The sequence below is a fragment of the Pseudomonas costantinii genome (assembly GCF_001870435.1).
Lineage (GTDB): Bacteria > Pseudomonadota > Gammaproteobacteria > Pseudomonadales > Pseudomonadaceae > Aquipseudomonas > Aquipseudomonas costantinii.
The window spans coordinates 168,190-223,420 of record NZ_MDDR01000039.1 but is presented as its reverse complement, the minus strand read 5'-3'; the positions used below and the strand labels follow the sequence as shown (position 1 = coordinate 223,420).

Annotated in this window: 59 protein-coding genes, 1 tRNA gene and 1 pseudogene (1 of these 61 cut by a window edge); 34 read left to right on the top strand and 27 right to left on the bottom strand. The window is 58.8% G+C overall.

From position 1 onward, the window contains the following. On the bottom strand, positions 1–962 hold the 5' portion of the coding sequence (locus BFL40_RS24875) for a class II fumarate hydratase (protein WP_071486411.1). 427 nt of this gene lie to the left of the window's left edge; only the first 962 of its 1,389 coding nucleotides appear in the window; the start codon lies at positions 960–962; the stop codon falls past the left edge of the window. A 192-nt stretch (positions 963–1,154) separates the two neighbouring features. On the opposite strand from BFL40_RS24875, the gene BFL40_RS24870 reads away from it, so the two are divergent. The 7 genes from BFL40_RS24870 (at position 1,155) to BFL40_RS24840 (ending at position 8,874) form a co-directional block, all read left to right on the top strand. After that, positions 1,155–1,673, top strand: a complete 519-nt coding sequence (locus BFL40_RS24870) for a DUF2059 domain-containing protein (RefSeq protein WP_010567461.1) — start codon at positions 1,155–1,157, stop codon at positions 1,671–1,673. Positions 1,674–1,679: 6 nt separating this feature from the next. After that, entirely contained in the window at positions 1,680–1,976 is a 297-nt protein-coding gene (locus tag BFL40_RS24865; RefSeq protein WP_071486410.1) for a BolA family protein, read from the top strand. A 118-nt stretch (positions 1,977–2,094) separates the two neighbouring features. Next, entirely contained in the window at positions 2,095–3,036 is a 942-nt protein-coding gene (gene trhO, locus BFL40_RS24860; protein ID WP_071486409.1) for an oxygen-dependent tRNA uridine(34) hydroxylase TrhO, read from the top strand. A 36-nt stretch (positions 3,037–3,072) separates the two neighbouring features. After that, positions 3,073–3,675, top strand: coding sequence for a DsbA family protein (locus BFL40_RS24855; RefSeq protein WP_174555596.1), 603 nt, complete (start codon positions 3,073–3,075; stop codon positions 3,673–3,675). A 10-nt stretch (positions 3,676–3,685) separates the two neighbouring features. Continuing rightward, entirely contained in the window at positions 3,686–5,488 is a 1,803-nt protein-coding gene (locus BFL40_RS24850) for an ABC transporter ATP-binding protein (RefSeq protein ID WP_139213562.1), read from the top strand. Positions 5,489–5,559: 71 nt separating this feature from the next. Next, positions 5,560–8,022, top strand: coding sequence for an EAL domain-containing protein (locus tag BFL40_RS24845; RefSeq protein WP_071486406.1), 2,463 nt, complete (start codon positions 5,560–5,562; stop codon positions 8,020–8,022). Between the two features lie 78 nt (positions 8,023–8,100). Beyond that, positions 8,101–8,874 carry an iron-containing redox enzyme family protein gene (locus BFL40_RS24840; protein ID WP_218170179.1) on the top strand — a complete coding sequence of 258 codons (774 nt, stop codon included), beginning with the start codon at positions 8,101–8,103 and terminating at the stop codon, positions 8,872–8,874. A 22-nt stretch (positions 8,875–8,896) separates the two neighbouring features. Here the strand turns inward: BFL40_RS24840 and BFL40_RS24835 are convergent, their stop codons facing one another. Together BFL40_RS24835 and lldD are read right to left on the bottom strand one after the other, a co-directional pair. After that, complete coding sequence (locus BFL40_RS24835; RefSeq protein ID WP_071486404.1) at positions 8,897–9,823, bottom strand: GGDEF domain-containing protein; 927 nt, start codon at positions 9,821–9,823, stop codon at positions 8,897–8,899. 311 nt (positions 9,824–10,134) lie between these two features. After that, the gene (lldD, locus tag BFL40_RS24830) at positions 10,135–11,283 is read right to left on the bottom strand and encodes an FMN-dependent L-lactate dehydrogenase LldD (RefSeq protein WP_071486403.1); all 1,149 of its coding nucleotides are present in this window, start codon (positions 11,281–11,283) and stop codon (positions 10,135–10,137) included. Positions 11,284–11,384: 101 nt separating this feature from the next. On the opposite strand from lldD, the gene BFL40_RS24825 reads away from it, so the two are divergent. Continuing rightward, entirely contained in the window at positions 11,385–12,269 is an 885-nt protein-coding gene (locus tag BFL40_RS24825) for a LysR family transcriptional regulator (RefSeq protein WP_071486402.1), read from the top strand. 87 nt (positions 12,270–12,356) lie between these two features. Continuing rightward, positions 12,357–12,432, top strand: a tRNA-Asn gene (locus BFL40_RS24820). 224 nt (positions 12,433–12,656) lie between these two features. Here the strand turns inward: BFL40_RS24820 and BFL40_RS24815 are convergent. Next, on the bottom strand, positions 12,657–14,174 hold the full coding sequence (locus BFL40_RS24815) for a GGDEF domain-containing protein (protein ID WP_071486401.1): 1,518 nt from the start codon (positions 14,172–14,174) through the stop codon (positions 12,657–12,659). A 210-nt stretch (positions 14,175–14,384) separates the two neighbouring features. Between BFL40_RS24815 and BFL40_RS33865 the strand changes: the two genes are divergently transcribed. After that, complete coding sequence (locus tag BFL40_RS33865) at positions 14,385–14,681, top strand: hypothetical protein (protein ID WP_139213491.1); 297 nt, start codon at positions 14,385–14,387, stop codon at positions 14,679–14,681. 48 nt (positions 14,682–14,729) lie between these two features. Next, positions 14,730–15,785, top strand: coding sequence for an NAD(P)-dependent oxidoreductase (locus tag BFL40_RS24810; RefSeq protein WP_071486400.1), 1,056 nt, complete (start codon positions 14,730–14,732; stop codon positions 15,783–15,785). 34 nt (positions 15,786–15,819) lie between these two features. On the opposite strand, the gene BFL40_RS24805 is transcribed toward BFL40_RS24810, so the two are convergent. Beyond that, positions 15,820–16,461: a 4-carboxy-4-hydroxy-2-oxoadipate aldolase/oxaloacetate decarboxylase gene (locus BFL40_RS24805; protein WP_071486399.1), complete on the bottom strand. Its 642-nt coding sequence runs from the start codon at positions 16,459–16,461 to the stop codon at positions 15,820–15,822. A 29-nt stretch (positions 16,462–16,490) separates the two neighbouring features. Further along, on the bottom strand, positions 16,491–17,360 hold the full coding sequence (locus tag BFL40_RS24800; protein ID WP_071486398.1) for an NAD(P)-dependent oxidoreductase: 870 nt from the start codon (positions 17,358–17,360) through the stop codon (positions 16,491–16,493). Positions 17,361–17,532: 172 nt separating this feature from the next. Here BFL40_RS24800 and BFL40_RS24795 point away from each other — a divergent pair, with 172 nt between their 5' ends. Further along, a complete protein-coding gene (locus BFL40_RS24795) occupies positions 17,533–18,186 on the top strand; it encodes a GntR family transcriptional regulator (protein ID WP_071486397.1) in 654 nt (217 codons plus the stop codon). 185 nt (positions 18,187–18,371) lie between these two features. Continuing rightward, on the top strand, positions 18,372–19,715 hold the full coding sequence (locus BFL40_RS24790) for an MFS transporter (RefSeq protein ID WP_071486396.1): 1,344 nt from the start codon (positions 18,372–18,374) through the stop codon (positions 19,713–19,715). Between the two features lie 64 nt (positions 19,716–19,779). Here BFL40_RS24790 and BFL40_RS24785 read toward each other — a convergent pair whose 3' ends face one another. Further along, positions 19,780–20,409 carry a TetR/AcrR family transcriptional regulator gene (locus tag BFL40_RS24785; protein WP_071486395.1) on the bottom strand — a complete coding sequence of 210 codons (630 nt, stop codon included), beginning with the start codon at positions 20,407–20,409 and terminating at the stop codon, positions 19,780–19,782. Positions 20,410–20,528: 119 nt separating this feature from the next. On the opposite strand from BFL40_RS24785, the gene BFL40_RS24780 reads away from it, so the two are divergent. Then, positions 20,529–21,746, top strand: coding sequence for an MFS transporter (locus tag BFL40_RS24780; RefSeq protein ID WP_071486394.1), 1,218 nt, complete (start codon positions 20,529–20,531; stop codon positions 21,744–21,746). Positions 21,747–21,808: 62 nt separating this feature from the next. Here BFL40_RS24780 and BFL40_RS24775 read toward each other — a convergent pair whose 3' ends face one another. Next, positions 21,809–22,249: a hotdog fold domain-containing protein gene (locus BFL40_RS24775; protein WP_071486393.1), complete on the bottom strand. Its 441-nt coding sequence runs from the start codon at positions 22,247–22,249 to the stop codon at positions 21,809–21,811. A gap of 134 nt (positions 22,250–22,383) precedes the next feature. On the opposite strand from BFL40_RS24775, the gene BFL40_RS24770 reads away from it, so the two are divergent. After that, entirely contained in the window at positions 22,384–23,007 is a 624-nt protein-coding gene (locus tag BFL40_RS24770) for a TetR/AcrR family transcriptional regulator (protein WP_071486474.1), read from the top strand. A 111-nt stretch (positions 23,008–23,118) separates the two neighbouring features. Next, positions 23,119–23,985: a DNA/RNA non-specific endonuclease gene (locus BFL40_RS24765; RefSeq protein ID WP_071486392.1), complete on the top strand. Its 867-nt coding sequence runs from the start codon at positions 23,119–23,121 to the stop codon at positions 23,983–23,985. Between the two features lie 35 nt (positions 23,986–24,020). Here BFL40_RS24765 and BFL40_RS33285 read toward each other — a convergent pair whose 3' ends face one another. From BFL40_RS33285 to BFL40_RS24740, 6 genes are all read right to left on the bottom strand, one after another. Beyond that, on the bottom strand, positions 24,021–24,200 hold the full coding sequence (locus BFL40_RS33285) for a DUF1289 domain-containing protein (protein ID WP_064453335.1): 180 nt from the start codon (positions 24,198–24,200) through the stop codon (positions 24,021–24,023). Positions 24,201–24,232: 32 nt separating this feature from the next. Further along, positions 24,233–25,159 carry a CDF family Co(II)/Ni(II) efflux transporter DmeF gene (gene dmeF / locus BFL40_RS24760; RefSeq protein WP_071486391.1) on the bottom strand — a complete coding sequence of 309 codons (927 nt, stop codon included), beginning with the start codon at positions 25,157–25,159 and terminating at the stop codon, positions 24,233–24,235. Continuing rightward, on the bottom strand, positions 25,156–25,431 hold the full coding sequence (locus BFL40_RS24755) for a metal/formaldehyde-sensitive transcriptional repressor (protein ID WP_071486390.1): 276 nt from the start codon (positions 25,429–25,431) through the stop codon (positions 25,156–25,158). The genes dmeF and BFL40_RS24755 overlap by 4 nt, the downstream gene beginning before the upstream one ends. Positions 25,432–25,507: 76 nt before the next feature. Beyond that, positions 25,508–26,725 carry an MFS transporter gene (locus tag BFL40_RS24750; protein ID WP_071486389.1) on the bottom strand — a complete coding sequence of 406 codons (1,218 nt, stop codon included), beginning with the start codon at positions 26,723–26,725 and terminating at the stop codon, positions 25,508–25,510. Continuing rightward, positions 26,722–27,051, bottom strand: a complete 330-nt coding sequence (locus BFL40_RS24745) for a hypothetical protein (protein ID WP_071486388.1) — start codon at positions 27,049–27,051, stop codon at positions 26,722–26,724. Before BFL40_RS24745 ends, BFL40_RS24750 begins: the two co-directional genes overlap by 4 nt. Before the next feature lie 68 nt (positions 27,052–27,119). Further along, positions 27,120–27,572: a MarR family winged helix-turn-helix transcriptional regulator gene (locus BFL40_RS24740; RefSeq protein ID WP_071486387.1), complete on the bottom strand. Its 453-nt coding sequence runs from the start codon at positions 27,570–27,572 to the stop codon at positions 27,120–27,122. 183 nt (positions 27,573–27,755) lie between these two features. On the opposite strand from BFL40_RS24740, the gene BFL40_RS24735 reads away from it, so the two are divergent. The 5 genes from BFL40_RS24735 (at position 27,756) to BFL40_RS24715 (ending at position 32,522) form a co-directional block, all read left to right on the top strand. Further along, the gene (locus tag BFL40_RS24735) at positions 27,756–28,631 is read left to right on the top strand and encodes a LysR family transcriptional regulator (RefSeq protein WP_071486386.1); all 876 of its coding nucleotides are present in this window, start codon (positions 27,756–27,758) and stop codon (positions 28,629–28,631) included. 110 nt (positions 28,632–28,741) lie between these two features. Beyond that, complete coding sequence (locus tag BFL40_RS24730; RefSeq protein WP_071486385.1) at positions 28,742–29,167, top strand: VOC family protein; 426 nt, start codon at positions 28,742–28,744, stop codon at positions 29,165–29,167. 103 nt (positions 29,168–29,270) lie between these two features. Further along, positions 29,271–30,047 (top strand): 5-oxoprolinase subunit B family protein, encoded by a 777-nt coding sequence (locus BFL40_RS24725; RefSeq protein WP_071486384.1) that lies wholly within the window; start codon positions 29,271–29,273, stop codon positions 30,045–30,047. Continuing rightward, on the top strand, positions 30,044–30,985 hold the full coding sequence (locus BFL40_RS24720) for a 5-oxoprolinase subunit C family protein (protein WP_071486383.1): 942 nt from the start codon (positions 30,044–30,046) through the stop codon (positions 30,983–30,985). The genes BFL40_RS24725 and BFL40_RS24720 overlap by 4 nt, the downstream gene beginning before the upstream one ends. A gap of 196 nt (positions 30,986–31,181) precedes the next feature. Next, positions 31,182–32,522 (top strand): MFS transporter, encoded by a 1,341-nt coding sequence (locus BFL40_RS24715; protein WP_071486382.1) that lies wholly within the window; start codon positions 31,182–31,184, stop codon positions 32,520–32,522. Between the two features lie 6 nt (positions 32,523–32,528). On the opposite strand, the gene BFL40_RS24710 is transcribed toward BFL40_RS24715, so the two are convergent. The 3 genes from BFL40_RS24710 to BFL40_RS24700 form a co-directional block, all read right to left on the bottom strand. Beyond that, positions 32,529–33,425, bottom strand: a complete 897-nt coding sequence (locus tag BFL40_RS24710) for a pirin family protein (RefSeq protein WP_071486381.1) — start codon at positions 33,423–33,425, stop codon at positions 32,529–32,531. A gap of 64 nt (positions 33,426–33,489) precedes the next feature. Next, positions 33,490–34,413, bottom strand: a complete 924-nt coding sequence (locus tag BFL40_RS24705) for an NADP-dependent oxidoreductase (protein ID WP_071486380.1) — start codon at positions 34,411–34,413, stop codon at positions 33,490–33,492. A 30-nt stretch (positions 34,414–34,443) separates the two neighbouring features. Beyond that, the gene (locus BFL40_RS24700; protein WP_071486379.1) at positions 34,444–34,872 is read right to left on the bottom strand and encodes a DoxX family protein; all 429 of its coding nucleotides are present in this window, start codon (positions 34,870–34,872) and stop codon (positions 34,444–34,446) included. Between the two features lie 154 nt (positions 34,873–35,026). Between BFL40_RS24700 and BFL40_RS24695 the strand changes: the two genes are divergently transcribed. After that, the gene (locus BFL40_RS24695) at positions 35,027–35,947 is read left to right on the top strand and encodes a LysR family transcriptional regulator (RefSeq protein WP_071486378.1); all 921 of its coding nucleotides are present in this window, start codon (positions 35,027–35,029) and stop codon (positions 35,945–35,947) included. Here BFL40_RS24695 and BFL40_RS24690 read toward each other — a convergent pair. Next, complete coding sequence (locus BFL40_RS24690; protein WP_071486377.1) at positions 35,911–36,078, bottom strand: DUF2986 domain-containing protein; 168 nt, start codon at positions 36,076–36,078, stop codon at positions 35,911–35,913. The genes BFL40_RS24695 and BFL40_RS24690 overlap by 37 nt on opposite strands. A gap of 398 nt (positions 36,079–36,476) precedes the next feature. Between BFL40_RS24690 and panB the strand changes: the two genes are divergently transcribed. Continuing rightward, the gene (panB, locus tag BFL40_RS24685) at positions 36,477–37,292 is read left to right on the top strand and encodes a 3-methyl-2-oxobutanoate hydroxymethyltransferase (RefSeq protein ID WP_071486376.1); all 816 of its coding nucleotides are present in this window, start codon (positions 36,477–36,479) and stop codon (positions 37,290–37,292) included. Here panB and BFL40_RS24680 read toward each other — a convergent pair. Both BFL40_RS24680 and BFL40_RS24675 read right to left on the bottom strand, forming a co-directional pair. Continuing rightward, positions 37,280–38,674: an aminotransferase-like domain-containing protein gene (locus tag BFL40_RS24680; protein WP_071486375.1), complete on the bottom strand. Its 1,395-nt coding sequence runs from the start codon at positions 38,672–38,674 to the stop codon at positions 37,280–37,282. The genes panB and BFL40_RS24680 overlap by 13 nt on opposite strands. 54 nt (positions 38,675–38,728) lie before the next feature. Beyond that, positions 38,729–39,670 carry an NUDIX hydrolase gene (locus tag BFL40_RS24675; RefSeq protein WP_071486374.1) on the bottom strand — a complete coding sequence of 314 codons (942 nt, stop codon included), beginning with the start codon at positions 39,668–39,670 and terminating at the stop codon, positions 38,729–38,731. Between the two features lie 71 nt (positions 39,671–39,741). Here BFL40_RS24675 and BFL40_RS24670 point away from each other — a divergent pair, with 71 nt between their 5' ends. Continuing rightward, positions 39,742–40,500 (top strand): DeoR/GlpR family DNA-binding transcription regulator, encoded by a 759-nt coding sequence (locus BFL40_RS24670; protein ID WP_071486373.1) that lies wholly within the window; start codon positions 39,742–39,744, stop codon positions 40,498–40,500. Between the two features lie 2 nt (positions 40,501–40,502). On the opposite strand, the pseudogene BFL40_RS34370 reads toward BFL40_RS24670, so the two are convergent. The 3 genes and pseudogenes from BFL40_RS34370 to BFL40_RS24660 all read right to left on the bottom strand — a co-directional run. After that, positions 40,503–40,724: pseudogene (locus BFL40_RS34370) on the bottom strand (AAA family ATPase); the annotation flags it as partial. Positions 40,725–40,945: 221 nt separating this feature from the next. Then, positions 40,946–41,272 carry a low molecular weight protein tyrosine phosphatase family protein gene (locus tag BFL40_RS24665; protein ID WP_071486372.1) on the bottom strand — a complete coding sequence of 109 codons (327 nt, stop codon included), beginning with the start codon at positions 41,270–41,272 and terminating at the stop codon, positions 40,946–40,948. A gap of 59 nt (positions 41,273–41,331) precedes the next feature. Beyond that, positions 41,332–42,372 carry an alpha/beta hydrolase family protein gene (locus BFL40_RS24660; RefSeq protein ID WP_071486371.1) on the bottom strand — a complete coding sequence of 347 codons (1,041 nt, stop codon included), beginning with the start codon at positions 42,370–42,372 and terminating at the stop codon, positions 41,332–41,334. 227 nt (positions 42,373–42,599) lie between these two features. Between BFL40_RS24660 and BFL40_RS24655 the strand changes: the two genes are divergently transcribed. Continuing rightward, positions 42,600–43,940: a tetratricopeptide repeat protein gene (locus BFL40_RS24655; protein ID WP_071486370.1), complete on the top strand. Its 1,341-nt coding sequence runs from the start codon at positions 42,600–42,602 to the stop codon at positions 43,938–43,940. Positions 43,941–43,954: 14 nt separating this feature from the next. Here the strand turns inward: BFL40_RS24655 and BFL40_RS24650 are convergent, their stop codons facing one another. Continuing rightward, on the bottom strand, positions 43,955–44,362 hold the full coding sequence (locus tag BFL40_RS24650) for a hypothetical protein (protein WP_071486369.1): 408 nt from the start codon (positions 44,360–44,362) through the stop codon (positions 43,955–43,957). Positions 44,363–44,527: 165 nt separating this feature from the next. Here BFL40_RS24650 and msrA point away from each other — a divergent pair, with 165 nt between their 5' ends. The 5 genes from msrA to BFL40_RS24625 all read left to right on the top strand — a co-directional run bounded on the left by msrA (position 44,528) and on the right by BFL40_RS24625 (position 47,981). Continuing rightward, complete coding sequence (msrA, locus tag BFL40_RS24645; RefSeq protein WP_071486368.1) at positions 44,528–45,034, top strand: peptide-methionine (S)-S-oxide reductase MsrA; 507 nt, start codon at positions 44,528–44,530, stop codon at positions 45,032–45,034. 360 nt (positions 45,035–45,394) lie between these two features. Continuing rightward, a complete protein-coding gene (locus BFL40_RS24640) occupies positions 45,395–45,805 on the top strand; it encodes an ASCH domain-containing protein (RefSeq protein WP_071486367.1) in 411 nt (136 codons plus the stop codon). A gap of 445 nt (positions 45,806–46,250) precedes the next feature. Then, positions 46,251–46,553: a type II toxin-antitoxin system RelE/ParE family toxin gene (locus tag BFL40_RS24635; protein WP_071486366.1), complete on the top strand. Its 303-nt coding sequence runs from the start codon at positions 46,251–46,253 to the stop codon at positions 46,551–46,553. Position 46,554: 1 nt separating this feature from the next. Then, entirely contained in the window at positions 46,555–46,929 is a 375-nt protein-coding gene (locus BFL40_RS24630; RefSeq protein ID WP_071486365.1) for an addiction module antidote protein, read from the top strand. Between the two features lie 134 nt (positions 46,930–47,063). Next, entirely contained in the window at positions 47,064–47,981 is a 918-nt protein-coding gene (locus BFL40_RS24625) for a DHH family phosphoesterase (protein ID WP_071486364.1), read from the top strand. A gap of 1 nt (position 47,982) precedes the next feature. Here the strand turns inward: BFL40_RS24625 and gudD are convergent, their stop codons facing one another. Next, complete coding sequence (gene gudD / locus BFL40_RS24620) at positions 47,983–49,317, bottom strand: glucarate dehydratase (protein ID WP_071486363.1); 1,335 nt, start codon at positions 49,315–49,317, stop codon at positions 47,983–47,985. 19 nt (positions 49,318–49,336) lie between these two features. Beyond that, a complete protein-coding gene (locus BFL40_RS24615) occupies positions 49,337–50,698 on the bottom strand; it encodes an MFS transporter (protein WP_071486362.1) in 1,362 nt (453 codons plus the stop codon). A 338-nt stretch (positions 50,699–51,036) separates the two neighbouring features. Here BFL40_RS24615 and BFL40_RS24610 point away from each other — a divergent pair, with 338 nt between their 5' ends. The 4 genes from BFL40_RS24610 (at position 51,037) to BFL40_RS24595 (ending at position 53,717) form a co-directional block, all read left to right on the top strand. Beyond that, entirely contained in the window at positions 51,037–51,747 is a 711-nt protein-coding gene (locus BFL40_RS24610; protein WP_071486361.1) for a FadR/GntR family transcriptional regulator, read from the top strand. A gap of 55 nt (positions 51,748–51,802) precedes the next feature. Beyond that, positions 51,803–52,510, top strand: coding sequence for a tRNA (adenine(22)-N(1))-methyltransferase (locus BFL40_RS24605; RefSeq protein WP_071486360.1), 708 nt, complete (start codon positions 51,803–51,805; stop codon positions 52,508–52,510). A gap of 278 nt (positions 52,511–52,788) precedes the next feature. After that, entirely contained in the window at positions 52,789–53,334 is a 546-nt protein-coding gene (locus tag BFL40_RS24600) for an ATP phosphoribosyltransferase regulatory subunit (protein WP_074851566.1), read from the top strand. Between the two features lie 92 nt (positions 53,335–53,426). Next, positions 53,427–53,717: a DUF3144 domain-containing protein gene (locus BFL40_RS24595; protein ID WP_071486358.1), complete on the top strand. Its 291-nt coding sequence runs from the start codon at positions 53,427–53,429 to the stop codon at positions 53,715–53,717. Here the strand turns inward: BFL40_RS24595 and BFL40_RS24590 are convergent. Continuing rightward, positions 53,696–54,247, bottom strand: a complete 552-nt coding sequence (locus tag BFL40_RS24590) for an RNA 2'-phosphotransferase (RefSeq protein ID WP_071486357.1) — start codon at positions 54,245–54,247, stop codon at positions 53,696–53,698. The two genes, BFL40_RS24595 and BFL40_RS24590, sit on opposite strands and share 22 nt — an antisense overlap. Between the last annotated feature and the right edge of the window lie 984 nt (positions 54,248–55,231).

Below are 55,231 nucleotides of genomic sequence, written 5' to 3'. Positions count from 1 at the left end.
CCCGGCATGATTGAGCTGCCCGGTTCGTTGGCCGGCAACTTGACCTCGGCCAACCCGGCGCGCGGGCCGGAACCCAGCAGGCGCAGGTCGTTGGCGATTTTCATCAAGGCCACGGCCAGGGTTTTCAGCGCGCCGTGCAGGGTCACCAGCGGCTCATGGCCGGAGAGGGCGGCGAACTTGTTTGGCGCGGTCACGAACGGCAAGCCCGACAATGCGGCCAACTCGGAGGCAATCGCCTCGCCAAAACCATGCGGCGAATTGAGCCCGGTGCCGACAGCGGTGCCGCCCTGGGCCAGTTCGCATACGGCGGGCAGGGCGCTGCGAACCGCACGCTCGGCGTAATCCAACTGGGCGATAAACGCCGACAGCTCCTGGCCGAAGGTGATCGGCGTGGCGTCCATCATGTGGGTGCGGCCGGTCTTCACCAGTTTCATATGCCGCGCCGACAACTCCGCCAAGCCACCGGACAGGTGGGTAATTGCAGGCAGCAGTTGCTTGTTGATTGCCTGCACGGCCGCGATGCTCATCGCCGTGGGGAAGCAGTCATTGGAACTCTGGGAGCGGTTCACATGATCGTTGGGGTGCACCGGGCTCTTGCCGCCACGGGGCTTGCCCGACAGCTCGTTGGCACGGCCGGCGATCACTTCATTGGCGTTCATATTGCTTTGGGTGCCGCTGCCGGTCTGCCAGACCACCAGCGGGAACTGGTCGTCATGGGTGCCTGCGAGTACTTCATCGGCGGCCTGTTCGATCAGGCGCGCGATGTCGGCGGGCAGGTCACCGTTGCGGTTGTTGACCCGGGCGGCGGCCTTCTTGATCAAGGCCAGGGCGTGCAGTACCGCCAGAGGCATACGCTGTTCACCGATAGCAAAATTCACCAGCGAACGTTGGGTCTGCGCGCCCCAGTAAGCGTCATCCGGGACGTTTACTTCCCCCAGGCTGTCGGTTTCGATACGGCTCATCGGGCACACTCCTTCAGGTTCGTTTGCGCAGTTTAGGCCGTGATCGACCAGGCGGGTTCCATAAAACACGTTTCATCGGATTCATTGCCTGCAAATCCAGGCCCGACAAGGCCTGGGGTTGAGCCGCGAGGTTTTTTAGGCGCAGAATGGTCGCCCTTGGGGTCTTACCTCGCCTGCTAGAAAGGAAACTCGATGACTCGTCTTCGTGCCATCTGTACCGCGGTTGCTCTGGTTTGCGCCAGCGGCCAAGTGTTTGCCGATACCGCCAGCCATAACGCCAGTGCCGAAGCCTTCCTTACCCTGGCCCACGCTGACAAGCTGGGTACCCCGGTGTACATGCAAGTGCAACAAATGTTCGCCCAGCGTTTCGAACAGACCAAGGCGCCTGCCGCCAAGCAGTCCGTATTGGACAGCTACCAGGCCAAAGCCAACGCCGCCCTGGACCAGGCTATCGGCTGGCCAAAGCTGAAACCGGATATGGTCAAGCTCTACACCAGCAACTTCAGCGAATCCGAGCTCAAGGACCTGGTTGCGTTCTACCAGTCGCCACTGGGCAAGAAAGTCCTGGAGAAAATGCCGCAGCTGACCCAGCAATCGGCCCAGATGACCCAAGCCAAGCTGGAAAGTGCTGTGCCGGTGGTGAACAAGCTGTTGGAAGACATGACCAACGAGCTGACGCCAAAAGCCGCCGCACCGGCCAAGAAGAAGTAAGCAGGAATGACCATGCAACAGCGTATCGAAACGGCGCTCGCCGCCCTGGGCCCGCAACATTTGAGCGTGCTGGATGAAAGCCATATGCACAGCCGTGGGTTACAGACCCACTTCAAGGCCGTGCTGGTCAGTCAGCAGTTCGAGGGGCTTAACCGCGTCAAGCGCCACCAGACGGTCTACGCCACGTTGGGTGACCTGATGAGCGAGTTTCATGCGCTGGCGCTGCATACCTACACGCCTGAAGAATGGGCGAAAATCGACGCAGCCCCGGCCTCGCCGACCTGCGCCGGCGGACATGACTGATGATTGGGTGTCTCTGACACCGGGCATTTGTTAGAATCCGCAACGCGCCGCTTAGTCGGCGCGTTTTTTTTGCATCCGGTTCACCCTTTACGAGGGTAGCCACCTGGAGGTAACACCCATGACTCAACCGATTGTCGTGGCGGCACTGTATAAGTTCGTCACCCTCGAAGATTACGTCGCTCTGCGCGAGCCACTGCTGCAGGCGATGGTCGACAACGGCATCAAAGGCACCTTGCTGATCGCCGAAGAAGGCATCAACGGCACCGTCTCCGGTAGCCGCGAAGGCATTGATGGCCTGATGGCCTGGCTGAAGAACGACCCACGCATGGTCGACATCGACCACAAAGAGTCGTACTGCGACGACCAGCCGTTCTACCGCACCAAGGTCAAGCTCAAGAAAGAGATCGTGACCCTGGGCGTCGAAGGCGTCGACCCGAACAAAAAAGTCGGCACCTACGTCAACCCGCAAGACTGGAACGCGCTGATCAGCGATCCGGAAGTGCTGTTGATTGACACCCGTAACGACTACGAAGTGTCGATCGGCACCTTTGAAGGCGCGATCGACCCGAAAACCACCAGTTTTCGCGAATTTCCCGACTACATCAAAGCCAACTTCGACCCGGCCAAGCACAAGAAGGTCGCCATGTTCTGTACGGGCGGCATTCGTTGTGAAAAAGCCTCGAGCTACATGCTCAGCGAGGGCTTCGATGAGGTCTATCATCTTAAGGGTGGCATCCTGAAGTACCTCGAAGAGGTGCCGCAGGAAGAAACCAAATGGCAGGGCGACTGCTTTGTGTTCGACAACCGCGTGACCGTGCGCCACGACTTGAGCGAAGGCGACTACGATCAATGTCATGCCTGCCGCACTCCGGTGAGCATCGAAGACCGCGCGTCCGAGCACTATGTGGCGGGCATCAGTTGCCCTCATTGCTGGGATAAGCTGCCGGAGAAGACCCGTCGCAGCGCGATTGACCGGCAAAAGCAGATTGAGCTGGCCAAGGCCCGTAATATGCCGCACCCGATTGGCTTCAACTATAAGCAATCACCTTCCGAGGCCTGACCCATGTCCGCGCGCCTGCTCTATGTAATGGACCCGATGTGTTCCTGGTGCTGGGGCTTTGCGCCGGTGGCCGAGGCGTTGGTTGAGCAGGCCCAGGCGGCCGGCGTGGAGCTGCATCTGGTAGTGGGCGGTTTGCGCACCGGCAGTGGCGCGGCGCTGGAGCCGACAACCCGGCGCTACATTCTTGAACACTGGCAGGCGGTCACCGAGGCCACCGGTCAGCCCTTCAAGCGTGAAGGTGCGTTGCCCGACGGTTTTGTCTATGACACAGAGCCTGCGTGTCGCGCCATCGTCACCGCCCGCAGCCTGGCACCGGATTGCGCCTGGAAGCTGCTGGGGCTGATCCAGCGTGCGTTTTATGTCGATGGGCGCGATGTGACCCTAGCCAGTGTGCTGGTGGAGCTGGCCGAGCAGGCCGGTATCCCACGCATCGAGTTTGCCGGCGCCTTTGACCGTGCCGAGCAGCATGCCGCGACGGCCGCTGATTTCACCTGGGTGCAGGATTTGGGCATCGCCGGGTTTCCGACCCTGCTGGCCGAGCGTAATGGCCAGTTGGCCTTGCTGACCAACGGCTACCAGCCGCTGTCCGAGCTGTCGCCATTGCTCGCCCGCTGGTTGGAGCGAGCGACCTGTGCATGACCAGCCTGACATCACCGAGCAGCCCAAGCGCACTGACCGACTGACCTGGGCAGAAATTCGCCGCCTGGCCCTGCGTCACAAAAAATCCTTGTGGATAGCCAATGGCGTCGCCGTGCTGGCGACCCTGTGCAGCGTGCCTATTCCTCTGCTGTTGCCCTTGCTGGTAGATGAAGTGCTGCTGGGCCACGGCGATGCCGCGCTCAAGGTGATGAACCACGCGCTGCCCCTGGGCTGGCAGAAGGCGGCCGGTTATATCGGCTTGATGCTGCTGGTAACCCTGGCCCTGCGCTGCGGTGCGCTGGTGTTCAACGTGGTGCAGGCTCGTTTGTTTGCGCGGCTGGCCAAGGACATTGTCTACCGCATCCGAGTGCGGCTGATCGAACGGCTCAAGCGCATTTCCCTCGGAGAATACGAAAGCCTGGGCAGCGGTACCGTGACCACGCATCTGGTTACCGACCTGGATACGCTGGACAAATTCGTCGGCGAAACCCTCAGCCGCTTCCTGGTGGCCATGCTGACCCTGGTCGGCACCTCGGCGATTCTGGTGTGGATGCATTGGCAATTGGCGTTGCTGATCCTGCTGTTCAACCCGCTGGTGATCTATGCCACGGTGCAGTTGGGCAAGCGCGTCAAACACTTGAAGAAACTGGAAAACGACAGCACTTCGCGTTTTACCCAAGCGCTGACCGAGACCCTCGACGCCATCCAGGAAGTGCGCGCAGGCAATCGCCAGGGCTTTTTCCTTGGGCGCCTTGGCCTGCGCGCCCAGGAAGTGCGTGACTACGCTATTCACTCCCAATGGAAAACCGACGCCTCCAGCCGCGCCAGTGGCTTGCTGTTTCAATTCGGCATCGACATCTTCCGTGCTGCGGCGATGCTCACCGTCTTGTTTTCCGACCTGTCCATCGGCCAGATGCTCGCGGTGTTCAGCTACCTGTGGTTCATGATCGGTCCGGTGGAACAACTGCTGAACCTGCAGTATGCCTACTACGCGGCGGGCGGCGCGCTGACGCGTATCAACGAGCTGTTGGCACGTGCCGACGAACCACAATATGCCGGGGGCGAAGATCCGTTTGCCGGGCGTGAAACCGTCGGCATCGAGGTGCGCGGCCTCAATTTCGGCTACGGTGAAGACTGGGTGCTCGATCAGTTGAACCTGACCATTGCACCGGGTGAGAAGGTGGCGATTGTTGGCGCCAGCGGCGGCGGTAAAAGCACCTTGGTGCAACTGCTGTTGGGGCTCTATACGCCGCAGGCCGGCAGCATTCGCTTCGGTGGTGCGACCCAGCAGGAAATCGGCCTGGAGACCATTCGCGAGAACGTCGCCGTGGTACTGCAACATCCGGCGTTGTTCAACGATACGGTGCGCGCTAACTTGACCATGGGTCGTACACGCACGGACCAGGCCTGCTGGCAGGCGCTGGAAATCGCCCAGTTGGATGCTACCGTCAAGGCTCTACCTTTGGGTTTGGACAGTGTGGTGGGGCGTTCCGGCGTACGTTTTTCCGGTGGGCAGCGACAACGCCTGGCCATTGCCCGGATGGTGTTGGCCGAGCCGAAAGTGGTGATTCTGGACGAGGCCACCTCCGCGTTGGACGCCGCCACCGAGTACAACTTGCACCAGGCGCTGGCGCGATTTCTCAGTGGCCGTACTACACTGATCATCGCCCACCGGCTTTCAGCGGTGAAACAGGCTGACCGAGTGCTAGTGTTTGATGGTGGGCATATCGCTGAGGATGGCGACCATCAGCAGTTGATTGCCGAGGGTGGGCTGTACGCCAAACTTTACGGGCACCTGCAACAAGTGCGTTGATTTAGCTTAGGCTGTGCTATCGGGAGCGGATGTTCGCGTGCGTATTCAGCTGTGCATGTGCAAGGGACTTCATGAAGCAAAAGCGGACTCTCGGAACACCACGGCTGTTGGGCATTGTCTGGCCTTTTATTGCCGTCGTATTGTTCCAGGCATTGTTAGGCTGCGTCAGTCTCTACGTGCTTTCTGCGGTGCGTGGCTATGTGGCTGGCGAAAGTCTGTGGTCCAAGGGCCAGAAAGATGCCATCTACTACCTGACGCTTTACGCCGATAGCCGCGACGAGGCCACGTACCTCAAATACCAACAAGCCATCGCTGTGCCTCAGGGCGGGCATGAGTTGCGTGTTGCCCTCGACCGTCCGACTCCGGACCTTAATGCCGCGCGCCTGGGCATCCTCAAAGGCGGTAACCATCCCGATGATGTTTCCAGTCTGATCTGGCTGTACCTCAATTTTCGCCATTTCAGCTACCTGGAAAAAGCCATTGAGCTATGGACTGTGGGCGATGGTTACCTGGTGCAGTTGGATGACTTGGCCCAAGCGATGCACCAAGCGATCAGCACCGATCAAGTCAGCGGCAGTGATGTGCGTGACTGGAAGGCGCGCATTATTGCGATCAACGACGGCGTTACACCGGCCGCCAAGGCGTTCAGCGATGCCCTGGGCGAAGGCTCGCGGGTCATCCTGCGGCTGTTGTTGATCACCAACCTGACCACCGCGCTGGGCCTGATCGCCCTGGCGCTGCTGCGTACCCACAAGTTGCTGACCCAGCGCCATGCCTTCGCCGACGCGCTGCAGGTGGAGAAGGAGCGGGCGCAGATCACCCTTGAGTCGATTGGTGACGGGGTGATCACCACCGATGTCGACGGTGCCATTGCCTACATGAACCCGGCAGCCGAGGCGCTGACCCATTGGAAGTCGGCCCAGGCTCAAGGCTTGCCCCTGGCGGCCTTGTTTAATCTGCTGGATGAAAACGCCGAGCCGGACGGCTTTACCCTGATTGAGCACATCATCAAGGGGCAGCTCAGTGGCGGCAGCGAACATTCGAAGTTGATCCAGCGCCTGGACGGCAGTACGGTCTCGGTAACCCTGGTAGGTGCGCCGATCCGTAGCGCCGGCAAGGTCAGTGGTGCGGTGCTGGTGCTGCACGACATGACCCAGGAACGCCAATACATTGCCAACCTCTCGTGGCAGGCGACTCACGATGCCTTGACCGGGCTTGCCAACCGCCGCGAATTCGAGTTCCGCCTGGAGCAGGTGTTGCACCATGTTGGGCGCTCGCAAAACGGGCGGCATGCCTTGATGTTCCTCGACCTGGACCAGTTCAAGCTAGTCAACGACACCTGCGGCCATGCGGCAGGCGACGAGCTGTTGCGGCATATCTGCGCGCTGCTGCAATCGGACCTGCGTGAAGGCGACACGCTGGCGCGCCTTGGGGGGGATGAGTTCGGCATTCTGTTGGAGAACTGTCCGGCACCGGTCGCGGAAAAGATCGCCGAGAGCCTGCGCCACACTGTGCAAAGCCTGCATTTCGTGTGGAAAGGACGACCGTTCATGACCACTGTCAGTATTGGCCTGGTGCATATCTCGCAAACTCCGACCACCCTGGAAACGTCGCTGCGGGCGGCCGACATGGCTTGCTATATGGCCAAGGAAAAGGGGCGCAACCGTGTGCAGGTCTATCACGCCGATGATTCGGAATTGTCCCTGCGTTTTGGTGAAATGGCATGGGTGCAACGCCTACACGTGGCCTTGGAAGAAAATCGGTTTTGCTTGTATGCGCAGGAAATTTCGCCCCTGGGTCACACCGATGGGGGGAATGGCCATATCGAAATCCTGCTGCGCCTGCACGATGAAGCGGGCAGGATCATTCTGCCGGATAGCTTTATTCCAGCCGCCGAGCGTTACGGTTTGATGACCTCGCTGGATCGCTGGGTGGTGGAAAATGTGTTCAAGATCATTGCCGAATGCCTGCGCGAGCGTCCGGGACGACCGATGGCGATGTGTGCGATTAATCTGTCGGGCATTACGATAGGCGACGACGACTTCCTTGGGTTTTTGCGTGACAAATTCGAGGCTTACAACATCCCCCCAGGGATGATCTGTTTTGAAATAACAGAAACCAGCGCTATCGCAAATTTAGGCAGTGCGATTCGTTTTATTAATGAACTCAAAGCATTAGGTTGCCATTTCTCACTCGACGACTTTTGCGCCGGAATGTCCTCATTCGCTTATCTCAAACATTTACCTGTAGACTTCCTGAAGATCGATGGAAGTTTCGTAAAGGATATGCTGGACGACCCGATTAACCGCGCTATGGTCGAAGTGATCAATCACATCGGCCACGTCATGGGTAAGCGCACAATTGCCGAGTTTGTTGAGACACCGCTGATCGAGCAGGCTTTACTTGAGATAGGTGTGGATTACGCTCAGGGTTACCTGATTGAACGCCCGCAATTGTTTACCTTTGATAGCTTGCAGTGTCGACCTGTGCGTCCGCAGCCTCTGTTATTCAAGGCGCCCGGCACATTCCGCTGAAACATTTGCTGGTCTGTACAATCACACTTAAAAAGGAGCCCTACAGTGATCGACACATTCAACAGAACCGGCCCGCTTATGGAAGCCTCAAGTTACCCTGCCTGGGCACAGCAATTGATCCAGGACTGTAGCGAGAGCAAGCGCCGAGTTGTCGAGCACGAACTGTATCAGCGCATGCGCGATAACACGCTCAGCGCCAAGACCATGCGCCACTACCTGATTGGTGGTTGGCCAGTGGTTGAACAGTTTGCCTTGTACATGGCACAGAACCTCACCAAGACCAAGTTTGCCCGCCATCCTGGGGAGGATATGGCGCGACGTTGGCTGATGCGCAATATTCGCGTGGAGCTGAACCACGCCGACTATTGGGTGTATTGGGCCAAGGCCCATGGTGTCAGCCTCGAGGAGCTGCAAGCGCAGAACGTACCGCCTGAATTGCACGCATTGAGCCATTGGTGCTGGCATACCAGCTCGGCCGACTCGTTGATCGTAGCGATTGCCGCGACCAACTATGCGATCGAGGGGGCGACTGGGGAGTGGTCTGCCGTGGTGTGTTCTACCGGTGTATACGCGGCAGCCTTCCCCGAAGAAGACCGCAAGCGTGCGATGAAGTGGTTGAAGATGCATGCGCAATACGACGACGCCCACCCTTGGGAAGCCCTGGAAATCATCTGCACCCTGGCCGGGATGAACCCCAGCAAGGCCTTGCAGGTAGAGCTACGCCAGGCGGTGTGCAAGAGCTACGACTACATGTACCTGTTTTTGGAAAGCTGCATGCGCTTGGAAAAAGACAAGGAAAAGGCCCCCGCAGCCGTTCGTGGGCGTCAGGCACGCGTCGCCAGCGAGGCGTGATGTAGGTGTGATGGCGGGGTGCTTACCCCGCCATTGCCAAGCGGTTGCGGCCTTCGCGCTTGGCTACGTACAAGGCGCTGTCGGCCCGGCGCAACAGGCTTTCGGCAGACTCGGCGGCCAACAAGGTCGAGCAGCCCAGGCTGACCGTCAATTCAACCCGCGTATCCTCCACCCAGTAATCCTGGGTTTGTGCCGCTTGGCGCAGGCGCTCACCGACCATCCCCGCCGCATCACGGCCGGTGTTCGACAGCAAGATCAGAAACTCTTCCCCGCCAAACCGAAATACCATGTCCACGTTGCGCAGCTGGCTTTTGATCGCCCCGGCCACGGCGCGCAGCACGGTATCGCCAGCCGCGTGACCGTGAGTATCGTTGATTTTCTTGAAGTGATCGATGTCCAGCATCAGCAAGGACAATGGACTCAAGTGCCGCCGAGCCATGTCGATTTCCCGTTGCAGGGTTTGGTCCATGGCAATGCGATTGCCGGTTTCGGTCAACGGGTCACGCAGGGCACTACGGGTAGCGGCACGGTAGAGCAGGGCATTACGCATCGGGTAAAGCAAGGTTGCCAGCAGGGATTCAAGTTGTCCCAGTTCGTTCTCCATCAAGCGTTGGTTGCGACGGAATATCAGTTCGCCCAGATGCTCACCTTCATGGCTCAAGGTGTAGCTCACCGAGTGATGGCCGCGATGGCCGAACTCCAGGCGCAGGTCGCTGGCGTCGTGGCGATATTGCAGCGCATCCAGAGGCACCAGGCGCTGGATCTCGCGAAAGAACAGGCCCAGGATGCGCTCCGGTTCCAGGCTGGTCTGCAATTGCTGACTCAGTTGCTGGCGAAGTTGTGTAAGGGTGACGGGGCGACGAGGGCGGAGGGATGGCTGACCAAACCCCAGGCGTTGCAATTTGGCACTGTCGAAGTCAATTGCGTTGGTCTGGGTCGGTGATTTCATAAGCTAACGGCCTCTAAGCACTTAACTGTCTTACAGGCTCGATGAGAGTGGCGAGTGCCAAGCGTCTTACTGTTCCTTCAGTTCCGTAAAACATTGGAAATAGTTTAAACCGCTTTGCAGTGGGTTATAACCCCTGGGCACTGCCGCACGTCTTGTCATCGCTTAACCTGCTTGAAAAGGATTAGAGCGAGATTCATGCCATTTTCTTTAAATTAATAAAAGTTCTTATAAATCAACTGGCTGTTCCAGAAGTAAGCAGCAGCCACTGCGTGGCAGTGCCAGTTATTTGGCTAGTTGGCGGGTCGTGGGTGTTAGCGGTGCGTGCTTTGTTGTACCAAGGTGTTGTGGTCGATCTGGTCAATTGACGTGACGCCGGTCAACGTCATGGCCACGCGCATCTCCTTGGCGAAAATATCCAGCAGGTTTTCCACACCGTGTTGGCCGGCGGCGGCCAATGCATACACGCTCGAGCGCCCGAGCAGGCAACCCTTGGCACCCAGGGCAAGCATGCGCACTACGTCCAGCCCGGAGCGAATGCCCGAATCCACCAGCACGGTCAGGTCATCGCCCACTACGTCGGCAATCGGCGGCAAGGCCTTGGCGGTAGAAAGCACACCGTCCAACTGGCGGCCACCATGGTTGGAGACAACGATGCCATCGGCGCCGAAACTCACCGCGTCCTTGGCGTCTTGTGGGTCAAGGATGCCTTTGATGATCATCGGGCCTTTCCAGAACTCGCGGATCCACTCCAAGTCTTTCCAGCTGATGGAAGGGTCGAAATTATTGGCCAACCAACCGACGTAATCTTCCAGGGTGGTGGGCTTACCGAGGTACTTGGAAATATTGCCCAAGTCATGCGGGCGCCCCAAAAGCCCTACATCCAGTGCCCACTGGGGCTTAGTGACGGCTTGCAACATCCGCCGCGGCGCTGCGTAAGGCCCGGACATGCCTGAGTGCGCATCGCGGTAACGTGCGCCGGGCGTAGGCATATCCACGGTGAACACCAACGTGGTCACCCCGGCGGCCTGCGCGCGCTCCAGCGCATTGCGCATGAAGCCGCGATCCTTGAGTACATAGAGCTGGAACCAGATTGACTGCGGGCTTTGTGACGCCACTTCTTCAATCGAACACACCGATACCGTCGACAGGCAGAACGGAATGCCCTTGTTGGCCGCCGCCTTGGCTGCTTGTACTTCACCACGTCGTGCGTACATGCCGGTCAGCCCGACCGGGCTAAGGATGACTGGCATGGCCAGCTCCTGGCCGAATAACGTGGTCTTCAGGTTCAGATTGTCGACATTGCGCAGGATGCGCTGGCGCAGGCTGATCTCGGCCAGGTCCGAACTGTTCGCACGCATCGTGTGTTCGGCGTTGGCGCCGCCGTCGATGTAATCGAACAGGAAACGCGGCAGCTTTCGCTTGGCGGCTGCGCGGTAATCGGATGCGGACGAGATGATCATGAACGATGGCTCCACGGGGCAGGGTACGTTCACGATAAGTGAATATCTGGCATGATAAAAACAACTTTTATTACTAGTATCCAGTCGAGAAAGGAATACCGATGAACCTCAGAACCGTGCGGGCCTTTGTCGAAGTGGTACGCCAGGGTGGGTTCTCCCAGGCGGCGGGGGTGGTGTCCTTGACCCAATCCACGGTGAGCAAGGCGGTCAAGACCCTGGAAGACGAACTGGGTACACCGCTGCTTAACCGCCTCGGTCACAAGAATGAACTCACCGCCGCCGGCGAAATTGCCTACCGTCGCGGCTTGCTGCTGCTTGCTGAAAGCAATGACCTGGTGACTGAAATCAACGACCTGTGCGGCCTCAAACGCGGCCTATTGCGCATAGGTCTGCCGCCGGTAGGTTGCGGCGTGCTGTTTGCGGCAATGTTCGCCACCTACCGCAGCCGCTACCCGGACATCGATATTGAACTCACGGAATATGGCAGCAAAAAACTGCGTGAATGCCTGGAGGCGGGAGAGGTCGACCTGGCGGCGCTCCTGCTGCCGACGGATGAAGGGTTCGATTACCAGCCCGTGCGCAATGAACCTTTGATGGTCGTGCTGCCCGTGAGTCACCCCCTGGCCCGACGCGAGCGCATCGACTTCACCGACCTTGCAGACTCACCGTTCATTCTGTTCGAAGCCGGTTTTGCCCTGAACGCCAAAATCCTCGCGGCGTGCGAACGCAAAGGCGTTACGCCACGAGTGACGGCCCGTAGTGGGCAAATCGACTTTATTGTTGATTTGGTCGCGGCAGGGCTGGGCGTCGCCTTCATACCGCGCATGCTGGCCTACAAACACCAACCTGCAGGTATTGCCTTGATTCACTTGGATGAACCCCACACCGATTGGCACATTGCCCTGGCCTGGCGCGCCAGCGCTCACCTGCCGCCTGCGGCACGCGCCTGGCTGGATTTGGCCAAGGAAATGGCCAGCCCGGTGTAGGTGAGTTGCACCGGTTATCCGGTTTTTTCGATGCGGGTGCAAGTCGGTGCTTGACTTCTTCTTTTTAATCAGTAACATACGGCGCATTCCGCGATAGCTCAGTTGGTAGAGCAAATGACTGTTAATCATTGGGTCCCTGGTTCGAGTCCAGGTCGTGGAGCCAGACATTGAGAAAAGCCTGCAGAGATGCAGGCTTTTTTCGTTAAGGGCGTTTTCTCCTGACAATCAGTCTATAGCGTGACCTGTATGAAGCTGTCTCTAATCCTTCGATTCAGAGGCAAGCAGTATGAAAATCGCAGCAATCGTTTCAACCAAGGGCGGGCCGGGTAAAACCACGGTAGGCGCCAATCACGAGCAGGTTAGCTGTGTTGACTTAATTGGAGTTACTTAGGCAGTCAGTAGCCGTGCATGATTCACGGCACAGTTCCGTCCAGCTGTCTTAGCGTTATACAGTGCCTGATCTGCCGCCTTGACTAGCTCTTGCAACTGATCCAATTCCGAACCAGTAGCGGTGGATATCCCGATACTCACGCTCACTCGTCCCAATGGGCTGGTTTGGTGGGGGATGTTCTCTTCTTTCAGCCGGTCTAACATAAGTTGCGCCACTACCGCCGCACCATCATCATCGGTATTGGGCATGATGACCCCCATCTCTTCTCCGCCATAACGTGCTACCAGATCCGACGGCCGCCGTACGCACTCGCTCAGGATTTTACCGACTGTCTGCAGGCAGGCGTCGCCGGCAACGTGCCCAACGGAATCGTTGAATAACTTGAAATAGTCGATATCAATCATCAGCAATGCCAACGATGTCCCATCTCGTTGAGCTCGCCGCGCTTCAATAGTTAAGGTCTCATCGAAGCAGCGTCGATTCGCCAAACCGGTCAGCGCGTCCTTCATCGCCAACAACTCCAGTTGCCGATTCGATGAAAGCAATTGCTGCTGAGTGCCCCTCAGTTCCACCTCCACCGTAGTCCGCCGACGGATATCCAGGATCAAAAACCAACCAATGAGGCCAGTGAGTCCCAGTAGGCCAGTCACCACCACTGCTGACAGCACGGCTTCCATTCGCCACGCAGCGAGCGCTTCGTGTTTGCCAAGCGCGACGGTAGTTATCAGCGGCAGCGTTTCACTCTTGCGGAAGGCATAAAGCCGCTCGACCCCGTCTAGGCTGGAGGTAAACGAAGCGGTACCAACAGATTGTTCCACAAGATATTTTGCGTAGATCGGCGACTTCAAAAAATTGCGTCCCATGTCCTGCTCACGGAAGGGATAGCGTGCCAGGAGCGTACCATCGGTGTGAGACAACCCAATGACCCCCTCCTGCCCCAAGTCGAGCTTTCCAAATAGCCGCAGGAAGTTTTCTATCCCCAGAGTCACCACCACCACCCCGGCAAACGCTCCCTGATCATCATTGAAACGCCGACTGATGGTGATCACCCATTCTTGGTTAGACAGGCTACGAACGGGTGGCCCGATAAAGGGCTCAGGGCCAGGGGTGTCGCGATGATGAATAAAATAGGCACGGTCATTAGCGCTGGCTGCGGCCGGAATCGGCCGGTTGGAAGACATCAGCCAGTGCCCCTGATTGTTGTAGATGGTGATACCGCTCAGTTGGGGCATCAGGGGGCGCTGTCGGTTGACCAGCGCACTTAGCCGCTGGATCTGCACTGGTCCACTGCCTTCGGTTTCCAGGCGCTCGACAAGCCCGAGCAAGAGTAGTGAACTTTGTCTGACAATGCCTTCGGAATAGGTCGCGAGGGCCTGGGTAAGGTTCAACCCGTGAACATCGACCTCCTTCAGCACTCGTTCTCGAGAACCCACCACCTTCCAAATGGCCAGTGATGCCAGGGAGCAGCCGACAATCAACAGCAAGAGCACAACGAGATGGGTGTCACGCTTCACATCAGTACCTTATGGAAAGTCCGGTTTCCCGTTCTGGCTGTTATTGAACAGGGCCGATAACAGCAGGCGCATGTCCTGATGCATGCATAAGGATACAAGTAGTCCAGCAGGGGTGCAGCAACAGAATGTAGCGCACTCGCCTCTGACGGGGTCCGGCGAACGTCAACGCCAAGAAACGTCCAACAGAGATTAAAATCACACTTGATAACGATGGAAAATGTCGTCTATCCACTCACCTTAAAGGTGTGTTCGAGGTTGAGTCTCCTGCGAATTGCCTCATTCTTGGATGCGGTGCACGCCGCTATTTCTCTTTATAGGGGGCATCAGTTGGCGGCTCCTTTGCGGGTGGCGGGTTTGGCGACCGGTTTGCCGCGCGGTAAACGGCCGTTGAGAACGGCGTACGCCGGCGAGGAGAAGAAACAAGGATGGTTACTGGGCTATTCGTCCTTGACCGCCTATGAAATTGAAGCGGCCATGCTGCGTTTGGGCAATGCGCTGAGTAAGTAATAGGGCAAAAAATAGTAGGTTTGGCTTCCCTTCAAGAGGATCAAGTGCATGGCATTTACCACCCTGATACTGGACGCGCCCGGCCCGCCGTTGTTGTTCGAGGAAGTCGACCGCTTCCTTGAGCTGGGCTTGGCCGTCACCTTGAATCTCTACTGCTTCGCCGATAAAGACCGCATCAAAAAACACTACGGCGAGCGCATTCAATATGCCGAGATCAACTGCCATGACGAGCCAGACTTTATCGCCGCAGTGACTCGGGCAGGGGGTTACAGCGTGTTCAAGACGCGCTTGAACATCCCACTTGGGAGTGGGCTGATTCGCGCCGCAGCCTCATCCGCGCTGGCAACGCCGCTTAGCGCCATCGCCCAGGCTGGCGCCGGGGTTAACCATATCGACCGGCAAGCGTGTGAGCAGTGTGGCGTGACGATACTGAATACTCCGGGGTCCAACGCGGCCGCGGTCGCCGAATACGTCGTGGCCCAGGCATTGTTTCTCTCCAGGGATCTGGATCACTACAACGCACAAACGCACAACGGCCATTGGTCCAAAGGCAGCGTGGCGCCAGCCCGTGAACTCTGCGAACTCACACTTGGGTTGGTGGGCACTGGCAGCATTGCGCAACAGGTGGCCCGTAAGGCCCGAGCGCTAGGTATCAAGGTCATCGCCACCGGCTCAGAGCGCTTCACGGAGCAGGTCGCAGGTAGCCTTGAACTTGAGCGAAGACCCACCCTCGAGCAGTTGCTGGGAGAGGCCGACATCGTTTCGATCCATGTGCCGCTGACGCCGCTTACCCGAGGCCTGTTCGGCAGCAATGAGTTCAGGCAGATGCGCCAAGGTTCGATACTGATCAATAGCGCTCGCGGTGGCATCGTCGACGAACACCAGTTGGCAACCTTTATGACTGAGTTTCCCAGGCACATAAAAGCGGTTGCCATTGATACCTTTGCCCAGGAAAAAGACCGCTTCGATTCGCCATTGACCGGCATCCCCAGCGCGCAACTGACGCCGCATATCGCGGGTAACACCACAACGGCGATCAGGACGGCTTCACGGCAGATCGTCGACAAGATTCACGCGTTCAGTGCTACTGCGAAAGGGCGTTAAATAGGGGCTGCTGTGATTTTTCGAGTGTGTTGTTTTAGCGCATGCCGAATTTCTCTAGCGTCGGCGCCAACCCCAGCAGGTCAACCGTGCTTTTCCCGGCCTCGAGGCCTGCGCGAATGCCGTCCTCCTTGTCTTCCCGGCTACGGCTCAAGCGAATGACTTCCTCAACCTGATCCTGCTCTACCACCACCAGGCCATCGCGGTCACCGACGATGATGTCTCCCGGTTTGATACTGACGCCGCCAATCACGATTGGTACGTTCACTTTGCCCGGCTGGCACTTATTGGTGCCCTTGATGCTCAGGCCACGCGAGAACGTTGGGAAGCCCATTTCGATGATCGCATTTGCATCGCGCACGGCGCCGTTCATGACCAGGCCGACAATGCCGAGTTTTTGCGAAGCCAAGGTCAGCAGGTCGCCCCACGGGCCGGCTTCCATAAAGCCCTTGGCGTCCACCACCAGCACGTCGCCGGGCTTGGCTTTGGTCAGGGCGTAGTGAATCGCCAGGTTGTCGTCGGGACGGCAATCCACCGTCAGGGCAGGGCCGGCCAGGCGCAGGCTTGGGTCGACTGGGCGCAGGCCGCTGTCCAGCGCGCCTTTCTGGCCTTGGGCTTCGTGGATGGTGGCGGTGCCCAGTTGTTTGAGAGTGTCGAGTTGGTCTTGGGTGATTGGCATGGCGGGTTTCCGTTTTTGTAGGTTGGGTTTCAAGCGGCGGGGGTATGTCGCCCCAGCCAGTCCAGCGCCTGGGCCAGGCTTGGTTTTTCTTCGGTGAGCGGTTCGGCGGCCAAGCCTTCGCTGCTTTGGCTGAAGCGTTGGCGAACGCCGCCCAACACACTGCTGGCAATGCCCAGCAACGCCAGTTGTCGCTCGGCTTCTTCGACCTCGTGCAAGCGGCGTGTGGCGTGCACCACGTGGGTGGACACGAGCATTTCCAGAAAGGTAGGCAAGGGTGCCTGGTCGATATCGGCCAGCACGTCGTACAGTGCCGGACGCAGTTGCTGGCGTTCGGCGGCCAGGAGTACTTCCACGGCCAGTGCTTCCATGCCTTTGGTGAACACGCTGCGCAGGATCTTCAGCGTCATTGCATCGCCCGGTTGGCTGGCGGGCAGGGCGCGGGCATTGGCTCCCGCCGCGAGCAACAGTTCGACAAAGGCATCGGCCTTGGCGCCGGAGCACAGCAACGGGGTCTTTTCCCGCAGGTAGGCAATGGCGCCCATGATCGCGACGTCCACGTAATTGATGTGCTGTTCAGCCGCTTCGCGACCGGCGATGCGTTTGTGTTCAGGGGCGGCGGTCGTGAGGTCGGCGAACAGTGTGCCGGGCTTGAGGTAGGCCAGGGCGTCGCGGGTGACCTCCAAGGATTGGGTGCCTACCACGCAGGACAGCACGCAGTCGGATTCGGCCAGCCAATCGCCAACACACGGGTGGATCACCACGCCCAATTCATCTGCCAGTCTTTGCGCGGCTGGGGCGGTGCGTTGTTCACAGAAGTGCAGCTCCACGGTGGTGTTAGACGCCAGGGCTTGGGCATAGCATCGGCCCACTTCGCCGAGCCCTATGATTGTTATTTTCATGTCGCCTCCGGATTCAGGTGGCAATACAATTAAAATACAATTTAGGCGATTGCAAACGATTTTTGTACAAAGTCGATTGATGGTCCCCTGTCATTGGCTGGCGACAAGCCTCAGAATCCGGCGCAGGCGACCCAGGGTAGAGCCCTGATAAACATCGAGACAGAAGGGAAACATGGCCAGCGATCTCATCTACGAAACCCTGAGAAACCGCATCATTGCCGGGCAGTACGAACCCGGTACGCAGCTCAAGGAAGAGCCGCTGGGCAAGGAGTTCGGCCTGAGCCGCACGCCGGTGCGCGCATCGCTGAAGAAGCTGGTGGATGATGGGCTGGCGGTGATCGAGGCCAACCGTGGGGTGTTTGTCGCCGGTTGGACCCAATGGGATCTTGAGGAGATGTTCAGCTTTCGCGAGCTGCTCGAGCCCCACGCCGCAATGCTCGCCGCCCAGCGCGCCACTGCGCAAGACGTGGTCGAACTGCAGCGCATCAACGAACAGATGGCCGCCGCCATCGCCAGTAAAGGCCCGGACGTGACGCTGCGGGTACAAGAGGCTAACCGTGCGTTTCATAGTCAGGTGTTGGAGATCGCCCGCTCGCAACGGCTCAAGTCGATGCTTGCGACGTTGATCGATATGCCGGTCATCACCCGCTCATTTTTTCTCTACCGTCCGGCGGACCTTGAGCGCAGCCTGCAGCAGCACCTGGACATCACCTACGCCATCGAGCAAAACGACGGCGAGCTGGCTAAGCGTGCCATGCAAACCCATATTCGCATGGCCTATTTGCGCTTTATGGCGCGGCGTGGCGAGTCACCCGTTCGTCGATAAATAAATACAAAGTTAAAACAATATGCGTTAGAGTCGGCGCCACGATACCGGGCAATGACTCCTGCCTGAGATTTACAAGCACCTGAAAACACCTGATGTGAGGCTTCCATCCAAGCCTCAGCGGGAGCGTGCACCCGGGATTCGGCACACACGGCATATTCCAATAATAAAATCAGGTATTGCGCATGAGTAATCTGGACTCCACCGCTGAAAAACCGTCGCGTTTTCGCTGGATCGTCGCAGGGCTGTTTTTCCTTGTGTACACCGTGGCCTCAGCCGACCGCGCGAACCTCGGCGTAGCCTTGCCATTTATTCGCGAGGAATACCCGATGACCAACGCCGAGGCGGGCGCGTTGCTCAGTGTGTTCCTGCTGGCCTATGCGCTGGCTCAGATCCCCTCCGGCTTCGCCTCCAGTCGTTTCGGGGTACGCAAGATCTTCTCGTTTTCAATGATTGCCACGTCGCTGTTCACCGCCTTGATGGGTACGGTCAATTCGGTGCTGGCACTGAAGATTTATCGCTTTGCCCTGGGCATCGCCGAAGGCCCTTTGCCGATTGGTATCGCGGCGACGATCAACCACTGGTTCCCGGCCAAAGAGAAGGGCACAGCCACCGGTATTTTCCTTGCCGCGGTGAAGTTCGGCCCGGTGATCGTGCCGCCGTTGTGTGTGGCCATTGTGGCGATGTGGGGCTGGCGCGAGATCTTCTACATCTTCGCGGTGCCGGGCATTGTGCTGTCCATCGCCTGGTACTTCCTGGTGGCGAACCAGCCGGCGCAAAGCCGCTTTGTGAATGCGGGCGAACTGGCGCATATCACCAGTGAAACCAACAACGTTATTACCCAGAAAACCGAAGGCGCCCAACGGCACTTTCAACGCCTGGACGCCTTTATCCGGGTCAGGTCGGTAGAGCCCATTGCCACCAGCCGAGGGCTGTTTCGCTCTTGGAACGTGGTCGGCTGTGCGCTTAGCTACAGTTTCCAGGTGGGTATCACCATGGTGCTGTTGTCATGGATTCCGACGTACCTGATGACGGTCAAGCAGTTCTCGATCATGCACATGGGCTTTGTTTCGGCGGCGCCGTGGGTCGGGGCGATTTGCGGCAACCTGCTCGGCGGTATTCTTTCCGACCGTGTGCTGGGCAAGCGCCGCAAGCCGGGGATGATGCTCTCGGCGCTGGCCACGGTCTGCACCATGTATGCGCTGATCAACTCACCGAATGACCCAACGCTGTATGCCGCCTTGCTGTTCATGACCGGTACGCTGATCAGCATCGGCTACTCGTCCTATATGGTTTACCCGATGGGCCTGGCGACCAAGAAGACCTTCCCGATTGCCAGTTCCATCGTGAATATGGGCGGGCAGTTGGGCGGGGCGGCTGCGCCATTTCTGGTGGGCTTGTTGCTGGATAGCTATGGCTGGTCCCAGGTGTTCCTGTTCATGGCCATCGGTTCGTTCGCCAGCTTCCTGGTGCTGCTGACCATTGAGGAGCCGGTGCCGGGCACGAAACTCCCGCCACAGGGCGATTGAACCGCCTGCCCCAGGGCTGCCGGCGATAGCGTGGCAGCCCTGGGTGGCTATCGGGTATTACCTGTCATGAAGTGACATTCTGAAGACGTGCGGTCATATCCCACGTCAGCAGGATGTGGCTGATCGCTGCATCAATGATTTCATGGGGCGTGTTATCCCGCGCCAAAATCGAAACCCCCTGCAAAAAACTATCAAACACCGTCGCCATCGCCGCCACATTAAGCGTGTCCGGCAACTGCCCGGCACGGACCGCACGCTCAACACACGCCACAATCCCCGCGCGGGTGCGCGCCCGCGACTGTGTCAGCGCATCCGCCACCCGCGCATTCTCCGGGCTCGGCGCGCTCATCACGCCGAGTGCCACCATGCAGCCTCTGGGATGCCCGTCTTCGCACTGCATGCGCGCCGACTGGCGCAACGCAGTTTCGATCGCCTGGCGTGGTAGCAGGTTTTCGTCCCACAGGCATTCGGTGACCTGGGCGTAGGTCGCCAGATAGCGTTGCACGCACTCATCGAACAGCGCCTCTTTGGACCCGAACGCCGCGTAAAAACTCGGCGCGGAGATGCCGCCACCCAGGCCTGCCTTGAGTTGCGCGAGGGAAGTGGCGTCGTAACCGTGCTGCCAGAACAGGTGCATGGCCTGTTCTACGGCGTGTTCGCGGTCGAAATTACGTGGGCGGCCCATTTGTGCCATATCGGAAGTCCTCTGATAACGAGATAAATACTAGTCGATACATAAGTCGTTGACAACGCATGGCGAGCGCCTGCAACATTTGTATCGATCAGTCTTTAAGTCGTCCTAGGAGCTTCCCCGTGACCCCCTCACTCAGCCTATCCGCGTCGTCCGAGCGCCTGCCCATCGGCGCGTTGCTCGCCCTGGCAATGACCGGTTTTATCTGCATCGTCACCGAAACCCTGCCTGCCGGCCTGTTGCCGTTGATCAGTGACGGCTTGGCGATTTCCCCGTCCATGGCTGGGCAGATGGTCACCGCCTACGCACTGGGTTCGGTGTTGGCGGTGATCCCCATGACCATTGCCACCCGAGGCTGGCGCCGGCGCAATGTGTTGTTGCTGACCATCGTCGGCTTCCTGCTGTTCAATTCCATCACCGCGCTGTCGTCCCACTACGGCGTGACCCTGGTGGCGCGCTTCTTTGCCGGTGTGGCGGCGGGTTTGGCCTGGAGCCTGTTGGCAGGTTATGCCCGGCGTATGGTTGCGCCTCATCAACAGGGCAGGGCGTTGGCGTTGGCGATGGTCGGCGCACCGATTGCGCTGTCCCTGGGTGTACCGCTTGGAACCTGGCTTGGCGGGCTGGTGGGGTGGCGCACTACGTTCGGCCTTATGTCGGTGCTCACTTTGGTGCTGATCGTGTGGGTGTTGGTGAAAGTCCCGGACTATCCCCCACAGGCTGCGCACCAGCGCCAATCGCTGGGCAAGGTGTTGACCACGCCCGGTGTGCGGCCGGTGCTGGCGGTGGTGATCAGTTGGATGTTGGCGCACAACATTCTGTACACCTATATCGCGCCGTTTGTGGCTGCGGCGGGGTTGGGTGATCGGGTGGATGTGGTGTTGCTGGTGTTTGGGATTGCCGCGTTGGCGGGGATTTGGCTGACGGCCAAATTAGTTGAGTCCCTATTGCGCAAGACCGTGCTGGTGAGCCTGGCGACATTTGCAACGGTGAGCGTGGTATTCGGGTTTCTGGGACATATGCCACAGGTGATTTACCTCGGCGTGGCGGTGTGGGGCTTGAGCTTCGGCGGCGCCGCGACGTTGTTGCAAACCGCCCTGGCAGATGCGGCGGGCGATGGCGCGGATGTGGCGTTGTCGCTGAATGTGGTGGCGTGGAACAGCGCGATTGCCGTCAGTGGCGTGGTGGGTGGGGTGTTGCTCGATACGTGGGGTGTCGCGTCGTTTCCGTGGGCGATGCTGGTGCTGTTGCTGATAGCGCTGACCATCGCGTGGACAGCGTATGCCCATGGTTTCAAACCGGTACGGCGCTCTGCAGGTGGGGCAGCGGTGGTTGGGCATTGATCTGATTCAGGTCAGGCAGCGGTTATGCCGATTCAACGGCGTAACCGAGCCTGAAACAACACCTAAGCGAGTTTCACATTCATCGTAATGTGGGCGGTAAACACTTTGATGCCCTCTTCATCGAAGATGTCCACCGGGACGATTTTGTCCCCGGCGGATTGCCAATCGATACCGGCGCCCTCAGCGACGGCACGGATATTCGATTTCGCCTTGGCAAGGTATTCGACCGTCATGCCTTTCGGAATCCATCGGGCGCCTGCGGGAATCGAGACGTCCGTCATCATGCCCCCGGCCAACTCGGCAGCGTTGCACAGTGCAATCGCGTGTACGGAGGCCAGGTGGTTGGTGATTTCCTTGCGAAACGGCACATTGACGACTGCACGGTTCGGGCTCAGCTCGGCGATCTCGGGCGAAATGGTGCTGAAGTACGGTGCCATCTGGCACGCCAGTTGGCTGAATGCGGCGGGACCTACGCTATTGAACATGCTAAGTGCTTGGCTCATTGGATATCCTTGAGGCTAGTTACGGAATAATATTCTGCAACAGAACAATATTCTGTAAAATTGATGCCTGTCAACACGAGCGTTTTCTGTCGGTCGATGAACCTATAAACTCTTTTTATTTGGCGTCTCTCTGCATGCACTCTATCGATCTCATCGAGCGTACCTTTCCTGGCAGGCGCAGCGAGCTCAAGCGCACCATTTTGCGCGAGGCGCTGGCATGCTTTAACGAGGTGGGTATTGAAGCGACGAATATCGAAACCATTCGTGCGCGATGTGACACCAGTGTGGGTGCCATCTACCATCACTTCGGCAATAAAGAGGGGCTTGTCGCAGCGCTTTTTTTTGCCGCTCTGGAAGACCAGGCCACCCTTCGAGATCGCTACCTGCAGGACGCAGACACTGCGCACGCTGGGGTCGTGGGGCTGGTGTATAGCTACGTTGAATGGGTAGATGAACAACCCGAGTGGGCGCGGTTTGTCTTCCAAAGCCGCTTCGCGGTGTCCAATGGCCCGTTCAAGGACGAACTGCTTTCGCGCAACCGATTGCGAAACAGGCAGTTGCAGGACTGGATGAGTGTGGAAGGGCGCAAGGAGTACTTCAGTCACCTCCCGGCAGAACTCATTCCCTCTCTGATCATCGGCTCGGCAGAAAGTTACTCACGTGCCTGGCTCTCGGCGAAAGTCAAAAAGAGTCCTCAGGAGCACCGAGAACTGTTGGCTGAGGCCGCTTGGCAATCGATCAGGCAGGGTCAGCACTAAAGTGGATTGTGAGGGTCAATAAGCCCCGCATGATTGTCAACGGCCGTACGCTTTTCGGTCTCGAGCATCGGGACTCACCCTTCGTTTACCCCTCACCATAAGATTTAACGCATGCACCTCCGCAAAATTGCAGTCGGGCTGTCGGCCCTTGTTTTGCTCTCCACCGGGGCGCACGCCCGTGGCCTGCTGGACTTCATCAAACCACCCGCCCAGGAACACACCTCCCGCTCCGGCTCGATCAGCCAGAGCGCGGCCCTCGACCTTTACTCCAGCAAACAAAAGCGGCCTTCGTTTGATGGTTGCGCCGATCTGTTTCCTGGCGCGACACCGATCAACACCGCCACAGTACCCGCCACCATGAAACCTCTGGCGCTGTGTTCCGATAACTTTGCGGTGCTCTATTCACAGACCAGCAAGACGCCGTTGGTGGTGGTCGAACGCCTTAACGCCGCCCAACTGCGCGATGCCAAAGGCGAAGAGCGCACCAACCAGTTTTACCCGGACCCGCGCATTCCCAAAGGCGCGCGCGCCGAGTTGAGTGACTACCGCAGCCAGCACCCGGCCGTGGACCGTGGTCACCAGTCCCCAGCCGCCGATGCACCGAGCGCCAATGCCATGGCCCAGTCCTTCGCGCTGTCGAACATGGTGCCGCAGGATCCCACCAACAACCGCAAGATCTGGAGCAAGGTCGAGTCGGATGTGCGCAAGTTTGCCGCGCGTGCCGGCGGCAATGTATTTGTGTTCACCGGGCCGCTGTTTGATGCGGGCTACAACACCATCGGCGACAACAAGGTCTGGGTGCCGACGCGCCTGTTCAAGTTGGTGTACGACGCTTCATCCAAACGCGCCTGGGCCTACGTGTTGCCCAACGCTGAAACCCGTATCGAAAAGCCGATGGACTACGACACTTTTGTGAAGAGCACCGGCCTCAAGTTGTTGGGTAATCTTCCGGTGACCGGGTCGGTGGGGCGTACTTGATCGACGGCTGAGGAGGGCTGGTAGAACCGTCAGCCCTATTTGGCCTTTTTCAACGCTTTGAGGCGCAACGTCGCGCGCTGCACGGCGGCCATCTTCTCCGGGCGTTTCATGCGTTTCCATTTACGGATGTCGTCCTTGCTCCGTCCGCAGCTGACGCATAAATCGCCACTGAGCTGGCAGGTGGAGATACAGGGGTTCTCGATATCTTTAGCCAAGGGTTCACCCGGTATGTAATAGAGGGGCGCAGCTACGCCGCGTGAAACTCAACGGTGAGGTGGCTCACTTCATGGACCGGTTTGAGGCGCTCGCGAATGCTGTTGGCATCCGTTGTCGCGCCGCCGACCACGCTCACGATGGCCGCATGCGCGTCGGGGCCCACTCGCCAGACGTGTAAGTCGGTGATCGTCGCATCGCCGGGTTGTTCGACCAACTCGCGGATTTCAGCGGCGACGTGCTCATCTGTTTGGTCCAGCAGCACACCCGCGGTTGCCCCCATCAAACTCCAGGACCATCGCGCAATCACGATGGCGCCGACGATGCCCATCAGCGGGTCCAGCCAGACCCAGCCCAGGTACCGCCCGGCGAGCAACGCGGCGATGGCGAGCACCGACGTCAGCGCATCGGCGATCACATGCACATAGGCTGAGCGCATGTTGTTGTCGTTGCCATGGGGGTGGTGGGCGTGATCGTGATCGTGGTCATGCCCATGGCTATGACCGTGGCCAAGCAACAGCGCACTGGCGATATTGACCGCCAACCCCACGACCGCAATCAGGGTGGCCGTACCAAACTGTACTTCAGTAGGTTGCAGCAGGCGTATGACTGACTCGACACCAATGCCCAGGGACACCAACGCCAGGATCAGCGCCGAGGCGAAGCCACCCAGGTCGCCGACTTTGCCGGTGCCGAAGCTGTAGCGCGGGCTGTCCGCATTGCGTTTGGCATAGGCATAGGCCGCGGCGGCAATGCCCAAGGCGCCTGCGTGGGTCGCCATATGGAAGCCGTCAGCCAACAGGGCCATGGAACCGGTCATGGCCCCGGCGGCGATTTCCGCCACCATCATGACCACCGTCAACATCACCACCCATAAGGTGCGCTTGGCGTTTTCCTCATGGGCCGAGCCGAGGAACACATGCTCGTGTGTGTGAGGGTGTGTGCTATTTGCGAAGGTCATTTGGAATACCGTCGGATGGCTTCAAGCAGTTCTTCGACGCCCCTGTTGCGTGCTTCCTCGCTGAGGGAGGGATCGGCCACGTGCGCCCTGGCGTGCTCTTCGATGATTTCTTCCATCAAGCCATTGATGGCGCCGCGTGTGGCGGCTACCAGGTGCAGCGTCTTGGCGCAGTCGAGGTCCGACTCCAGCGCTCTTTCAACGGCCTGGATCTGCCCGGCGATGCGTTTGACGCGCTTGATCAGGCTGTCTTTGTTTGCGGCTATATGGCCCACTGTATACCCCCCCTACCTATAATGGGGCGGATCATTGCATACCCCCACCCCCTATGCAAGGTGGCCGGTGCAGAGTCTACTCAGGCCGATCCAACTGGCGGTTCATGGTGTAGATCGCCACGCCTACGGCCAGCATGCCCGCCACCGCGCCGACCACCAGCGCCCAGCGCGGGCCTAGGTGGTCGGCCACCCAACCGACGATGGGCGCACCAATGGGTGTGCCGCCCAAGGCAACGCCCACGCGCAAGGCGATCACCCGGCCGCGCATGGCGGGCTCGGTGGTGAGTTGCATCAGGCTGTTGGTGGTGTTGCTGAAGGTCATGGCCCCCACACCGATGATCACCAGCGCAATGGCGAACATCCAGTAGTTCGGCGCCAAAGCCGCCAGTGTGCAGCCAACCCCGAACACCGCCGCGCCGGTCAGCAGTGACTTGAACTGTGGCCGTTCGCGACCGGCTGCCAGCAGCGCGCCGGCGATGGTGCCGATGGCCAGGGTCGAGGTCAGCAGGCCGTAGCCCCGCGCATCGGCATGGAACACGGTGACCGCCATGGTCGAGATGAAAATCGGGAAGTTCATGCCGAAGGTGCCGATCAGGAACAGCATCAGCAGGATCGCTTTCAGGTCCGGTCGCGCCCACACATAACGCATGCCCTCGGTGAGGCTGCCTTTGGTACGCAGTGCCCGCACTTTTGTGTGCTGGCCCGAGACGCGCAGGAAAAACAGCGAGACCAGTACCGCGAAAAAGCTCGAGCCATTGAGCAGGAACGCCCAGCCGGTGCCGACCGACGCGATGGTCACGCCGGCCACTGCCGGGCCGATCATGCGCGCCATGTTGAACGAGGTGGAGTTGAGCGCAATGGCGTTGGACAAGTCTTTCTCGCCCACCAGTTCCGCCACGAAGATCTGCCGCACCGGCGCATCGAACGCCGAGGCGCAGCCGGACAAAAACGCGAACACATACACGTGCCACAGCTGCACAAAGCCGGTGACAGTGAACACCCCAAGCGTCAGCGCCAGTAGGCCCATGACCGCTTGAGTGACGATCAGCAACTTGCGCTGGTCATAGTGGTCGGCCGCAAAGCCGGTCCACGGCAACAACAGCAACTGCGGCCCGAACTGCAACGCCATGACGATGCCGACCGCCGAGGCGTTGTGCGGGGTGAGTTGGGTGAGTACCAGCCAGTCCTGGGCAGTGCGCTGCATCCAGGTGCCGATATTCGACACCAGCGCGCCGGCCGCCCAGATGCGGTAGTTGACACTGCGCAGGGAGCGGAAGGTGCCGAGGAAACTCATGACGCTTGCTGCGCGTTGCCACCGTGAAAACGGCCAAAGTGCCGTGCCAGGTACAGACTGATCGCCAATCCGCCGAGCCCGAGTGCGACCCCATCACTGGTCTGCTTGAAGTCGAAATCACCGACGCGGCAGACCAGCACGTAAGCGATCACCAGATTGAAAAACCCCCACAACACATTCACTGTCGATGACGACAACCCCTCTCCACGCGGCTGCGCAAACGGTGTTTGGAACGCCTTGCCCATCACGCCGCTGACGCAATGTGGCACGGCGTTGGCTAGAAAAAAACCGCCGAAGAAGTAGGACAGCAGGTCAAGCCATTGCATGTTCAAACACCTCTTTTTTTGTCGAGCAAACCGATGATGTTGTGGGTCGTGAGCGGGTAGGGCGTGAATCAAAAGTCGGCGAGGCGCTCCAGCAGTTTTACCGCGGCGGCGAGTTCGTCTTGTTCCTGGGGCGACAGCTGTTCTTGCAGCGCGCGTAGCAGCCAGTCGTCTTTGGCTGCACGGCTTTCGGTGAGGTGTTTACGGAACGTGGGTGTTAGCGTGATCAGCGTCTGCCGGCCATCGCTGGGGTCCGGCTTGCCGCTGACGGCCTGCATTGCCTCAAGCCCGGCCACGGTGATACGCATGGACTGCGGGCGTACGCTTTCGGCGCGGGCAAGGGCAGACACGGTGGACGGACCATCGCGGTCAAGGCGCAGCAGGACGGACTTTTGCGCGGAGGTAAAATCATTGGGATGGGTGTGTTCGCGCAGGCGGCGGATCAGTTTGCCCAGGGATATACGCAGCTCGGCGGCCAGGGTGGCGGCTGATTGGTTTTCGGTGGGTGAGGGTGATTTAGTCATGCTGGAACGGTAGCATGAGCAAAGAAAAACTGTACAGTTTGGCTGTATTGTTTTTTGTTCTAACGCGGCCTGTGGTTATTCATTCAAATAATGAGCTGTTGGCTGACGATCAATATAGCGGTGCCTATGCATGCTCAGCCACCTCTTCGCGCTCGCGGCGCAGATTACTAATAGGGTGCCAAGATGATTCGAGAATTAAGGACCTTCGTGTACGCCGCCCGGCGTGGAACCTTTGCCGCCGCCGGGCAGCAAGTGGGGCTGACGCAATCGGCGGTGAGCGCGCAGATAAAGCACCTTGAGGATGCGCTGGGTGTGAAGCTGTTTGACCGCACCGGCCGCTCCGCCACCCTGAACTCTGCAGGGCAGCGGGCGGTGCCGCTGGCGGAGGAAATCCTCGATATTTTCTCGCGCATGGGCGCGCCCGACAGTGCAAACAACTTCCACGGCTCGTTGCGTATCGGTGCCATCGGCAGCGTGCAAACCGGCATCCTGCCCAAGGCGCTGGTGGCGCTTAAACGTCAGGCACCGTTCATTGAGGTCAGCCTGGTTCCCGGGGTTTCGCTTAACTTGCTCAGCCAGGTGGATGCCGGTGAGCTGGACCTCGCGATCATGATTCATCCGCCGTTCAACCTGCCTAAAGACCTCAATATCGAAGTCATCGCGCGCGAGCCCTTTGTGCTGATCACCTCGAAGGAGGTGCAGGGCGATGACCCCTTGCAGATTCTCCGCGAACAGCCATTTGTGCGTTATGACCGGGGCTCGTTCGGTGGGCGTCAGGTCACGCAGTTTCTCAAGGAGCAAAAGATCCAGACGCAACAAACACTCGAACTCGACGAGCTGGACGCCATCGTCAAGATGGTCCGCAGCGGGCTGGGGGTTTCCTTGGTGCCCTTGGCGGGTTTGTGGCTGGAACACGACAGCGACGTGCGGGTTTTGCGATTGGACAAACTCACGTTTTTTCGCGAAATCGTGCTGCTGACCAAGTACACCCAGCGCCAGCTGCCGCTCTTCGCCTTGTTTCGGTCGTGCGTCATGGACGTGCTGGATGTTCCGGAATAGGGCGCGAGCATCGAAAAAATTGAGGCTCAGGGCGAAAGATATCCGCTTTATCCGCAGGTCTTTCTGGTGAAGAATCGAGTTCTAAATAACAGAACCTGCAGGTAGCCACCGTGAGCCTTTCGCCCTTTCATCTAGCTATTCCCGTTTACGATCTTGCAGCCGCTCGCCACTTCTATGGCGACGTGTTTGGCCTCTCGGAAGGTCGCTCGAGTGCGCAATGGGTCGATTTCGACTTTTACGGCCACCAACTGGTCATCCACGAACACCCCAAGACGCACTCCCAGGAATCGGTGCACTCCAACCCGGTCGATGGCCACGATGTGCCGGTCCCGCATTTTGGGATCATCCTGCACTGGGATCAGTGGGAAGCCCTGGCGGATCGATTGAGAGCGCGTGAAACCCAGTTCGTCATCGAACCCTACATTCGCTTCCAGGGCCAGGTTGGCGAGCAGGCCACCATGTTTCTGTTTGATCCTTGTGGCAACGCCCTGGAGTTCAAGGCGTTCAAGGATATGAGTCAGCTTTTCGCCAAGTAATTGCCGCCCCGCGCGACCGTCGCCACCAGAGCGACGGCGTTAATAACACTGTGAAGCCTTGCCGGGCGGATCTTCATGCCTGCCGCATGAGAGAAACGACGTTATGTCCAACGTTAACTGTGACGTGCGCGATTCAGCCCGACCTGTGGGTGTTACCCAGAATTGGCGGTTCGAGCCCTGTGGCGACAGCTGTATCGTGGTGGTGTTTGCGACGGTGTTCAGCGCGCAGGCCAACCGGCGTGCCGTGGCGTTCAGCGCCACCCTGCATGACCGGCTGGCGCGTGGTTTGCTCAGCGGTGTCACCGATGTGATCCCCGCGATGGTGTCGGTGGGGGTCCACTATTCCCCGGATGTCTTCGCCACGCGGCACCCCGAGTTACTGCCGTATGACGCCGTCAGCCACATGCTGGAAAACGCCCTGATACAGTTGCAGGCCGCCCCCAGCGCAACCCCGAAACGGCTGGATATTCCGGTGTGCTACGAGGGCGATTACGCGCCGGATCTGTTGGGCATCGCCAACGCTTGCGCCATGACCCCTGGCGAAGTGATTGCGGCGCACACCGGGCAGTGGGTCGATGTGCTGATGGTAGGTTTTGCGCCGGGCCATCCCTATATTGGCATGCACGAGCCCGCGTTGAAGCTGGCTCGCCGCTCCGTACCGCGCACCTTGGTCAAACAAGGCAGCGTGGGCTTGGCCAACCGCCAGAGCGTCATCTACCCCTCCGATTTGCCGGGCGGCTGGAACATCGTCGGCCGCACGCCGTTGAACCTGTTTTCGCCGGCCAATGAGCCGCCGTGCCTGCTGACGGGGGGCGATCAGGTGCGCTTTGTGCCGATCACGGCCCGTGAGTTTGAGCACCTGGCCGGAGACCGGCGATGACGATCAAGGTGATCCGACCCGGGATGTTTTCCTCCTTTCAGGACACCGGGCGCGTCGGCTTCCAGCATTGGGGTGTGCCGGTCAACGGCGCAATGGACCAGGACGCCCATGCACTGGCCAACCTGTTGGTCGGCAACCCGACAACCGCCGCCACCTTGGAAATGACGATTCAGGGGCCCGTGCTCTGCTTTCAAGCGAAGGCGCTGATCGCCATTGCCGGGGCCGACCTGGGCGCAAGCCTGGACGGTGCTGCGCTGAAACCAGGGCATGCCGTGTGCGTAAAACCGGGTGCCGTGCTCCGTTTCGAAAAGCGTGAATACGGTGCGCGTGCCTACCTGGCCGTCAGCGGTGGCTATCTGCTCCAACCGGTGATGAATAGCCGCAGCACGTATAGCCGAGGAGGGTTTGGCGGGCAGTTCGGGCGAGCGCTGAGCGCTGGTGATGTGATCCCCATTTGCTCTTCATTTGCCAACCCGCCGCGGTTCAATATCCCAGCGGGCTTGCTGTTTGCCGCGCCCACCCACCCGGTCTCCATCAGGGTGCTTCACGGTCGCGAGTGGGCTGATTTCTCTGAAACGGCTCGGCATGATTTTCTGAATGAGCCCTATCAACTGACTGCCGCCTCGGACCGTATGGGCTACCGATTGGACGGTGCCGCCCTGGATCTGATCCAGCCCAAACAACTGCTGTCGGAAAGCGTGGCGTTTGGCACCGTGCAGGTGCCCGCCGGCGGGCAGCCCATCGTCTTGATGGCGGACCGGCAAACCACCGGCGGCTACCCGCGGATCGCGCAGGTGGCGAGCGTGGATTTGCCCAAGTTGGCGCAACTGATGCCGGGCGATGACATTCGATTTTCACTGATTGATTTGCGAACGGCTCAGGCACTGTTCGTGGCGCGCATGCGCACGCTGAAAAGATTGGAGGTCGCCCACTCATAAAAAACGTAGCTGCCAAACAATAAAAACAGGAGCGCTACATGAAAAAGCCCACATTCAAAAAAATTCTTACTGTCGAGCATTGAAACCTTTGGGGGCCACGCGTGCCGTGTTGCCTGGGCTCCCGATGGGGTTACTTCTGGGTGGAAATGTCCACCTCAATAACTCAAATGACCAACGGTCAGAGTGGAAGGTGTTTATGTCTCGAGTTATCGCTACTACGGCTCCATCGACACGCTTCGGTGAGCTCAATAAAACCACTGACAGCAGTGCCACTAAGGTAGCCAAGCGGGCGGCGATTGCCGCCGCTACGGGTACGGCGGTCGAGTATTACGAGTTCGGTGTGTATGGCTTTATGGCGACGATTATCGCGCCATTATTCTTTCCCAGTGATAACCCCGCCGCTGCATTGCTCGCCACGCTTGCGGTGTTCGGCAGTGCGTTTTTGATACGGCCTTTGGGCGGCATTTTGCTCGGCCGCCTGGCGGACCGCATCGGCCGGCGCAAAGTCTTGCTAAGCACCGTCATCGGGATGGGCACCGCGACGGCGATGATCGGCTTGTTGCCGACGTCTGCCCAAGTGGGCATTGTCGCGCCGATCCTGCTGGTGCTGATTCGCCTGGCACAGGGCTTTTTTGCTGGGGGCGAAGTGATCGGGGCTGCGGCATTCCTGGCCGAGTCATCACCCAAAGGTCGTCGCGGGTTTTATGGGGCCTTCACCCCTGTCGGCGTGGCCATTGGTGGGTCGATGGCGGCGATTATCTGCGGCATTACAACCGGCTTGGCCGATGCACAGCAACTGCAAGCCTGGGCGTGGCGTATTCCGTTTTTCCTTGCCATTCCGTTGGTAATCTTCTCGTGCATCATGCGCCACAACGTCGAGGAGACCCCTGAGTTCAAAGCGTTTCTGGCGGTAGAAAAACCGCCCACTGCGCCGGTCAAAGAGGTGCTCACCCAGAATCTGCCTGCAGTGCTTCGCGTGGTGGTTTTTGCCTTCGCACAGAACGCCGGGTACTACATCGGCCTGGTGTTCATGAACATCTACTTGACCACCTACCTGCATTTCGAAAAAGCCAAGATCTATTGGGTGATTGCCGGCATCAGCCTGTGCATGGCCGCGATGATGCCGTTTTGGGGCGGCCTGTCCGATCGCATCGGGCGCAAGAAAGCCCTGGCCATCGGCTTTGTAGGCTATGCCGTGTTGGTCATCCCGATGATGGTGTTGATGAACAACAGCAGCCTGATCATTGCGGTCATGGCATTTTTTGTGGCGACGCTGCCGATGCCGGTTATTCAGTCCGTGGGCTACCCCACCTACGCGGAACAGTTTCCAACCCGTGTTCGTTATACCGGCATGGCAATCAGCATCAACCTGGGTGCCATCCTGGGCGGTGGTATCACGCCTTACATCGTGACCTCGTTGATTGGATCAACCGGCAACTTATTGATCCCGGGTTTTTTCATGGCCGGGGCCGCGGTGTGTGCATTGATTGCCTTGACCACGTTGCGGGAAACCTCCCAAGGCGATCTCAAGCGTTGAGACGGGTCACTTGAACACCGGCACCGAGGCCGATGCGTTTGGCGTGCGCAGGTACTCACGCAACCGAACGCCGATCTCGGCAATGTTCGCCTCGCCCGCCTGCAACGCCTGTGGGTTGGTATGCACCGAGTAGTTTCCCAATGCCAGGTCATACGGGTGAGGCGCGGCTGAACCGATCACGAACACGGTATCGGTGTGCATCGCCGTCAATGTGACCGCACCGTTGCCGGGTTTGAAGACGGCCATTTCTCCTGCACTGACCAGGCCGGGAGCCGAAAGGGCGCCGCGACTGACGCTCAACCATAACGACTCATGCCCTGCGGGTGGAACGTAGGTCCAGGACTCTGCGGCGCGCAACGTGACCAGCAAGTAGTTGATGCCGGCGGGCGCACGCACCGGGCTTTCGACCCCTTGATACGCGCCAAGAATCAGCCGTGCAGGGCCCACCTCTGGCATTGCGCTGGACTCCAGGTATTGGCTGTCGACACTCGCGTTTTCCAAGGCCGGAGGCAGGGCAATCCACAGCTGAAAACCCTGGATGCGTTGTGACGTCCCTACCGACATTTCCTTGCCATGCCAGACCCCGCCGCCCGCGCGCATCCATTCCACGCCGCCGTAGTCGATCATCCCCGTGCCCGAATTGGCATCCTCGAAGCGCAAATTGCCTTCGGTGATCACGGTGACGGTGGCAATCCCCGAATGCGGGTGCATGGGCATGCCGTGAATGAACGAACTCTCACCTTCAAACCGATCAAGGAAAACGAAAGGCTTGATCAGGTGGCCCAGGTCAGAAGGGCTCATCAGCCGGACAATCGCGCCATGCCCGCTACCGGTGGTGCGGTAGCTGATGGCGCGCGGGCGGGTGTTTTCGATAGCTGTATGCGGTTGTGCTTGCGACGTCATGATGATTACTCACACTGGCTGCGGGAAAGAAAGCCAAGAGCCGGGCCTTGGCGCAGTTGGCGATTTACTGGGTCGTGTCGAGGACAAGCTTGCCTCGAGCATGACGGCCGATGCTTTTCTCGATCGCCACTTTTGCCTCACTCAAGGCGTAGGCCTCGACGGTGACCGACAAGTGGCCTTTGTCGAACAGTTCAGCAATCAGTGCGAGCTGCCGGCCATCCGAGCGTGTGGCAAAGTTCACCGGGGTCACGCCATGGTCGTTCGCCAGTGTCATGCTCGGCAGGCTCACCGGTGAGACCAACACACCGTGCTTTTTCAGTACCGCAAACGAGCGGACCTGCGTTTCGCCCCCGACCAGATCCAGCACCACATCAACCTTGGGAACCTGTTCTTCGAACGCCTGGGCCGTGTAGTCGATGGTGTAGTCAGCGCCGAGGTCTTTGAGGTACGCATGATTCTGCGCAGAGGCTGTTGCGTAGACTTCAGCCCCCAAGTACTTGGCAATCTGCACGGCCATGCTGCCGACTCCGCCGGCTGCGGCATGGATCAACACCTTCTGGCGCGGTTGCACGGACGCATGCTCAGTCAGCGCTTGCCACGCCGTCAAAGCGGTTGCAGGCACCGCACTGGCGTGTAGCGCACTGAGGGTGCGTGGTTTCAAGGCCAGCTTGGAAACCTGGGCAACGGCTTTGGTCGCATAACCACCGACGATATTGATGAAGCCGAACACTTCGTCACCAACCTTGAATTGTGTGACACCGTCGCCTATCGCGACGACAGTACCGGCCACATCAATACCGGGTGTAAAGGGCAGCGGCAGCGGGATGAACGCTTTCATGGCTCCGGAAAGCACCTTCCAGTCAATCGGGTTGACCCCAGCCCCAGCGACATCAATCAACACTTCACCAGCGCCGGCCACCGGGTCGGCGATGTCTTCCAGGCGTAAAACTTCAGGGCTACCGTATTCGTAAACGCGTATGGCTTTCATGGAAACCTCGACATGAGCACGTGTGGGGTATCAGCGACGACGTGCGTCCAGGCTGAAGCGGCCGGCACCGAAGGCCACGACCTGCAACAGGCCACCGGCCATCGCGATGTTCTTGAAGAAGTGGATGAACTGGTTTTGATCAGCCAAGGCGTTGTGGAACGCCAGTGCAGTCGCCACGCTGAACAGCGCGAGCACAGCGGCGACGGCGCGGGCACGGTAGCCGGCGATCAGCGCCAGGCCACCACCGATTTCAACGATGACTGCCAGGGCCAGCGCCAACTGGGGGAATGGCAGGCCTACCGAGCTGATGTAGCCGACCATCATTGCAGGCGCCGCGAGTTTCGAAACACCGGACAGGACAAAGATGGTGCTTAGCAGGATGCGACCGATTAACGAGACCGAGGCCTGGGTGACGTCGGAGCGGGACTGTTCAGTGGTGCTAATGGCGGATGTAGACATGGGGTATTTCCTTCAATGGGGTGCGGTTCGACATGAATCGCCCGAGTGAGGAAATATTGAGCTGCATCGGTTAATCTGAATAGCCGACTAATTTCGAAGATTAGGTTCGATAAAATAGTCAAGTTAGCCCGGCCGCCCACTACAGGAACCCGACATGATTTCCGACCCCGGCACACCCACACTGGATCAACTGCGCGTGTTCCTGACCGTGGTGGAAGTCGGCAGTTTTGCCGCTGCTGCGAGGAAACTGCACCGCGCCACGTCGGTGATCAGCTACTCGATCGCTAACCTGGAAATGCAGTTGGGCGTGTCGCTGTTCGATCGCCAGACCACGCGCAAACCCCAACTCACGGAAGCCGGCCGTACCGTGTTGGCCGAAGCCCGGACCATTGCCAACGGCATTCATGGGCTGCGCGCCAAGGTCAAAGGCTTGCTTCAAGGGCTGGAGGCCGAAGTTCATGTGGTGCTCGACGTGATGCTGCCTGCTGCACGGGTGGTCGACGCGCTCAAGGCCTTTCGCGAGGAATTCCCCACGGTCGCCCTGCATTTGCACATGGAAGCGCTCGGCGCCGTGACTGAGCGGGTGGTCAGCGGCGGGGCCGTCGTGGGGGTGAGTGGGCCAATGGATGAGGGTATCGACGGGATCGAAAGGATCGGTGTGGGCAGTGTCGAATTGATCCCGGTGGCCGCGCCCAACCATCCACTGGCCTTAAGCGGCTTGAATGCGCCGGGCGCCGGTCGCGAGCTCACTCAGTTGGTACTCTCCGATCGCTCGCAACTGACCAAGGACAAGGAGTTTGCCGTCCTCAGCAACCGCACCTGGCGCCTCGCGGACCTGGGCGCCAAACATATGTTGCTGCGTGAAGGTATCGGCTGGGGAAACATGCCCACGCCGATGGTCCAGGAAGACCTGGACAGCGGTCGGCTGGTGCAACTGAATATCCCGGAATACAAAAGCGGAAAGTATACGTTCGGTGTCATCTACCGCACGGACGTGCCACCGGGCCCCGCCGCGAGGTGGCTGATCGAGCGGTTTGTTCAGCAGGCCTCGTCGGAGGACATGGCGGGGTCTTGAGTGGCTTCAGCCGCCAGTTTCAACCGGTCGGCTTTACTGACGTAGACGTTCTTGTTTTTCGGCGCCAACTTGGCATTGGCCTTTTTGGCTTTAGCCTTGAACAGTTGCTGTAGTTTTTTTTGACGATTCATAGTGTGCGACTCAACGGGTAATGAGCTGAATGATATCAGCTTAATTAGTTGAGTCAGGCCCCGCGCTGAGTGGGCGGTTAAGTTGATTGATGGGAAGTGACCGCAGCTTGCGGACCATCAGGGCGTAGCGAATGACCGCGTCCAGGCTGCACCATGGGTAACTCAGACGCGATACCCACGCCATCAACCGATAGTTGAGCCGTGCTCATGGTGTGTCCGCCTCATCCATATCGCCTAATCCGAGCCCGCATGCATTGACAGCTGTTACCCGTGCATGGCGATCAGCGACGGATGGCTGGGTCGCTTTTTAGCCGCCATCTGTGCATTGAATTGCCTTTCGTTTCGCCAATAATCGGGTCCGGCAAACCCCGAGTATCCAGCGCAAATGGAAGACACTGATGAGCATCCATACCCGTACCACTCGCACCACCGTCCCCCAACTGGTTGCGATGAAGGGCCAGCAGAAAATCGTCTCCCTGACTGCGTATTCAAGCGCGATCGCCAAGCTGATTGACCCCCTTGTCGATTTCATTTTGGTCGGTGACTCCACGGCCATGGTCGGCTATGGCCGGCCCTCAACCTTAAGCATGCAGCTCGAAGAAATCATCGGCCACACCCGCGCGGTGGTTGATAGCACGCGCCTGGCCTGTGTCATTGCCGACATGCCGTTTGGCAGCTATCAGGAGTCCTTTGAACAAGCCTTTCGCAATTGTGCCCAGGTTCTAGCACGCACCGGTTGCGATGCGGTCAAGCTGGAGGCCAATAAAGCCTTGGCGGGTACCGTTGAGTTCCTGGTCGCACGCGGTATTCCGGTGATGGCCCATGTGGGGCTGATGCCGCAATTCGTCAATGTAATGGGCGGCTTCAAGGCCCAGGGTATGACCGCCGAAACCGCTGCCGTGATTGTCGAGGATGCCCGGGCCAATCTGGAGGCGGGCGCCTTCAGTCTGCTCCTCGAGGGGGTGGCCGAAGGCGTGGCTCGGCAGATCACCCTGGACTCAAAAATGCCCACCATTGGCATCGGCGCTTCGCCAGCCTGCGACGGCCAAGTGCTGGTGACTGAAGACGTGTTGGGCCTGAGCGGTGAGCACCTGCCGCGCTTCGTCAAACAGTACGCCGATGTTGGCGCGGTGATTCGTGACGCTTGCACGCGGTTTGCCGAGGATGTGCGCCACGGTCGGTTCCCCGAAGCGCGGCATTGCTACGGGCTTTGACGGATAGCCTGGGCCAGTTGCTTCACGGCCTGGGCAATGTCCTTGTGCCAATCGAGGGTGTAGCTCAGGCGCACGTGATGTTTCCACGCCCCTTGCAGGCTGAACAGTTCGCCGGGGGCGATGACGATGCGCTCGGCCAGCAAGCGCTCGAACACCTGCCGCATATCGACCGAGTGCGTGGCCTCAAGCCAGAAGCATGCGCCGCCTTGCGGTATGACCACCTGCCACTGGCCCTCGTCATGTGCTTCCAGCAGGGCTTTCATCTCAGTCATACGCGCCAGCAGTTGGGCGCGCAGTGCCTTCAGATGCTGATCGATGCGCTTTGACGTGAACAGCTTGGCGATCGCTTTCTGGCGGATTGGCGAAAGGCGAAAGGCCCGCTCCAGGAATAGCCGCTGCAACTGTGCCCCCTGCTCGCGGCAGAGTACGTAACCGTATGGCGCTTCCGCGCCGATCACCTTGTCGAAGGTCGAGAACACCAGCAGTTTCTGCGGATCGGCAAAGTCGCGATAGCGAGCCGGTTGTGGCTCGAAGTACAGCTCGCCATAGGTGTCGTTTTCGAACAGCCAGATATCCCGCTCCGCCAGCCAGCAGCAGATCTGCTGTTTATCCTGCGCCGGCATCCGGCCGCCCTGGGGAATATTCACGGTCGATGACAGCACCGCCAATCGAATGGGCTCGCGCGTGAGCACCTCATTGAGCGTGGCCAAATCGAAACGCCCATCAGCGCCGAGGTGCAATTCGATCACGCGGATCTTCGCCGCCTGCAACTGGCGCAGGATCGCCCACGAACACGGTGACTCCACTAGCGCCAGTGTACCGGCCAGGTCCAGGGCGCTGAGTGATACCTCCAGCACACTGTGCAGGTCCGAACCGATATACACATGATCGGCCTGCCAGTAGCTGTCAGTGGAACAGGTGTAGCGCTCGGCCAACGCAGCACGCAACTCGGGCTCGCCAAACGGCAGATAGAGCGGCGTGAGGGAGCGCGGGTATTGCCGGGCCAGTTCGCGTTCGACCATCAACAGCGGGTTTTCCAGCGACAACAGCAGCGCCGGCGCATCGCTGCTCAGGGCCAACATTCCCGGCTGGCGAGCATTGGCGAATACGTGGTCGAGCAGGTTGGGCGAGTTTTCACTCAACAAAGGCGCGGGCGTCAACCGGGTGAAATAACCGAACTTGGGTTTGGCATGAATCCGGCCTTCGTCCTCAAGCAGCGAATACGCGTACTTGGTGGTCGAGACTGACACGCCCAGGCGCTGGGCCAGTTGGCGTAAGGACGGCAGTTTTTGCTCACGTTCCGAAGGGGAGGCCTCGAGCAATTCGACGAGGTAGCGGTACACCGCTTGGTAGGCAAAGGATGGGTTTTTAGTTTTATCCATGGACACTCGAACCGCCGGGGTTATGACGCAGGCGCCTTACGCCAGGTTAAAGATCTATTGCGCAGACGGAACCTCATCCAACCCGCGAAACACCGCCAGCCCTTGCTGCTGAGCCAGTTCCACCATCAAGTCCGCGCCCTCCGAAGGGCCACCGATGCGTAATACGCCATCGCAACGCTTTAACAGTGTTTTGGCGTATTCATGAAAATGCGCCTGGTAAACCTGATCGCCAATGCCGCTGGAGCCTGCCAGTTGAAGCAAGGGCAACGCCACCCATTCGGCAACCAGCGGAAAGTGCCCAGCTTGCAACAATGCCCCGGCACTCGCTTGCATGGCCTGCACATTAGCGGCCAGGGCTGCAGGCTCATCATGTGTGCCGGAGCGGTACGGACCGGCCACTAGAATCATTAAGGCAGGCGAGGGCGGCAGCAAGTTCTTGAGGTATTGCAGGAGGATGATGGTTTTACCGTCCATGATGCGCCCGTCGTCGACCATCGCCAGCGCCTGCTCAAACGGCATCTCCAGCACTTCGATGTCCTCGCCCTCATGGGCCAGCCCACCGCCGGCGTTGATGCGATCTTCCGGCTGGTATTCGCCGACAAAAAAATGCAGTCGCTCGGTGACCGAGCCAGGGCTCATGAATGCTTCATACACCTTGCGCACCGATTTGACGCGGTAGCCGGTTTCCTCTTCGGCTTCCAGGCGAATTCGCTCCTCGGGCCCCGCGTTATCCAGCAGCCCTGCGGCAGTTTCAATCAAGTAACCATCATGCCCATTGACGAATGCCGGGATGCGAAATTGCCGGGTGAGGATCACCGTGCGGTTGGCCCGGTTGTAGAGCCCAATCGTGGCGCCATCCCCCCGGTCATACACTTCGCGGGTTTGCGGCTGCCAGCTGCCGTCCCGGCGTTGCAGTTCAAACTCGACCTTTTTGAGCAGGTACCAGTTATCCGACAGCGTATGTTGCTCGACGATACGAACATTTCGGTTGTGCATGGGCCACGGTCCTTGATGGTTATTTGTTAATTATCGTGCATAATCGTGCAGGTTCATGCAGAGGATCAATGATGTTAACCCAGCAGCGCAAGCAGTTTTTAACCGAGCGCCTTCGCCGCGATGGCCGACTACTGGCCAAGGCAATCAGCCAGGAGCTCGGTGTGTCCGAGGACACCATTCGGCGTGACCTTCGTGAAATGGCCAAGGCCGGGCAGTTGATGAGAGTCCACGGCGGAGCCTTGCCGGCGTCCCCGGCGATGGGCGATATGGCCGTGCGGCAGACGATTTTGCCGGGGCAAAAAGCCGCGATCGGGCTCGCCGCTGCGCAATTGGTCCAGCCTGGACAAGTGGTGATCCTCGACGGCGGCACGACCTCCGTTCAGGTTGCCCATCACCTGCCGCTGACGCTGCAGGCAACCGTGGTGACTCACAGCCCTTCGATCGCGGTGGCGCTGAGCGAACACCTGAACATTGAAGTCATCATGCTGGGCGGCCGGCTCTACCGGCACTCAATGGTCGGGACCGGTGCGGCGACGCTGGAAGCCATCGGCCGCATTCGTGCAGACCTTTATTTCATGGGGGTTTGCAGCGTGCACCCCACCGCGGGGCTCTCGACCGGAGATTACGAGGAGGCGGTGATCAAGCGCGCGTTGTGCCAGGCGGCAGCCGAAACGCTGGTGCTGGCGTCCTCGGAGAAATTGGCGACAGCCTCGCCCTACATCGTCGTGCCGCTTACTGACATTGCGGGGTTGGTGGTGCCGGGCGATGTGCCTGAAGCGCTGTTGGCGCCTTATCGCGAGATGAACCTGCAGGTCCATCAGGCGGGATAGATTTACTCGGGGATAGCAGGCGATGTTGCGGACAAACCATCGAGAAACGCGGCAATTTGCCGGTTACCCCACAGGAGCACCACAGGAATATCTGGCCCGATGGCCTGGCGGACTTTCTCGATACCTGGTCGGTAACCGCGATCGAAGGTCCACACGAACTTCAGGAAAGTCAGGAACTCCCGGTCGAGCTTCTCCCTGCAACCTATTGGCCGGTCAGGGCGTGGGAAAGCCGGTAATTGTGTGGGTTTTTGGGAGGTAATTAAAGGTTGATGGAGGAGGGTGTGCTTTCAACGTTGATACGTATCGAATGGCTGATTTGGCTGGAGCGGCCCTTTTGCGTCCTTGGGCTCTAAATATCAGCCCTTTCAAGGTCTTTGAAAAACTGGCCATATCTGGCTGATACCAACCAGTTAAGGGCGAACACTGTCCCTGTGGCGAGCGGACGTCAGGTGCTGAGGTAGGCGTTCACAGCGTCTTCAAGCATGCTCACCAACTCAGGGTCCATGTAGCGGAAGTCATCCGGAATATCCAGACAGTGGAGCGGCTTGTGTTCAAGCAGTCGCGCGTAGTCTGCCTGTAGACGATGCAGGTGTTTGCGCTCCATCACAAAGATGACATCAGCCCAGCGAATATCCGCTGGGCCGATGGTTTTACGTGCATTCGGGCTGGTGCCTGCCGAGCGGGCATTGAAGCCAGGCCGACGGCGCCAGATCGCTTCCGCCGTCGGGCTGCGCCATTGGTTACGGCTGCACACGAAGAGGAGGTTGGTCACCTTGAGTCCCTCAAGTGCGGGTGGCATTGCTGGGGTTATTCACGGCCTGTCCGCCTGCTTTATTTGTGAAACGACTGCCCCAGAAACCCAGTGATCAGTGATACCACCTGCTGCTGAATCACTTCCCGCGGCCGAGCGCCTTTGCCGTCCCAACAAATGATGCCATCGCCAGGCGAACTCTCTTCGATCAACGCCACAGCGGCAGGTTTGCATATCGCCATAAAACTGAAGTGGGTGGCGTCCGCGATCTCCACGTATTGAGTCGACGCTTTTGGCAGCCGCTTGACCAAGTCTGCGGACTCCAGCTGCGCGGGAAGTTCCTCCGACGGCACACCCGCTGCAATCACCAACACCGGCACCGGCAGCGTCGCCAGGCTTGCGTCGGTCATGCCGCGTGACAGGCCCAGGTCCAATGACACAACAGCGGTGACGCGCTTGTCGCTCAAGTCAGCCGCCAGTTTGGCCTTTCCAGCCGGTGTACTGGCGGGGTTCATTTGTTTGTAGGCAGAGCAAGGGCTCAACTTCGGGTGCTCGCTGCAATCCCGGGTGAAGAGGTCAGGGTCGAAACGCGCACCGGCGATTTCCATCGCGGTCCAGCCGCCGAGGGAATGGCCCACCACGGCAATCTGCTGTTTCGCGACCTCGCCAAATTGCTTTGGCTGAGCCAGAACCGCATCAATGGCCCGGCTCACATCGACAGGGCGTAGCCATAACTGCGCGGCGGCTTGAGGGCTGCGATCTTTGCTGGTGGTGCCGGGGTGGTTGACCGCCGCCACGACATAACCCTGATGGGCCAGGGCGCTGGCCAGCCACATTTGATTGCGCCAGTTGCCACCGTAACCGTGGGAGATCACGACCAGGGGGTGTTCGCCGCTGGCGGGTGGCGCATCGGGCACGGCGAGGGGGCCGATGAAGACCGCGTCGTCGCCGATCAACTCGGGTTTCGCAGTGGTTGTGGCGGGGTACCAGACCACCATTTGCAGAGGCCGGTTGTTGTCTGCGTCGGGCAGGGTGGCGGTGCGAAAGCCGATAAGACTTTCGTCAGCGAAGGCAGGTGTTGCAAGGCAGATCAGGAACAGCGCGCGCAGGGCGGTTTTCATTGTTTTTATCTTCCTTGATTTTGGCGACGCATCATTACCTGAAATTCGTCGTTTGTGTATCCCCTGTTCGAAGGCACGTGCAGCTTTAAATCGCGTTGCACAAAAGGAGCTAATCCTATTTGCATAATTGCGCCGGATTTATCCGTGGCTATGATCAGGTCTTCGGCGGGTTGCGTTCTGCTCAAACCTGCACAGCCGAACCCAGCACATTGACGAAGGATTCAGTCATGCACGCGAAAGGGATGATTCGGGTTGTTGTCGCCACGGTGCTTCTGGGCCTCACCAGTTACAGTTTCGCGAATTACAGCCCCGCAGGCGCGATGATCCAGCGGCAGACCACGATAAATATGTCGGCTCTTACCGAAGCGGCGAATAACGGTTCGGCACCGGCGCAGTTCGACTTGTCCGTCATCACCGGTCAAAACCCCGCCACTCAGGCCGAATCATTGGTATGGCTGAAAAAATCCGCTCAGCAAGGTTTTGCCCCCGCTCAATTCAACCTGGGTATCGAGTACCGCACCGGAAATATCACCGCCCAAGATTTCACCCAGGCCGCCGCGTGGTTTCGCAAGGCCGCGGATCAAGGCGTGGCAGAGGCCCAAGTCAATCTTGGGAGTGCGTATGACAACGGACGGGGCGTCAAGAAAGACCCTGTCCAGGCCGTCAGTTGGTACCGCAAGGCTGCCGAGGCCGGGTTGGCGCAGGGGCAATACAACCTTGGCCTTAACTACAAGACCGGCACTGGTGTGGCCCAAGACCTGAACCAAACGATCTACTGGTACACGAAAGCAGCTGCGCAGCATTTGCCCATCGCGTTAAACGATCTCGGCTCGTTCTACTGGTTTGGCATCAGCGTCCAGCGCGATCCAACCAAGGCGGTCACGCTGTACCGCGAAGCGGCGGAAGCGGGCTACGACGTGGCCCAGAATAACCTCGCCCAGGCCTATGCCGTCGGCGAGGGCGTTAACCGGGACCTGACACAGACACTCGCCTGGTTTCACAAAGCCGCCGAACAAGGCAACGCCGACGCCCAATACAACCTCGGGCTCATTTACAACAACGGGTTCGGCGTACCCAAGGACGACAACCTGGGAATAGCCTGGACTCAAAAAGCGGCAGACCAAGGCCACCAGATGGCGCAATACAAACTGGGCCTTTTCTACACCCTGGCCGGTGCCCATCAGAACTTCCCCCTCGCAGCCACCTGGCTGCGCAAGGCCGCTGACCAACGTGTGTCAGGGGCGCAGTTTTTTCTGGGGTTGATGTATCAGGAAGGCACTGGCGTGACCAAGACTCTACCCGAGTCGATCAAGTGGATACGCAAAGCTGCCGAGCAGGGCGACGCGCATGCACTCTACGGCCTGGGCCGCTGCTACGAACTCGGGTTGGGTGTTGCGCAAAATTTGACTTGGGCCTACGCCTACTACCGCCTGGCCGAGCAAGTGGGTGACCCTGCGCTGCCGGCACCGCGCGCTCAGATCGTGGCTCAGGCGCTGACCTCGCAGCAGTTGAACAGCGTCGACAAAACAGTGAGTGCCTGGAAAGTGGGGAGTTTGCCGACTCACTAAGTAGAGGCGCATGTCTACGGCGCCTCATAGCCCTCGTAATCCAACGAAATCGAATCGCCTTTCGGGTAGCTGACATACACCACCACCGCGTCGCTGCTGTCGACCAGCGCGTAGGGCCATTTACCGTTGGCCTTGCGCATCTGTTCATACAGCGGCAGGTAAAAATCCTTGGTCTGACCGCGTGGGTCGTAGGGCGCCTGCACCTGGAAGATCGGATAGTGACCGCCGTTGCAAAGCTGGATGCGTTCGAGCTGGAAGTTGTTTTTCTCCAGCAGCGTGCGGGTGGGGTGCTGCCAGGTGGCGAGGTCGACATCGTGGCAGTCGTGGGCGGTGTTGGTGTAGAGCGTGGTGTCTTTCAGGGCGGGGAGGGCGTGGGCCAGGCCGGGTAGAAGCAAGAGAAGCAGGGGGAGAACGCGTGGCATGGCAAGGCTCCGAAAGCGACGAGTGTAGATGCTTTTCTCCAGTGCGGATGTACTCTTGTCACTTGCCATGAGGGCGGATGGATTCGGGAGCTGACCGTTATTCACACCTTGGTATTAGCCAACACGGCCCCATAACTACGCCTGTATCCACTGAGGTGACAGACCATGACCAACCAAACCGAAACCGCCATCCTCGCCGGCGGCTGCTTCTGGGGCATGCAGGACCTGTTGCGACGCTACCCCGGCGTGTTGCACACGCGAGTCGGCTACACCGGCGGTGATGTACCGAATGCCACCTACCGCAACCATGGTAACCATGCTGAAGCGATTGAAATCGTCTTCGATCCTGCTGTGATCACATACCGGCAGATTCTTGAGTTCTTTTTCCAGATACACGACCCCAGCACGCCTAACCGGCAGGGCAATGATCGTGGGCCCAGTTATCGTTCGGCGATTTATTACCTTAGCGAACAGCAACGGGACATCGCTGAAGATACTGCTGCTGACGTTGATGCCTCAAAGTTGTGGCCAGGCCGCGTGGTCACCGAAATCGAACCGGCGGGGCCGTTTTGGGAAGCGGAGCCGGAGCATCAGGATTATCTGGAGCGGATACCTAATGGGTATACCTGTCACTTCATACGGCCGAATTGGAAATTGCCGAAGCGTGGTTGAGAATGCGCAGGGAGCAATCGGGTGAACATCACGATATTGCTTTGCTGAGCGTCCGTTTCTGGTCAGAGGCAAGCATTCGAACGTTTTACGAGGCCGGGGGGGTGTTCACTTATTCATAACGAACAGCCCGCTGGTCGAGCTATTGCAGGCGGCGGTCGAACCCGATTAATGGTACTGAACTCATCATCCGCTCAAGGATTTTTGACACACTGAAGAGGTTGCTTGTAGTACCTGGCCCGAAGAGTTGACGTTGGATCAGAATAAATAATTCTAGCAACTGAGTTTCGCATAGGCCTTGATCGTGACGATTTAACGGAGGTTAATGCAATAGCCAACAATATAATTTAAAGGGATTTAGTCATGAGCATAATTGATGATTTAAAGGTTAAGTATCCCGGAGCCATTGCATGGTCATTTGGGGATACTCCAGAAATGGCAGATGAACTGGCTGAACTTGTTGCTAAAGGAATAAAAACAGCCGGATGTTGCTCGCTCTCGTCATTCAAACATGAAGATGAGTCACCCACTATTGGCGGTTACAATATTATCCTCAATAGTAAGGGCGAACCCGTATGTGTCACTAGAGTTGTTTCGATGCGTATAGTTCGTTACTGCGACGTAGATCAGGATTTTGCAAAGAAGGAAGGCGAAGGGGATCTCAGCCTCAGGTACTGGATGCAGGGTCATAAAGAGTTTTTCCAAAGAGAGGGCTCGTTCGACGAGGCTATGGAACTTGTGGCGGAAGAGTTTGAGTTAGTGGAAGTGTTGTGAGAGACAAGGTTTCCTAACCAACTATCTTTCGCATGTAAATGCTTGAGGGATGAGGCTCATGCATTTTATGTTGCCAATCGGGCTACTAAACCCGATCACTGAGTTTTCAGCGACTGGGCAACCTTAGAGACGCCTACTCCAGCGCACAAGCCGGCGGATTCTGACGTAACCGTAGGCAATGGAGCAAGGCGCTGTCACCTTGGACTTTCCTGTTTCAGGGCTTGCTGTAGGACATGTACTCATCCTGCAAAACAATACATCGGCCACGTACTTCGTATCGTGCCGAACCCCATAGATAAACGACGAGCGGCCTGAGAAATAAGCGCTAATAGAATCGACCGCCTGTGTGTGCGGGCGCTGAACTAGGATTTTTCTTCCGGATGTCGCCGGAGTTTAAAAATCACTAGCATCAGCAAGGAGTAGCCAGTAGGCTACAATTGAAACTGTGACCAACTTGATCGGCAGGACGCCAGAGTTCGATGTTTGGCTCGACGGTATGAGGGATGTTTGCGGAAAAACGGCTGTTCTGACTCGGTTGGACCGAGCCGAGGAAAACAATTTTGGAGATTGCGAGCCGGTAGGTGACGGCTTGAGTGAGAGGCGTGTTTTTGTCGGGCCCGGCTACAGGGTTTACTTTGTGCGTACGGGTATCACCGCGTACCTGATGCTGTGGGGCAGTGACAAAACCGACCAGAACAGAGGAATCAAGCGGGCAAAAGAGATCCTCGATGCCCTGAGAGGTCAATGAAATGAGCGAATCGACATTCAAACCCGAGGACATGCCAATCCTCGATCTTGATACTTCCGGGACCCGCGTCTACGAAGCTTCGCGCTTCCTCGACAGCCCGGAAGTCATCAGCGCTTATCTTGCGCAAAGCATGAAGTCTCAAGACCCACAGATACTCATGAAGGCGCTTGCCGAGGTCGCCAAGGCCCTGGGCGTGAACAAGGTTGCCGAGGCTGCGGGGGTTAACCGTGAGAGCCTTTATAAAACCCTGAAAGGCGGCACAAAAACGCGTTATGAGACGGTCCAGAAACTAATGATGGCGTTGGGGGTAGAGCTTACTGTGCAGCCGATTGTCGCGACCGCCAAGCCTGTAGTGGCAGTTGCTAAAAAACTGTAAGCGCCAAACCGTGATGTTCAACGCATCCTTCGCGATGGCGTCATGTGTTTGTCATACACCCATGCGAACGTCCCTCAGCCAAAAATCGCACCTCTGTTCCAACCACGGAAGCGGCACTGCATGGAGATCCAATCATGAGGGTAGTGACCTCCGGCTCGGCCTATCTGGACATCGACGCGTACGCCTGTTGTATTGCCTACGCCGAATTGCTCAACCGCCAGGGCATCGATGCGCGGGCCGTGAGCAGTGCGCCGCTGAACTTCAGCATTTGCAGGCGCGTGCGGGATTGGCACGCCTCGCTGGACGACTACCTGCCCACCACCGACGATGAGTTCGTGTTGGTGGACGTCTGCGACTACCACCACTTTGACCCGATCGTGGTGCTCGATCAGGTGTGGGAAGTCATCGACCATCATCCCGGCTTTGAAAGCTATTGGGCGCAGAAACTTGGGGATAGAGCCGATATCCAACCTGTCGGCGCAGCCGCCACCTTGGTGTTTCAGCGTTGGGAGGCAGCCGGTTTGCTGCCGCAGATCAGTCAACACAGTGCCGCATTGTTGGCCACGGCGATTCTGGACAATACCTTGAACTTCACCGGGCAAATGACCACGCCGGTGGATATCCGGGCGTACGAAGTGCTGGCGCGGCAGGCGAACCTGGCGGCGAACTGGCCCGAGCAGTATTTCAGCGAATGCCAGGCGGCGATCGAATCCGACCTGCTCAACGCCCTGGCGGCTGATATGAAGCAGATGACTGCCACGCGCAACCTGCCGCAGGTTGTTGCGCAGATGACCGTGTGGGATGCGGGGGTGTTGATCCAACGACATCGCTCAGCCATCAATCAGTGGCTGACGGCGCAGGGTGAAGATTGGCTGTTGAACGCCATCAGCATCCGCGAGCGCAAAAGCTATTGGTTGGCGGGGCCTGTGCTTAGCCGGCAGAAGTTGAGTCTTCTGCTGTCGATCAAATGGCAAGGCGCACTGGCGGTGCTTGAGCGCGCGATGCAGCGCAAGGAGCTGGTAACGCTGGCCTTGGCTGCACCGGGCGAATAAGTCACCGCACCAGGCAAGGCTGCTTATTGTTGAAGCGCCACCCCGGAATCAAAAACTGCATCGCCACACTGTCATCCCGCGCCCCAAGGCCCATGCCTTTGTACACCTCATGTGCCTTGGCCACGGCGTCCATATCGATGTCCACACCCAGGCCCGGCTTGCTTGGCACCTTTACGTAACCGCCTTCGATTTTCAGCGGTTCCTTGGTCAAGCGCTGGCCGTCCTGCCAGATCCAATGGGTGTCGATGGCGGTGATATCACCGGGTGCGGCGGCCGCCACTTGGGTGAACATCGCCAGGGAAATATCGAAGTGGTTGTTGGAGTGTGAGCCCCAGGTCAGGCCCCAGTCATTGCACATCTGCGCAACGCGCACCGAGCCTTGCATCGTCCAGAAGTGTGGGTCGGCGAGGGGGATGTCCACCGATTGCAGTTGGATCGCGTGGCCCATTTCGCGCCAGTCGGTGGCGATCATATTGGTCGCGGTTTTTAAACCGGTGGCACGGCGAAATTCAGCCATGACTTCGCGGCCTGAATAGCCGTTTTCTGCGCCGCAAGGGTCTTCGGCGTAGGCGAGTACGTGATGCTGATCGCGGCACAGGCGAATGGCTTCTTTCAGTGACCAGGCGCCGTTCGGGTCGAGGGTGATGCGGGCATCCGGGAAACGTTCGGCCAGCGCCGTGACGGCTTCGATTTCTTCATCGCCGCTCAATACGCCGCCCTTTAGCTTGAAGTCGTTGAAGCCGTATTTGGCTTTGGCCGCTTCTGCCAGGCGCACCACGGCCTCGCTGGTCATGGCTTTTTCGTGACGCAGACGGAACCAGTCGTCATCCGCATCGGCTTCGTTGCGATAGGCCAGGTTAGTGGCCGTGCGATCGCCGACGTAGAACAGATAGCCGAGCATTTTCACCGCGTCGCGCTGCTGCCCTTCGCCAAGTAAGGCAGCCACCGGCACCTCGAGGAATTGACCCAGCAGGTCGAGCAGGGCGGCTTCCACGGCGGTGACGGCGTGAATGGTGATGCGCAGGTCAAAGGTTTGCAGGCCGCGACCGGCAGAATCCCTTGACGCAAAGGTGCTGCGCATCTGATTGAGGATGCGCTGGTACTGGCCGATAGGCTGGCCGAGCACCAGGCTGCGCGCGTCCTCCAGGGTTTCGCGGATGCGTTCGCCGCCGGGTACTTCACCCACGCCGGTGTTGCCGGAGCTGTCCTTGAGAATCACGATATTGCGCGTGAAGAACGGCCCATGGGCGCCGCTCAGGTTCAGCAGCATGCTGTCGTGGCCTGCTACAGGGATGACTTGGAAATGGGTGATGACGGGGGACGTTGAAGTGCTCATGGCAAGTTCCTGGATAGGCTCAAAGAGGTTTGCTGATAGCGGCGCCCGTTGGCACGGCGCTTGGCGAGGTCAATACGGCAGAGGGCGAGGTCTTGGCAAAGAACACCAGGATCGCCGCGAGCACTGAGGTGCCGGCCAGGCCGTAGAGGCCGCCCTGGATCGAGCCGGTGGTTTGTTCCAGGAAACCAAAGGTGGTCGGTGCCACAAAGCCCCCCAGGTTGCCGATGGAGTTGATCAACGCGATGACGGCGGCGGCGATGCGCACGTCCAGGTAACCCTGGGGGATTGGCCAGAACAGCGAAGAAGCAGACTTGAAACCAATGGCCGCAAAGCAAATCGCCACAAAGGCGAAGATCGGCCCGCCGGTGGTGGACATGAACATCCCGGCGGCGGCAATCAACAGTGCGGCGGCGACCCAGGCCTGTTGGAACTTGAATTTGCCCGACAGCGACGCAAAGGCGTACATGGCGATGATTGAGATCAGCCAAGGGATCGAATTGAAGAACCCGACTTGTACGTCACTCAGGTCGCCCATCTTCTTGATGATGCTCGGCAGCCAGAAGGTCGCGGCGTAGATCGTCAGCTGGATGCAGAAGTACAACGCGCAGAACAGCAGGATCTGGCGGTCTTTGAGCAACTTGCCAAGGGTTGGTTTGACGCTGGTCAGTGCTTCACGCTCGCGCTGTTCCTGATCGATGGCGTCTACCAGGGCATCCTGCTCTTCGCGGGTCATCCATTTGGCATCGTGGGGGTTGGAGTCCAGCCAGAACCACACAAAGAAACCCAGTGCTACCGAGGCCAGGCCTTCGATGGCGAACATCCATTGCCAACCGTGGAAGCCGAACCCTTCGATCTGCAACAGCGCTCCCGACAACGGGCCGGAGATCAGCGATGCAACCGCCGAGCCGCTCAGGAAGATCGCGATGGCTTTGCCACGCTCAACGCCTGGCAGCCAACGGGTGAAGTAGTAAATCACGCCAGGGAAAAAGCCGGCTTCGGCCACGCCCAGCAAAAATCGCAGGATGTAGAACTGGGTTTCGTTCTGGATGAACGCCATCAGTGTGGCGACGATGCCCCAGGTGAACATGATGCGGGTCAGCCAGAAACGCGCGCCGACCTTTTGCAGCAGCATGTTGGAGGGCACTTCGAAGAGTGCGTAGCCGATAAAAAACAGCCCGGCACCCAGGCCGTAGGCCGCCGCGCCGATGCCCAGGTCGTGCTCCATGTGCGTGCGCACGAAGCCGATATTGACCCGGTCGATGTAGTTGAGGATGAACATGATCACGAACAGTGGGAGCACATGGCCCTTCACTTTGCTCACGGCGCGCGCGAGGACCGAATCACTTTCTGGAGCGGCAGATGCATGGCTTGAATTGTTCACAATTCAAAACTCCCCCTGATTATTTTTATGCGGGTTTGCGTGTTTTGTTGATAGACATCATACAAGTGGTTTTCTGATCTTCGCAATGTGCTGATCGCTGTTTTTGTTCTTATAAGGACGGATCATGAATAGGTGTTTTGGTTATTTGTTCAGTGTTTGTTAGGTTTTATTCCGGTTTTAAGCGGGTGATGACCGGATGATAATTTCATCGAGAGGTGATGGAAGCGCTTTTTGGGTTGTGGTGAATCAGGTTGGTTGTCATACAAGTTGAGTGGTTTGTAAATCCATCCCGCGAGGGTGTTAAGCTCCCACCAGCCCAACCCCGTGGACCCGTAGCGATGCCCATTGAAAGCGGAACCCCCGTGCGAAGACGCTCCAACAACCTGGCCCAAGGCGTGGTCGAGGCACTGACCCAGCGCATCCTGCTTGGGCAGCTCAAGCCCGGCGAAAAACTGCCGTCGGAATCCACCATCGTGCTTGAGCATGGCGTGAGCCGAACGGTGGTCCGCGAAGCCCTCTCCAAGTTGCAGGCATCGGGGTTGGTGGAGACGCGTCACGGCATCGGCACGTTCGTGCTGGAGCAGCACGCCCAGCAAGGCTTGCGATTGCATGTGGACACGGTCGCCAGCGTGCGCAATATGCTCGAGCTGCGCCTGGGCCTGGAGGTGCAAGCCGTGGCGCTTGCCGCACTGCGCAGGTCTGATGAGCAGCTCGCCCGTATGCGTGAGGCGCTGGACGACTACCAGGCCTCGCTGGCGAACAACGACAGTTGCGTGGAGGAGGACAAACGCTTTCACCAACTGATCGCCGAGGCCACCGGCAATACCTTCTTCACGGAAATCATGCTGCACCTGGGCAATGCGATGATTCCGCGCACCCAAGTCAAAGGTGCCGAGCGTGGCGGTGCTGATTTTGCCAAGCTGGGGCAACTGGCGAACCTGGAGCACGAAGCCATCTTCAATGCGATCAAACGCCAGGACCCGGACGCGGCACGGGCGGCGATGGTGCTGCACTTGACCAACAGTCGCGATCGGTTTTCGGGGGAGTAGGGCGTTCGTATTAACGGCAACAATGCCGACTCGTCGTGGTGGAAAGGAACAGCAGTTGAACGAACACACATTATCCATGCGCCTGGCGCGCGTGGCGGCAAACGTGCCCTTTGGCGCACGCCTGGCCGATATCGGCTCGGACCACGGCTACCTGCCGGTCGCATTGATGCGCCGTGGCGTGATTGCGGCGGCGGTAGCGGGAGAGGTGGCAACCACGCCATTCCACGCAGCCGAACGCACGGTACGTGACAACGGCCTGGAGCAGCACATCACCGTGCGCTTGGCCAATGGCCTGGCGGCGATCAAACCGCAAGACCGGATTACCGCAATCAGCGTCTGCGGCATGGGCGGCGAGACGATTCGCGACATCCTCGACAGCGGCAAGGCGCACCTGGGCGGCCAGGAACGCCTGATCCTGCAACCCAACGGTGGCGAGCAACCCTTGCGCCAATGGTTGATGGACAACGGCTACCAGATCCTGCGCGAAGAGCTGCTGCGGGAAAACCGCTTCTATTACGAAATCATCGTCGCCGAACGCGCCGAGCCGGTGATCTACACCTGCGAGGAGCTGTACTTCGGCCCGCTGCAAATGCAGGCGCGCAGCCCAGAGTTCCTGGCCAAGTGGCAACGCATGCTGCGCCAGAAGCAAAAGACCTTGGCCAGCCTGGAGCAGGCACGCCAGGCCGTGCCGGAGGAGAAGGTGCAAGAGATTGCCCGGCAGGCGCAGTGGATTACTGAGTTGCTGGCTCGAGTGCGCTTGTAACTTTTCCCACAACTGTGCAAGGATCGCCCATGACTCGATTTCCCCAAAGCAACCGCCATCACCACCACGGACCTTCCTCAAGGTGCCGCGGTTGCTTGCATTCACGGATTGACCAGAACCTCTGATCACTCAATGAACCCAACTAAGGCGCCCACGGCGCCTTTTTTATTGCCTGTACAAAATGGAGATTCAAGACATGACAATGCTTCGTGGAACCCGACTTGTGACTGGGAAAGAAGCCGCAACGATGCGTGAGATAGAGGGGCGTTTTCGGAGCTATCTTCATCGAAGCGGGCGCTGAAGAAACTATCGTGCCTGCGCTGTGGGGCCAGGACACGTTTATCGAAAAAGCCGGCGGCAGTGAAATCATCGGGCAGATGTGGGCCTTCGATGACAAGGCGGGTCGCAAGTGTTGCCTGATCCCGGAGGCCACCGCGCTGTTCCAGGAGCGCAACGCCCAATTGCTCGGCGGGCGAGAAGAGGCGATGTTGTTCTACGTGGCGCGGTGTTATCGGTATGAGCGGCCTCAAGCCGGTCGCTATCGTGAGTTCACCCAGCTGGGTTTGGAGATTCTCAGTCCTGAGCCCGCCTTGGCGTTGCAGCGCAGCCAAGCCCTGTGCACCGGTTTTCTGGATGCGCTGGGGCTCGACTATGAACTCAATCTGGCGGTGAAACGCGGGCTGAGCTATTACCTTGAAGGCAATGGCTTCGAGGTGCGCTGCCCCGCGTTAGGCGCGCAGCAGCAAGTGGTGGGTGGCGGTGCTTATCGAGAGGGCGCCGGGTTCGGTATCGGGCTTGAGCGCTTGGTGCTCGCATTGATGTGATGTTCAAGACGCCTCCATCTGGGGGCGTCTCCTTTCCGGCTGCCGGATATGCTCCAATGGCCACCCTTATTCGCTCACCCAGGAACCCCGCCATGGCCGACGCCACCGACCAAGCCTTCTACGACCGTGCAGACGCACACATCGAGCTGTCGAACGAGCAGCTCAAGACCTGTGAAAACCTCGGTGAGGTCAGCGCTTCAATGATGTTCGGCACCACGCGCTTTAACGCCTGGGCCAGCGCACGCAACTTCAAGTCCGGTGCCGAAATGGCGGATGCACGGGAGGCGATGTTGAAGTATTTCTGCGATCAGTACCGGATGATGCTTGAGGATAATCTGGATGATCACATCAATAATTTCAGTCAGTACATGCTGGTCAAATAGGTCGCCGGTACCGAGGCCACTAGCCACACGCCATTGTCTGCCTGAAAGAACTGCACTCCAGCCTGACTCATAGCCTGCGCATCAACCGTAAGCAGCACGGGTTGGCCGTAGCGTTTGCCAACGCTCATTGCTGTCTCGGGGTTGTCCGTCAGATGTACATGATGTCGACTGCCAGGGATCAGCCCCTGAACTTCGATGGACGCCATGAAGCGGCTCGCGGTGCCATGGTAGAGCAGGGCGGGTGGTGCTTTCTCGACGTGTTGCACCTGGACCTGTTCAGTGCTGTGGCCTTGCGCGGCGCGGATGCGCTGGCCGTCGCCGGAGAGTGTGAAGCGTTTTTTGTCGTTGGTCTCGACCACTTCCAGCAGGGCCTCGCGATCAAGGTTGTGGCCGTGCTGGTTGGCGTTGTGGATCAGAGCATCAACGTCGGTCCAACCATCGCTGTCCAAGACGATATCCAAGGATTCGGGGGCGTGGCGCAGCACGTAGCTGAGGAGCTTGCTGATGCCGTCACGTTGTTTCTTGTGCATGGGGGTGTCCTTTTCCGACAGCCAGGTGCGGGTTGTCGTCAGTAATGTGCTGGGCTATGGGTCAATGCTTGAGCCCCACGTTTTTATGTCAGCCGGGCAATCGACCCGGGCGGCAAGGCCCGATCCCTCTCCAGCGCAGTCAATTGTTCAATAACTCGGCTTCGCTCATCCTTCGATGTTTCTCGATCAGAGATCGCGTAAAGCTGGGTGTCGGCCCAGACGCTTATCTGCTCAAGTGCGCAGGGCTCATCTGAGCTGGATTGAAGCTGCTTGAGCAGAAACCCTGCCTGCGTCCATTTGGGCATTAACTCAAGTAAGGCCACGCGCCGACTGGGTGACAACTCAGCCCAGAGATCATCAAGTCGGCGGGTAAACGCCGAGGCGATGGTACTCCAGGGTTGAGGCCGGAGGCCTTTGACGCTGGCTTCGAATACCGGCCGGGAGGGGTCAGCAATCGCTGCGACCAGGCGCGCGGGCCGGTCACCGCCTTCGATATCCAGTACCAGTGCGCGAACGTCACCGCTGCTTTGCTCCAGGGCAGCTGTCAGCCACGCTTGAGGTGCCGGTACGTTCAAGTCTTGCGCTAAACCAAGTACTCCCAGCCACTGGGCTTTGGTCGTGGGTGTGCCTGCGTACAAATGGGCGTGAAGTACCTGTGATGGATCAACATCGTACTGCTTGGCCGCCCATAATGCGGCGGACCTCGTTGCCGGTGAAGGGTCTGTCAGAAACGCTTCAATCAGTTGTGCACGGCTTGATTGCAACCGGATGGCTGCCAGGAACGACAATCTCCTGAGAACGCCGCTGTTGCTGGCGAGCCCGAATGCGATAGCCCTTTGGGCTGAAGCCTGCGGCAGTTCCATGGCTTTGCCGAGGGCCAACCGGCGTACGCTGAAGTCAGAGTGATGCAAACTGGTTATCAGAAACGCCTCACGTTCATCGCCCGTCATTGACTGAGCCAGTACCTGAAAGAGCAGACGAGCG

Coding starts and splice junctions, on each gene's coding strand:
- BFL40_RS24870 (WP_010567461.1), top strand. CDS start 1,155: ATGACTCGTCTTCGTGCCATCTGTACCGCGGTTGCTCTGGTTTGCGCC.
- BFL40_RS24865 (WP_071486410.1), top strand. CDS start 1,680: ATGACCATGCAACAGCGTATCGAAACGGCGCTCGCCGCCCTGGGCCCG.
- trhO (WP_071486409.1), top strand. CDS start 2,095: ATGACTCAACCGATTGTCGTGGCGGCACTGTATAAGTTCGTCACCCTC.
- BFL40_RS24855 (WP_174555596.1), top strand. CDS start 3,073: ATGTGTTCCTGGTGCTGGGGCTTTGCGCCGGTGGCCGAGGCGTTGGTT.
- BFL40_RS24845 (WP_071486406.1), top strand. CDS start 5,560: ATGAAGCAAAAGCGGACTCTCGGAACACCACGGCTGTTGGGCATTGTC.
- BFL40_RS24840 (WP_218170179.1), top strand. CDS start 8,101: ATGGAAGCCTCAAGTTACCCTGCCTGGGCACAGCAATTGATCCAGGAC.
- BFL40_RS24835 (WP_071486404.1), bottom strand. CDS start 9,823: ATGAAATCACCGACCCAGACCAACGCAATTGACTTCGACAGTGCCAAA.
- lldD (WP_071486403.1), bottom strand. CDS start 11,283: ATGATCATCTCGTCCGCATCCGATTACCGCGCAGCCGCCAAGCGAAAG.
- BFL40_RS24825 (WP_071486402.1), top strand. CDS start 11,385: ATGAACCTCAGAACCGTGCGGGCCTTTGTCGAAGTGGTACGCCAGGGT.
- BFL40_RS33865 (WP_139213491.1), top strand. CDS start 14,385: ATGGAAAATGTCGTCTATCCACTCACCTTAAAGGTGTGTTCGAGGTTG.
- BFL40_RS24810 (WP_071486400.1), top strand. CDS start 14,730: ATGGCATTTACCACCCTGATACTGGACGCGCCCGGCCCGCCGTTGTTG.
- BFL40_RS24805 (WP_071486399.1), bottom strand. CDS start 16,461: ATGCCAATCACCCAAGACCAACTCGACACTCTCAAACAACTGGGCACC.
- BFL40_RS24800 (WP_071486398.1), bottom strand. CDS start 17,360: ATGAAAATAACAATCATAGGGCTCGGCGAAGTGGGCCGATGCTATGCC.
- BFL40_RS24795 (WP_071486397.1), top strand. CDS start 17,533: ATGGCCAGCGATCTCATCTACGAAACCCTGAGAAACCGCATCATTGCC.
- BFL40_RS24790 (WP_071486396.1), top strand. CDS start 18,372: ATGAGTAATCTGGACTCCACCGCTGAAAAACCGTCGCGTTTTCGCTGG.
- BFL40_RS24785 (WP_071486395.1), bottom strand. CDS start 20,409: ATGGCACAAATGGGCCGCCCACGTAATTTCGACCGCGAACACGCCGTA.
- BFL40_RS24775 (WP_071486393.1), bottom strand. CDS start 22,249: ATGAGCCAAGCACTTAGCATGTTCAATAGCGTAGGTCCCGCCGCATTC.
- BFL40_RS24770 (WP_071486474.1), top strand. CDS start 22,384: ATGCACTCTATCGATCTCATCGAGCGTACCTTTCCTGGCAGGCGCAGC.
- BFL40_RS24765 (WP_071486392.1), top strand. CDS start 23,119: ATGCACCTCCGCAAAATTGCAGTCGGGCTGTCGGCCCTTGTTTTGCTC.
- dmeF (WP_071486391.1), bottom strand. CDS start 25,159: ATGACCTTCGCAAATAGCACACACCCTCACACACACGAGCATGTGTTC.
- BFL40_RS24750 (WP_071486389.1), bottom strand. CDS start 26,725: ATGAGTTTCCTCGGCACCTTCCGCTCCCTGCGCAGTGTCAACTACCGC.
- BFL40_RS24745 (WP_071486388.1), bottom strand. CDS start 27,051: ATGCAATGGCTTGACCTGCTGTCCTACTTCTTCGGCGGTTTTTTTCTA.
- BFL40_RS24740 (WP_071486387.1), bottom strand. CDS start 27,572: ATGACTAAATCACCCTCACCCACCGAAAACCAATCAGCCGCCACCCTG.
- BFL40_RS24735 (WP_071486386.1), top strand. CDS start 27,756: ATGATTCGAGAATTAAGGACCTTCGTGTACGCCGCCCGGCGTGGAACC.
- BFL40_RS24725 (WP_071486384.1), top strand. CDS start 29,271: ATGTCCAACGTTAACTGTGACGTGCGCGATTCAGCCCGACCTGTGGGT.
- BFL40_RS24720 (WP_071486383.1), top strand. CDS start 30,044: ATGACGATCAAGGTGATCCGACCCGGGATGTTTTCCTCCTTTCAGGAC.
- BFL40_RS24715 (WP_071486382.1), top strand. CDS start 31,182: ATGTCTCGAGTTATCGCTACTACGGCTCCATCGACACGCTTCGGTGAG.
- BFL40_RS24710 (WP_071486381.1), bottom strand. CDS start 33,425: ATGACGTCGCAAGCACAACCGCATACAGCTATCGAAAACACCCGCCCG.
- BFL40_RS24705 (WP_071486380.1), bottom strand. CDS start 34,413: ATGAAAGCCATACGCGTTTACGAATACGGTAGCCCTGAAGTTTTACGC.
- BFL40_RS24700 (WP_071486379.1), bottom strand. CDS start 34,872: ATGTCTACATCCGCCATTAGCACCACTGAACAGTCCCGCTCCGACGTC.
- BFL40_RS24695 (WP_071486378.1), top strand. CDS start 35,027: ATGATTTCCGACCCCGGCACACCCACACTGGATCAACTGCGCGTGTTC.
- BFL40_RS24690 (WP_071486377.1), bottom strand. CDS start 36,078: ATGAATCGTCAAAAAAAACTACAGCAACTGTTCAAGGCTAAAGCCAAA.
- panB (WP_071486376.1), top strand. CDS start 36,477: ATGAGCATCCATACCCGTACCACTCGCACCACCGTCCCCCAACTGGTT.
- BFL40_RS24680 (WP_071486375.1), bottom strand. CDS start 38,674: ATGGATAAAACTAAAAACCCATCCTTTGCCTACCAAGCGGTGTACCGC.
- BFL40_RS24675 (WP_071486374.1), bottom strand. CDS start 39,670: ATGCACAACCGAAATGTTCGTATCGTCGAGCAACATACGCTGTCGGAT.
- BFL40_RS24670 (WP_071486373.1), top strand. CDS start 39,742: ATGTTAACCCAGCAGCGCAAGCAGTTTTTAACCGAGCGCCTTCGCCGC.
- BFL40_RS24660 (WP_071486371.1), bottom strand. CDS start 42,372: ATGAAAACCGCCCTGCGCGCGCTGTTCCTGATCTGCCTTGCAACACCT.
- BFL40_RS24655 (WP_071486370.1), top strand. CDS start 42,600: ATGCACGCGAAAGGGATGATTCGGGTTGTTGTCGCCACGGTGCTTCTG.
- BFL40_RS24650 (WP_071486369.1), bottom strand. CDS start 44,362: ATGCCACGCGTTCTCCCCCTGCTTCTCTTGCTTCTACCCGGCCTGGCC.
- msrA (WP_071486368.1), top strand. CDS start 44,528: ATGACCAACCAAACCGAAACCGCCATCCTCGCCGGCGGCTGCTTCTGG.
- BFL40_RS24640 (WP_071486367.1), top strand. CDS start 45,395: ATGAGCATAATTGATGATTTAAAGGTTAAGTATCCCGGAGCCATTGCA.
- BFL40_RS24630 (WP_071486365.1), top strand. CDS start 46,555: ATGAGCGAATCGACATTCAAACCCGAGGACATGCCAATCCTCGATCTT.
- BFL40_RS24625 (WP_071486364.1), top strand. CDS start 47,064: ATGAGGGTAGTGACCTCCGGCTCGGCCTATCTGGACATCGACGCGTAC.
- gudD (WP_071486363.1), bottom strand. CDS start 49,317: ATGAGCACTTCAACGTCCCCCGTCATCACCCATTTCCAAGTCATCCCT.
- BFL40_RS24610 (WP_071486361.1), top strand. CDS start 51,037: ATGCCCATTGAAAGCGGAACCCCCGTGCGAAGACGCTCCAACAACCTG.
- BFL40_RS24595 (WP_071486358.1), top strand. CDS start 53,427: ATGGCCGACGCCACCGACCAAGCCTTCTACGACCGTGCAGACGCACAC.
- BFL40_RS24590 (WP_071486357.1), bottom strand. CDS start 54,247: ATGCACAAGAAACAACGTGACGGCATCAGCAAGCTCCTCAGCTACGTG.